The sequence below is a fragment of the Agreia pratensis genome (assembly GCF_900177685.1).
GTDB classification, from domain to species: Bacteria; Actinomycetota; Actinomycetes; order Actinomycetales; family Microbacteriaceae; genus Agreia; species Agreia pratensis.
Window position 1 is genome coordinate 456,216 of record NZ_FXAY01000003.1, and the last position, 56,262, is coordinate 512,477.

Genomic DNA, 56,262 nt, shown 5'->3' on the forward strand with positions numbered 1-56,262 from the left:
CCGGCGGTTACTCGCGCGCCCTCGTCGACGGCGAGGTCGTGCAGCTGAACGACCCGCCCAAGCTCAAGAAGCAGATCAAACACGACATCTCGGTCGTCGTCGACCGTCTGGTAGCCGGCCCCGACATCCTGAGTCGTCTCACCGACTCCCTCGAGACGGCTCTGCGCCTCACCGATGGGCTGGTGCAGATCAACTACGTCGACTCCGAGGGCCCGGATGCCTGGCAGACGTTCTCCGAGAAGCTCTCGTGCCCCAACAACCACCCCATCGCCCTCACCGAGATCGAACCGCGCACTTTCTCGTTCAACGCTCCGTTCGGTGCGTGCCCCGAGTGCTCCGGGCTCGGCACGCGCATGTCGGTCGACTCCGACCTCCTCCTCGGCGACCCGGATCTCAGCATCGCCGAGGGCGTCATCGTGCCCTGGACCACACAGGGCAAGGGTCTCTTCAGCTACTACGAGAAGCTGCTGCACGGCCTGTCGCGCGACCTCGACTTCTCACTCAAGACCCCATGGGGAGAACTGAGCGACGAGGTGCAGAACGCCGTCCTCCGCGGCAACAACTTCGAGGTCAAGGTCCGGTGGAAGAACCGGTACGGCCGCGAGGTGAGCTACTCCTCGGGTTTCGAGGGCGTCGTCCCGTACATCGAGCGGCAGTTCCTCCAGGCCGAGACCGATACCCAGCGCGCACGCTGGTCTGAATTCCTCCGCGAGATCCCTTGCCCCGTCTGCAACGGAAAGCGGCTGAAGCCCGAAGTCCTGGCCGTCACGGTGAACGGCCGCAGCATCGCCGACGTCACCGACATCTCTCTGACCGACGCCCAGGAATTCATGCACGACGTGGTTCTCACCGACCGCGAGGCAGCGATCGCAGCCCAGGTACTGCGCGAGATCAGGCTTCGCCTCGACTTCCTGATCCAAGTCGGGCTCAACTATCTCAACCTGGCCAGGGCCGCCGCGTCGCTCTCCGGTGGAGAGGCCCAGCGCATCCGGCTCGCCACCCAGATCGGATCCGGGCTCACGGGCGTGCTCTACGTTCTCGACGAGCCGTCGATCGGCCTACATCAGCGAGACAACCGCCGACTCATCGAGACGCTGGTCAAGCTTCGCGACCTCGGAAACACGCTCATCGTCGTCGAACACGACGAAGACACCATCCGCACCGCCGACTGGATCGTCGACATCGGCCCGGGCGCCGGAGTCAACGGCGGCAAGGTCGTGCACTCCGGGTCATACGATGCACTCCTCGCGAACACGCAGTCACTCACGGGCGACTACCTCTCCGGGCGCAAAGAGATCGAGGTGCCCGCGACCCGGCGGCCCGTCGACCCCGATCGCCTCATCACCGTCGTCGATGCCGAGGCGAACAACCTGCGCAAGGTGACGGTCGACTTCCCGCTCGGAACCTTCGTCGCCGTCACGGGCGTCTCCGGCTCGGGCAAATCGTCGTTGGTGAATGACATCCTCTATCGCGTGCTCGCCAACAAGCTCAACGGGGCACGCAAGATCCCGGGCAAGCACAAGCGCGTGACCGGGCTCGAGAACCTCGACAAGGTCGTGCACGTCGATCAGAACCCCATCGGCCGCACCCCGCGCTCGAACCCGGCGACCTACACCGGCGTCTTCGATCGCATCCGCAATCTCTTCGCCGACACGGCCGAGGCGAAGGCGCGCGGCTACCTGGCCGGCCGGTTCAGCTTCAACGTCAAGGGCGGCCGCTGCGAGGCCTGCTCGGGCGATGGAACGATCAAGATCGAGATGAACTTCCTTCCCGACGTCTACGTCAAGTGCGAGGTCTGCGGGGGAGCGCGCTACAACCGCGACACCCTCAGCGTGCACTACAAGGGCAAGAGCATCTCCGAGGTTCTCGACATGCCCATCGCCGAGGCGGCGGAGTTCTTCGAGCCGATCGGTGCCATCCACCGGTTCCTCAAGACCCTCGTCGATGTCGGCCTCGGCTACGTGCGGCTCGGGCAGAGCGCGACGACACTGTCAGGAGGCGAGGCGCAACGCGTGAAGCTCGCGACCGAGCTGCAGAAGCGCTCCAACGGGCGTACGGTCTACGTGCTCGACGAGCCCACCACGGGTCTGCACTTCGAAGACGTGCGCAAGCTCCTCCTCGTTCTCGGCAGCCTGGTCGACAAGGGCAACACGGTCATCGTGATCGAGCACAACCTCGATGTCATCAAGAGTGCAGACTGGCTCATCGACATCGGGCCCGAAGGAGGCGCGGGCGGCGGCCGCATTCTGGCCACCGGAACGCCGGAGCAGCTCGCGAAGGTGAAGAAGAGCCACACCGGTTTCTTCCTCAAGGAGATCCTCGAGGCGAAGTAGACATGGCACGAACCTCTCCAGACACGGTTCCCTACCGCCCGAAAGCGGGGGAGATCCCCACCCAGCCGGGGGTCTACCGCTTCCGTGATGCAACCGGTCGGGTGCTCTATGTGGGCAAAGCGCAGAACCTGCGCGCCCGACTGAGCAACTACTTCGCGCCTCTCCGCAGCCTTCACGAGCGCACGCGGCGCATGGTCACCACGGCGGCGTCAGTGGAGTGGACCGTCGTGGGCAGCGATGTCGAGGCTCTGCAGCTCGAGTACACGTGGATCAAGGAGTTCGACCCGCCGTTCAACGTCAAGTTCCGCGACGACAAGACCTACCCGTTTATGGCCATCACCCTCGCCGACGAGGCCCCACGCGTCATCGTCACCCGAAACACGCGCATTCCGGGCGCGCGCTACTTCGGCCCCTACCCGAAGATCTGGGCCGTGCGCGAGACGATCGAGCTCATGGTCAAGGCGTTCCCTATTCGCACCTGCTCCGACTCGAGCTACAAGAAGGCCATGCAGTCCGGCCGTCCGTGCTTTCCCGGGCAGATCGGCCGCTGCGGGGGACCGTGTTCGCACAAGGTGACGGTCGAAGAGCACAGGGCCATCGTCGACGACTTCGTGGCGTTCATGGCCGGGGGAGACAATCGCTTCGTCACAGAGGTCACCCGCAAGATGAAAGAGGCGGCAGCCGAGCAGCGGTATGAGGCGGCTGCAACGTACCGCGACCAGCTGCAGGCACTCGAGGCGGTTCTCGAAAAGAGCGCCGTCGTGCTGAGCGACAACCTCGACACCGATCTGTTCGGTGTCGAACACGACGAGCTGGCGGCCGCAGTTCAGCAGTTCATCGTTCGCGGTGGCCGCATTCGCGGTGTTCGGGCCTGGGTCGTCGACAAAGAACTCGACCTCACGACAGCCGAGCTTGTCGATTCCATCCTGCAGGCAGCCTACGACGGCACGACCGTCCCGCCGCGCGAGATCATCGTGCCCGAGCTGCCCGAAGACAAGGCCGAGCTCGAGACGTGGCTCGGCACCCGGCGAGACAAAGGCAAAGTCAGCCTCCGCACCGCGCAGCGAGGCGAGAAAGCGGCATTGATGCAGACGGCGAGGGTCAACGCCATGAATGCCCTCCAGCTCTACAAGACCAGACGCAGCGCCGACTTCGTCGCACGCAGTCAGGCCATGACCGACATCCAAGACGCGCTCGGCATGCCAGACGCGCCGCTGCGCATGGAGTGCTTCGACGTATCCCACCTCGGCGGCACGAACATCGTCGCATCGATGGTCGTCTTCGAAGACGGGCTTCCCCGAAAAGACCAGTACCGCCGGTTCACCATCGCCGAGTCCACCGACGATACCGACTCGATTCACCAGGTCGTCACGAGACGGCTCGCCTATCTGCGCGAGGGAACCGAACGAAGCGAGTCCGACTCCGCCTCGAAGAAGTTCTCGTACCCGCCCAATCTCCTCGTGGTCGACGGTGGACAGCCGCAAGTACAGGCCGCCGCCCGGGCTCTTCGCGAGTCCGGCGTCGAGGGCATCTTCCTGTGCGGGCTGGCCAAACGACTCGAAGAGATCTGGCTTCCCGACAGCGACTTCCCTGTGATCCTGCCGCGAGGCAGCGAGGCGCTCTTCATGTTGCAACGCCTGCGCGACGAGGCTCACCGCTTCGCGATCATCCATCAGCGCACGAGGCGCAAGCGCGACATCGCCTCGGTCCTCGGCGAGATTCCGGGCCTCGGGCCGAGTCGGGTCAAGCGGCTGCTCACCCATTTCGGCTCGGTGTCGCAATTGCGTCAGGCGAAACCGGATGCGATCGCCGCGGTTCGCGGAGTGGGCCCGGGGCTGGCGCAGACGGTTTTCGCGCACCTCCACCCAGACTCCGCGGCTCCGGTCGCTGAGCCTCGCCGGTAGGCTAGACGTTCACCCGACTGCACTGAAGAAGAAGGCGACCCCATGACTGACGATCCACTTCCCCAAGAAGTGCTGATAGTCACAGGGATGTCGGGGGCCGGGCGATCAACGGTCGCCAATGCCCTCGAAGACCTGGGCTGGTACGTCGTCGACAATCTGCCCCCGCAGATGCTGAGGCCCCTGGTCGATCTCGCAGAGAAGGCCGGATCGACACTTCCTCGGATCGCCGCCGTCGTCGATGTGCGCGGCCGCGATTTCTTCGGCGATCTGCAGGAGATCATCCACTCGCTCCGTGACGGCAGCCAGCTCCGGGTTCTCTTCCTCGAGGCGACCGACTCGGCTCTCGTCAGGCGATTCGAACAGGTACGACGTCCGCATCCGCTGCAGGGCGACGGCACTCTGCTCGACGGCATCGAGCGCGAACGCGTACGACTCCACCCGATCCGCGAGTCCAGCGACATGGTGATCGATACCTCCGATCTCAACATCCACCAGCTCGCAACACGCATCGCCGAGGGGTTCTCGACCACCGACACTCCTGGCGTTCAGGTCACGCTGATGAGCTTCGGCTTCAAGTACGGCACGCCGACAGATGTCGATTCGATCGCCGATGCCCGCTTCCTGCCGAACCCGTTCTGGATTCCGGAACTGCGTGCTCACACAGGACTCGACCCCGAGGTCAGCGACTACGTGCTTGCTCAAGAGGGCGCGTCCGAGTTCCTCGAGTCCTATGCGGCCTCTCTCAAGCCCGTTCTCGCCGGTTACCAGCGCGAGAACAAACGACACGCCACGATGGCCATCGGGTGCACGGGCGGCAAACACCGTTCTGTGGCCCTCACTCGAGCTCTCGCCACTCGGCTCGCGTCCTACCCGGGCGTCGTCGTCAACGTCAAACATCGCGACCTCGGCCGCGAATAACACCGGCCGCCGCGCTGGGACGCCACAAGCATCCCTCGCGACATCGGCCGCACGAACGAATGGATAGAGATTGGCTCTCACTGCCGATGTCAAAGAAGAACTGACCCGCGTCGTCGCCAAGAAGACGACGCTCAGGGCCGCCGAACTGGCGACCATCCTGCGCTTCTCCGGTGGACTTCACCTGATTTCGAACCGCATAGCGATCGAGTCCGAACTCGACACCCCCGATCTGGTGAAGCGCGTGCGCCGCGATCTCGCCGAACTCTACGGAATCAGGGGAGAGGTGTCGCACGTCTCCGCCTCCGGAGCCAAACGCACGGGCACGTATCTCGTGCGCGTCATCGAGGGCGGCGAGACGCTCGCCAGACAGACCGGGTTATTGGATGCGCGTCGTCGGCCGATCCGCGGCCTTCCGAACCGGCTCACCACGGGCTCCCAAGAGGAGCTCTCCGCCGTGTGGCGGGGCGCATTCCTCGCCAACGGAACGCTCACCGACCCCGGAAGGTCGGCGGCTCTCGAGATCACCTGTCCCGGAAACGAATCCGCGATGGCCTTGGTCGGAGCTGCGGCGCGACTCCACGTGCAAGCGAAGGCGCGCGAGGTCAGGGGCGTGCATCGCGTCGTCATTCGCGACGGTGAGGCCATAGCCCGCATGCTCTCGCTGATGGGCGCCGCCGACGCTGTCTCCCGATGGGAAGACCTGCGCCAGCGCCGCGAGGTTCGTGCGACGGCGAACCGACTCGTCAACTTCGACGACGCCAACCTCCGCCGCTCGGCGCAGGCTGCCGTCGCTGCGTGCTCCCGAGTGGAGCGCGCGCTCGAGATCCTCGGACCGGATGTTCCGCCCCATCTGAAGTACGCGGGCGATCTGCGTCTGAACTTCAGAGACTCGAGTCTCGACGAACTGGGACATCACGCCGACCCGCCCATGACCAAAGATGCGATCGCCGGGCGCATCCGCCGCCTTCTCGCGATGGCCGACAAGCAGGCGACCGATCTGGGCATCCCGGGTACCGATGCGAACCTGCCCCCGGATCTCGACGACTGAGATATTCGTCGGAGCGATACCGAGACGACAGGAAGTTTTCAGGGCCCTGTCCGTTGACCTCAGTAGACTGATCAGGTCACTCACAGCCGTCCGGGTTCTCCGAACGGCGCCTTATTCGAGGAGATATCAATGGCTGAATACACCCTTCCAGAGCTCGCGTACGACTACTCGGCGCTCGAGCCCAGCATCAGTGCCACCATCATGGAGCTGCACCACTCCAAGCACCACCAGGCTTATGTGACCGGCGCGAACACAGCGCTCGCCCAACTCGCCGAAGCCCGCGACTCCGAGAACCTCGGCGCAGTCAACAAGCTCGAGAAAGACCTCGCCTTCAACCTCGGCGGCCACGTCAACCACTCGATCTTCTGGACGAACATGTCTCCCAACGGAGGAGACAAGCCCGTCGGCGAGCTCGCCGCGGCTATCGACGACTTCTTCGGATCGTTCGACAAGTTCCAGGCGCACTTCGCTGCCACAGCCTTGGGCGTCCAGGGCTCGGGCTGGTCGGTGCTCGCCTGGGACAGCATCGGACAGCGTCTGATCATTCAGCAGTTCTTCGACCAGCAGTCCAACTTCGCAGCCGGCACAGTGCCCCTTCTGATGCTCGATGTGTGGGAGCACGCGTACTACATCGACTACAAGAATGTGCGCGCCGACTATGTGAAGGCATTCTGGAACATCGTCGACTGGCAGAACGTCGCCACGCGCTTCGAGACGGCCCGCGAAAAGACCTCGGGCCTCCTGCTACTGTCGTAGCGACGACGGCGTGCCGGGCCCCACGGCCCGGCACGCCCTCAGTTTCACCCACCCAGCCCCGCGGGGCCACACGATTCATGGAGAACTTCACGTGTCTGTAAAGATCGGTATCAACGGCTTCGGTCGTATCGGGCGTAACTACTTCCGCGCAGCCCTGGCCAAGGGCAGCGAGCTCGAGATCGTCGCGGTCAATGACCTCACCGACAACAAGGCCCTCGCGCACCTCCTCAAGTACGACACGATCACGGGTCGTCTCGACGCAACGGTTGAGCTCGACGGCGACAACATCATCGTCAACGGCAAGCCGATCCTGGTACTCGCCGAGCGCGACCCCTCCGACCTGCCCTGGGGCGAGCTGGGAGTCGACATCGTCATCGAGTCGACCGGTCGCTTCACGAAGTCCGAAGACGCTCGCAAGCACATCGCTGCTGGCGCGAAGAAGGTCATCGTCTCGGCTCCGGCTACGGGCTCCGACGTCGCGACGCTGGTTCTCGGTGTCAACGAGGGCACGTACGACCCCGCCATCCACGACATCATCTCGAATGCCTCGTGCACCACGAACTGCCTGGCCCCGCTGGCGAAGGTCTTCATGGACAACTTCGGCATCGAGCGCGGTCTGATGACCACGGTCCACGCCTACACCGCCGACCAGAACCTGCAGGACGGCCCGCACAGTGACCTGCGTCGCGCCCGCGCCGCCGCCGCCAACATCATTCCCACCTCGACCGGTGCTGCCAAGGCCCTCGGCCTCGTCATCCCCGAGCTGGTCGGCAAGCTCGACGGCTACGCCCTCCGCGTTCCGGTCATCACCGGTTCGATCACCGACCTCACGGTCGAGACCAGCTCCACGGTGACCGTGGAACAGGTCAACGAGGCGTACAAGAACGCTGCCAACGGTGAGCTCAAGGGAATTCTGTCGTACACCGAAGACCCGATCGTCTCGAGCGACATCCAGGGCGACCCGCACTCGTCGATCTTCGATGCCGGCCTGACCAAGGTCATCGGCAACCAGGTGAAGATCGCTTCGTGGTACGACAACGAGTGGGGTTACTCCAACCGCCTCGTCGACATCACCGAGTACGTCGCCGACCGCCTGTAATACGAGGAATCCACTGTGACTCTGCGCACTCTGGATTCGCTCGGTTCCCTCACGGGAAAACGCGTCCTCGTTCGGTGTGACCTCAATGTTCCGTTGAAAGACGGGGTCATCACCGACGACGGGCGCGTTCGAGCGTCTCTGGCAACAATCAACGCCCTGGTCACCCAGGGCGCCCGGGTAATCCTCCTCAGCCACCTCGGTCGGCCAGACGGTGCACCCGATCCCCAGTACAGCCTCGAGCCGGTCGCTCTGCGACTCTCGGAGCTTCTCGGCAAGCCCGTCGCCTTCGCCGGCGACACGGTCGGCGTGAGTGCTCGCGAAACTGTCGATTCACTCGCCGACGGCGACGTCGCCCTGCTCGAAAACCTGCGGTTCAACGCAGCGGAGACCAGCAAGAACGAAGACGAGAGAGCGTCGTTCGCGGCCCAGCTCGCCGAGTTCGGAGACGCTTTCGTCTCCGACGGTTTCGGTGTGGTCCATCGCAAGCAGGCAAGCGTCTACGAGCTGGCGTCCGCTCTTCCCAGCGCGGCCGGCCTCCTCATCGCTGCAGAACTCGACGTACTCGAGAAGCTGACAGAGAACCCGGCTCGGCCGTACACGGTCGTGCTCGGCGGTTCGAAGGTCTCAGACAAGCTCGGCGTCATCGGCCACCTGCTTCCCAAGGTCGACACCCTGCTCATCGGTGGAGGAATGCTGTTCACATTCCTCGCCGCTCAGGGCTTCCGAGTGGGCGGCAGCCTGCTCGAGAGCGACCAGATCGACACGGTCAAGGGCTACTTGGCAGAGGCGAAGGAACGCGGTATTCGCATCGTCTTGCCGACCGACGTCGTCGTGGCATCCAAATTCGGCGCCGATGCAGAGCACACCATCACCAGTGCCGAATCGATCGAGGAGACGCCGTTCGGTCAGACCGGTCTCGGACTGGATATCGGTCCGGAGACGGGAGCGGAGTTCGCACGAATCATCGCTGAGTCCAAGACGGTCTTCTGGAACGGACCCATGGGCGTCTTCGAGCTCGCACCGTTCGCGGAAGGCACCCGTGCCGTCGCCGAAGCACTGACCCGTGTCGATGGCCTCGGTGTCGTCGGTGGCGGAGATTCTGCAGCCGCTGTCAGGGCGCTCGGCTTCAGCGACGATCAGTTCGGCCATATTTCAACTGGTGGCGGTGCAAGTCTCGAGTTCCTCGAAGGCAAGCGCCTGCCCGGACTGGAGGTCCTCGGATGGTAAGTGTCGGTCAGAAACAGAACAGAACGCCGCTCATCGCGGGCAACTGGAAGATGAACCTCGATCATCTCCAAGCGATCGCATTCGTGCAGAAGCTCGCGTGGAGTCTGAAAGACGCGGGACACAACTTCGCCGATGTCGAGGCTGCGATTTTTCCGCCCTTCACCGATCTGCGTAGCGTGCAGACGCTCGTCTCCGCAGACAAGCTCGAGCTCGCCTACGGCGCGCAAGACGTGTCGCAGCACGCAAGCGGCGCTTATACCGGCGAGATCTCCGGTTCGTTCCTGAAGCAGCTCGACTGCCGCTACGTCATCATCGGGCACTCCGAGCGCCGCACTCTGCACGCAGAGACCGACGAGATCGTTGCGGCCAAGACCGCTGCGGCGATCGCCAACGGCATCGTTCCGATCATCTGCGTCGGTGAGACTGCAGATGATCTCGAGAATCACGGCCCGTCGGCCGTGCCGGTCGCGCAGCTGACGGCGGCGCTGTCCTCGGTGCAGTCGGCATCGGACATCGTGGTGGCCTACGAGCCCGTCTGGGCGATCGGGTCGGGACAGGCGGCTACGCCGGAGCAGGCGGAGGCAGTCTGCGCCGCCCTGCGCGGTGTGCTCGAGTCCGCACTCGGCTCAGACGTCGCGGCGAAGACGCGGATCCTCTACGGAGGGTCGGTCAAGTCGACGAACATCGGTGGTTTCATGAAGCAGCCGAACGTCGACGGTGCTCTCGTCGGCGGCGCGAGCCTCGACCTGGCCGAGTTCGCCAGCATCATCCGGTACCAGAAGCACGCCTTCTAGGCATCTCGAAAGGCCGGCCCATCAGGGCCGGCCTTTTGTGCGCCGATGCAAGTCATGGTGCGTCACAGCGGCAACGTACAGGTATAATTGACGTTGGTCTGACTTCACACCGGTCGGCCATCATTCTTGAGAGGCAATTCGTGCAGATCCTTCAGGTCGTTCTACAGGTGCTGCTCGGTATCACGAGCCTCCTTCTGACCCTCCTCATCCTTCTTCACCGCGGTCGCGGCGGGGGTCTCTCCGACATGTTCGGCGGAGGTGTCACCTCGAACCTCGGTGCCTCCGGCGTCGCGGAGCGCAACCTTAACCGCATCACCGTGATTCTCGGCCTCATCTGGGTCACGTGCATCGTGGTCCTCGGCCTCATCACCAAATTCGATACCGGAATCTAGGAGAACCCCGTGGCTTCAGGCGGCAGTGCAATTCGTGGGTCCCGGGTGGGCGCAGGCCCGATGGGCGAACAGGATCGGGGCTTCCACGCCGATCGCATCAAGGTCTCCTACTGGGACGCCCTAGGCAACGAGACAGTAAAGTACTTCGCGGCGACGCTGCCCGAAGAAGAGATTCCCGAGACCATCGACTGCCCGTCGTCCGGTCTTCCGGCCGGCCGCGACAAAGAGAACCCGCCCTCGGTGGTCAAGCTCGAGCCCTACAAGACGCACCTGGCCTATGTCAAAGAGCGTCGCACCGAAGAAGAGGCTGCGCAGCTTCTCGAAGACGCGCTGACGCAGCTTCGCGCGAGACGCGGCACGACGACGGCCTCATAGCTCCTCGCATAGGCATAGACAACGAGAAAGCCCCCTGGCAGTGCCAGGGGGCTTTCTCGTTGTCTATGCCCAGATCAGTAGTAGGTGGGCGTGATCAGGTACTCCGGCACCTCGGATGCCGCATCCTTGTCGACGAAGAAGACGGTACGACGGCGTCCTTCTGCACCCGCAACAGGAACCTCGTCGGTGCTGGCGCCAGCGAGGGCGAGGCCGAGCGCCGACGCCTTGTCCGATCCCGCAAGAACGAGCCAGATCCGATCCGAGGACCTGATCACCGGCAGCGTGAGACTCAGGCGCTGCGGCGGAGGCTTGGGGGATTCCCTCACCGCAACCACCGTGGCGCCGGTCACACGAACCGCTTCCTGGCCGGGGAACAGCGACGCGATGTGCCCGTCCGGACCGACTCCGAGAAAGGTGATGTCGAACTTCGGATAGTCCTTGCCATCGCCTGCCTCGAGGAGCTCGAGCGCGTACGCCGCAGCAGCCTCGTCGATGTCTGCGATGTCGTCAGTCGACGGGAACGGGTGCACCTGAGAAGCGGGCACATCGATGTGGTCGAGCAACGCCTCGCGCGCTTGCAGTTCGTTGCGCTCGGGGTCGTTCCGAGAGACGAATCGTTCGTCGCCCCACCAGAAACTCACCCGATTCCAGTCGACGCTGTCTCTGGCAGGCGAGGCGTTGATGGCGGCCAGCACAGCGGTACCGACGGAGCCGCCCGTCAGAACGACGTTGACTGCATCGCGGTCCTCGAGCAGGTCGATGGTCTTGGTGATGAATCGCGCCGCCACAGATCCCGACAGAGAAGCCTTGTCGGGATGGATCAGCACGCGGCGTTCGTTCGTCATCGCCTACCGCGCCTCTGCTGTCGTCGCGGCATCCGCCGGCGTCTCGGAGTTCAGCTCTCCGAGCTCGAGAACGCCTCGGGTGAGAACTTCGCCGTACAGATCGTCGGGGTCGAGCCTGCGCAGTTCCTCGGCGAGGCAGTCCCGGAGCGACCGACGGGGAAGCGCCAGATCGTGCAGCGGCTGGTTGGGCTGAACCAGTGTCGCCACGTTGGGAACCGAGCGCTCGAGTTCGATGACGCCGGACGAACGCGAGAGCTTGACCCCGTGAATGCCGCTGGAGCCGTTGGCGCGAGACGAGATGCCATAGTCGACCGGAACCTGCAGCTGATGACGCAGCCACGCGGCGAGCAGCAGGGTCGAAGGGGAATCCGACGCGCCAGAGACCTCGATGGCCGTGACAGGTTCGAAGGGCGGCTGGTCGAGAACGGCGGCGAGCTGAGCACGCCAGAGCGTGAGCCGCGTCCAGGCGAAGTCCGTGTCTCCGGGGGAGTAGTTGCTCGACAGCGTGCGCAGAGTCTCGTTCGGGTTGGTGCTGTTCGACGAGTCGGTGATGCGGCGCTGTGCGATGCGGCCCAGGTCGGATGTCGACGGCGATTCGGGCGCGTCGCCCGGCCACCACACGACGACGGGAGCATCGGGCAGGAGCAGGCCCGTGACCAGACCCTCCTCGTCGCTCGACGCTGCGCCGTAGGCCTTCAGCAGAATGACCTCGCTCGCGCCGGCGTCGCCGCCCACGCGAATCTGCGCATCCAGTCGTGCACCGCGGCCCGACTTGACGCCGTCATCGGCGTCGGTCGATACCACGATGACGCGCATGGGGTGCTCGCGCGACGCGTCGTTGGCCGCCTCGATGGCGTCTTCCTCTTGGCCGAGCGCGGTGCGGATGACCAGAGTCAGAACACGGCCGAGGGCGACAGCGCCACCCTCTTCGCGAATCTTGACGAGGGCCTTCGAGACCTTGCTTGTATTGGTGTCGGGCAGATCGACGATCATGGTCGCCTCCAGGTTCTTCCGTCGCGGGCGAGCATCTCGTCTGCGGAGTCGGGGCCCCAGGTTCCGGGGCGATACTGATCGGGCTGCCCCTGGGTGGTCCAGAACTCCTCGATGGGGTCGAGGATCTTCCAGGAGAGTTCGACCTCTTCCTGGCGGGGGAACAGCGGCGGGTCTCCGAGGAGGACGTCGAGGATGAGACGCTCGTAGGCCTCGGGGCTCGCCTCGGTGAAGGCGTGGCCGTAGCCGAAGTCCATGGTCACGTCGCGCACCTGCATGCCGGCGCCGGGCACCTTCGATCCGAATCGGATCGTCACGCCCTCGTCGGGCTGGACCCTGATGACAAGCGCGTTCTGGCCCAGGGCCGAGGTCTGGCTGTCAGCGAACAGATACTGCGGTGCTCTCTTGAAGACGACGGCGATCTCGGTCACCCGTCGGCCGAGCCGCTTGCCCGCACGCAGGTAGAAGGGAACACCCGACCAGCGGCGCGTGCCGATGTCGAGCCTCATGGCCGCATAGGTCTCGGTGAGGGATTCGGGGTTCATTCCGTCTTCCTCGAGGAACCCGGTGACTTTTTCTCCGCCCTGCCATCCGCCCGCGTACTGACCGCGTGCGGTGTGCTTGGCCAGATCCTTCGGCAAACGGATGGCGGCGAGCACCTTCTCTTTCTCGGCGCGAAGGTCAGCGGCGTTGAACGAGATCGGCTCTTCCATCGCCGTGAGAGCGAGGAGCTGCAGCAGGTGGTTCTGGATGACGTCGCGGGCTGCGCCGATGCCGTCGTAGTAGCCGGCTCGCCCACCCACTCCGATGTCTTCGGCCATCGTGATCTGCACGTGGTCGACGTAGTTCGAGTTCCAGATGGGCTCGTACAACTGGTTGGCGAAGCGGAGCGCCAGGATGTTCTGGACGGTCTCCTTGCCGAGGTAGTGATCGATACGGAAGACCGAGTCGGGTGCGAAGACCGACTCCACGACATCGTTGAGTTCGCGAGCCGTCTTCAGGTCGCTGCCGAAGGGCTTCTCGATGACGACACGGCGCCACTGGCCCTCTTCCGGGTGCGCGAGCCCCGAACGACGCAGCTGCTCGGTGACCAGCGGGAACGCCTTCGGCGGCACCGACAGGTAGAACGCATAGTTGCCCATGGTTCCTCGTTCGGCATCCAGCGCGTCGATGGTCTCTTTCAGGTGATCGAACGCCTCGTCGTCGCTGAACTCGCCCGAGACGAATCGGATTCCCTCGGACAGCTGACGCCACACATCCTCATCGAACGGGGTGCGCGCATACTCCTTGACGGCATCGTGAACGACCCGCTCGAAGTCCTGGTCCTCCCAGTCGCGGCGGGCGAATCCGATGAGCGAGAAGCCGGGGGGAAGAAGACCGCGATTCGCGAGGTCGTAGACAGCCGGCATCAGCTTCTTGCGTGACAGGTCGCCTGTCACGCCGAAGATGACGAGGCCGCTCGGGCCCGCAATTCGGTTGAGCCGCCGATCCGAGGGGATTCTGAGCGGGTTGTATTCCGGAGTGATTTCTACCGGTGGCATGAAACTCCTTGAGACCTTCTGGGTCGACGGGTTACTTCGGCGCTAGAACAGCGCGGAGAACTGAATGGGTACGGTGCGGACCGTCGGGCGAGCCGCTCATGAGAATCTCGCAGGTGGTCTGGGGGGGGGGGAGACGAGGGCCGGATCGACCTTCCGGGCGGCGGGTACAACCGCGCCGGGAAGGTCGATCCGGACACTCACTTGGAGGACTCGAGCGCCGTTGTGACCGTCTCAAGAAGTTCGTTCCACGAGACGATGAACTTGTCGACGCCCTCGGTCTCGAGCAACTCGGTGACCTCGGCATACGAGATGCCCTGAGCCGCGATCGCGTCGAGGACCTTGTTGGCCGCAGCGTACGAACCGGTGATGGTGTCGCCGGTGATCACGCCGTGGTCGAACGTCGCGTCGAGGGTCTTCTCCGGCATCGTGTTGACGACCTCGGGAGCGACGAGCTCGGTGACATAGGTCGTGTCGGGCACGGCCGGGTCCTTGACGCCGGTGGATGCCCACAAGGGGCGCTGCTTGTTGGCTCCGGCCGCGAGAAGTCCCGCTGCGCGCTCTGTCGAGAACGCCTGCTCGTAGACCTCGTAAGCGAGCTGGGCGTTCGCGACGCCCGCTTTGCTCTTGAGGGCCAGGGCCTCGTCGGTGCCGATCGCCACGAGACGCTTGTCGATCTCGGTGTCGACGCGCGACACGAAGAACGACGCGACGCTGTGGATCTTCGACAGGTCGATGCCGGCGGCCTTGGCACGCTCGAGGCCCGAGAGGTAGGCGTTGATGACGTCGCGGTACCGAGCGAGGCTGAAGATCAGCGTCACGTTGACACTGATTCCCGCCGCGATCGTCTCTGTGATGGCTTCGAGTCCCGCGATCGTCGCGGGAATCTTGATCAGGACGTTCTCTTTCGCGACCTTCTCGAAGAGTTCCTTCGCCTGCTTCGTCGTTCCTGCGGCGTCGTTCGCCAGTCCTGGCTCGACCTCGATCGAGACCCGGCCGTCGAAGCCGTTCGTGGCGTCGTAGATCGGGCGGAAGATGTCGCAGCCATTCGCGACGTCCTGAGTGGTGATCTCGAAGACGGCCTCGGTGACGTTCTTGCCCGCCTTAGCGAGCTCGGCGACCTGCGCCGCGTACGACTCACCATTGGTGAGCGCGGCGGCGAAGATCGAGGGGTTGGTGGTGACACCGACGACGTTCTTCTCGGCGATCAGCTTCTCGAGTCCGCCGGATGTGATGCGCTCGCGCGACAGGTCGTCGAGCCAGATGCTGACGCCGGCTGCAGAGAGCTGGGCGGTGGGTGTTGTATCGGTCATGTACGTACTCCTTGAAGTTTCGTGTGGTCTAGAGCGACGAGATCGAGAGCTTGGCCGCTTCGACGGCGTGCTCGGTCGTGATGCCGAACTCGCGGAACAGCGTCTGATAGTCGGCGGAGGCGCCGAAGTGCTCGATCGAGACGCTCTTTCCGTGGTCGCCGACGTAGGAGCGCCAGGTCAGGTCGAGGCCGGCCTCGATCGAGACACGGGCCTTGACGCCTGCGGGAAGAACCGACTCGCGGTATTCCGCGCTCTGCTCTTCGAACCACTCGAGGCTCGGTGCCGACACGACGCGGGCGTTGATGCCCTCGTTCTTGAGCAGCTCGCGTGCCTCGACGGCGATCTGTACTTCGGAGCCGGTCGCGATGAAGATCACGTCTGGCGTGCCGTTCGGCGCCTCGGCCAACACGTACGCACCCTTCGCGACGTTCTTCGCCGAAGCGAAGGTCTCACCGCTCGCCTCGCCGTCGCCACGCTCGAACACGGGGATGTTCTGGCGTGTCAGTGCGATTCCCGCGGGTCCGTTGCGACGCTCGAGGATCGTCTTCCAGGCGTAGGCGACCTCGTTGGCGTCACCGGGACGCACGATGTCGAGGCCCGGGATGGCGCGGAGTGTTGCGAGCTGCTCGATCGGCTGGTGGGTCGGTCCGTCTTCTCCGAGCGCGACAGAGTCGTGCGTCCACACGTAGATGGCGGGCGACTTCATCAGGGCGGCGAGCCTGACGGCCGGACGCATGTAGTCGCTGAAGATGAGGAACGTTCCACCGAACGGGCGCGTGTTGCCGTGCAGCACGATTCCGTTGAGGATCGCGCCCATGGCGTGCTCACGGATGCCGAAGTGCAGGACCCGACCGTACGGGTTTCCTGTCCACTCGTGCGTCGAGTGCTCGGCAGGAATGAAGGATGCTCCGGACTCGATGGTCGTGTTGTTCGACTCTGCGAGGTCGGCGGATCCGCCCCAGAACTCGGGCATGATCGGCGCGATCGCGTTGATGACCTTGCCGGATGCGGCGCGGGTAGAGACGGCTTTGCCCGCTTCGAACACCGGCAGAGCCTCTTCGAGACCCTCGGGCACGGCGCCCGAGAGCACGCGGTCGAGGAGGACCTTCTTATCGGGGTTGGCCGCGGCCCAGGCGTCGAACGCCTCGTTCCATTCGGCATGCTCGGCCTGACCGCGCGTGACGGCGCCACGGGTGTGAGCGATGACCTCGTCGGAGACCTCGAAGCTCTGCTCGGGGTCGAAGCCGAGAACCTCCTTGAGGCCCTTCAGCTCCTCGGCGCCCAGGGCCGATCCGTGGATCTTTCCGGTGTTCTGCTTCTTCGGCGACGGCCATCCGATGATGGTCTTCAGAATGATGAGCGACGGCTTGCTCGTCTCGGCCTTAGCGGCCTCGATCGCGGTAAACAGCGCCTCGACGTCTTCGACGTACTCGCCCGTCTTCTTCCAGTCGACCACCTGCACGTGCCAGTGGTATGCCTCATAGCGCGCACGCACGTCTTCGGTGAAGGCGATGTTCGTGTCGTCTTCGATCGAGATCTGGTTGCTGTCGTAGATCGCGATGAGATTGCCGAGCTGCTGATGTCCGGCGAGCGACGATGCCTCGCTCGTGACGCCTTCCTGCAGGTCGCCATCTCCGGCGATGGTGTAGATGAAGTGATCGAAGGGGCTCGTGCCCGCTTCAGCCTCAGGGTCGAAGAGGCCACGCTCGAAGCGCGACGCGTAGGCGAAGCCCACGGCCGAGGAGAGTCCCTGTCCGAGCGGGCCGGTCGTGATCTCGACGCCGTCAGTGTGGCCGTACTCGGGGTGCCCGGGCGTGAGTGAGCCCCAGGTGCGGAGTGCCTTGAGATCGTCGAGCTCGAGGCCGTAGCCACCGAGATACAACTGGATGTACTGCGTCAGCGAGCTGTGGCCGACCGACAGGATGAAGCGGTCGCGACCGATCCACGCGTTGTCGCTCGGGTCGCGTCGCATGACCTTCTGGAAAAGCAGGTACGCGGCGGGGGCAAGGCTGATGGCCGTTCCCGGATGCCCGTTTCCTACCTTCTCGACGGCGTCAGCCGCAAGAACTTTCGCCGTGGATACGGCCTGGTCGTCAATGGGAGTCCATTGGAATGATGCCACGAGGAATAAGCCCCTTCTTAGTTGCAGACCGGGCAGATTTGCCCGTCAGGCGCCGTGTTGCTATCGGCAGCAGGGAGAACCGCGTGAGAGACCGGCGAATGACAACCAGTGCACGGTACGTCTTGGGCACTGTGGACATGGCTTCTCCGCTAGAAAGACACGCAGGAAACACCGACTGCTGTGTCGCCGCTACAAGTATAGGGAATCACGCGCTCAGCGTGACTCCTCCTCGACAAACTCGCGTAACCCTGCCACTACCAGGTTGTGATCGTCGATCTGGGGAAGGCCCGAGACGGTCACCACGGCGACCATCCCGACACCTTTGACCGACACAGGGAATCCGCCTCCGTGTGCCGCATACGACATCTGGTCGAACCATCCTTCGTTCTCGATGCGCTTACCTGCGATCTTCGGACGAGTGCCGAGCAGAAGCGACGGAATCCCGTAGCGCTCCACCGAGCGCGCTTTTCGGGCTATCCAGACGTCATTGTCGGCCTGCGCACCCTCCAAAGCCGCGTGGAACAGAATCTGCTCTCCTCGGCGAATGTCGATGGCGATCGGAAACGATCCTTCGGTCCCTCGTCGCACCAGAATAAGACCCAGCCGCAGGGCATCCGGTGGCCCGAAAGCATCGAGTTGCAGCTCAGCCACCTCGTCTTCGATGCGCGCGGCAAGGGCCGCGAATTCTTCTGGAGTGGCGGGTTCGCGTGCGGACATGAGTGTCACGGTATCTGCTCCGGGCGATCGACGAGTACCGATCGCCTAGACTGGTTCGGGATCGCGCGCGCCCCGCGCGGGGCCCGGCAACAGTCTGAGGAGCAATGAACGTCGCTGTAGAGGGCCGCATCGAAAAGCGGCATATCAGCCTGTCGGCGAAAGCCAAGGCCTACGTCGCATTGACGAAGCCCCGGGTGATCGAGCTCCTTCTCGTGACGACGGCTCCGGTGATGATCCTGGCGCAGAACGGGATTCCGGATCTCTGGCTCGTCGTCGCCACCCTGGTCGGCGGCGCCCTGAGCGCCGGAAGCGCTGGCGCGTTCAACTGCTACATCGACCGCGATATCGACCGCGTCATGAAGCGCACACAGGGGCGTCCACTCGTCACCGGCGAACTCACAGACCGCGAAGCCCTCGTCTTCGCGTGGGTCATCGGCGTGGCATCCATCGTCTGGCTGGCCATCTTCGCCAACTTCCTCGCTGCGGCACTGTCTCTCGTCGCGATCCTGCTCTACGTGTTCCTCTACACGGTCTGGCTGAAGCGCCGCACGTCGCAGAACATCGTCTGGGGCGGCATCGCCGGGTGCATGCCGGTGCTCATCGGATGGGCGGCCGTCACGCACTCGCTCAGCTGGACCCCCTTCATCCTCTTCGGCGTCGTGTTCCTGTGGACGCCGCCGCACTACTGGCCTCTGTCGATGAAATACCGCGACGAGTACAAGGCGGCCAACGTGCCTATGCTCGCCGTGGTGCGCGGTCGCGCCGTCGTCGGACTCCAGACGATCCTGTACGCGTGGGCCACGGTGGCCTGTTCGCTGCTCCTGATCCCGGTGGCCCCGATGGGAATCGTCTACAGCGTCGTCGCACTCGCTTCGGGCGCCTGGTTCATCTATGAGACGCACCGTCTCTACAACCGCGCCATCCACGGGCACGAGGTCAAGCCGATGCGTGTCTTCCACGCGTCGATCAGCTACCTCACGCTCGTCTTCCTCGCGGTCGCCATCGATCCGCTGCTCCCGTTCTAAACGTCTCGCTCTCTGAGAGAGACGAAGCCAGCCGCGGGCGGCGTACTCGACCAGCGAAGAGGGATCGGGCGACCTACAGGCGCTGACCCGCAGAGCTGAGTTCCCACGGGTCATCCACGGCCTCGGGGGCATTCGCCGACGAACGCAGTGAGAGCACAACAGCCGTCATCGCTGCGACGAGCAGTCCTGCGAGCACCATGTGGATTCCGACCAGGAGCGGGGGCAGACCAAGCCGCGCCTGGGTCAAGCCGACGACGACCTGCACGGCTTCGATCAAGAGCAGAGCGAGCGCCCAGCGCCGAACGTCGAGCTTCAGCGCCCATGCGGCCGCAACGAGCACCAGGGTGAGGCCCAGCAGTACGTAGGCCGGCCAGCTGTGGAAGTGCTGAAGCAATTCGGCGTCGAGGCCGTTGCGGGGCGTCTTCTCGTCGCCCGCGTGCGGGCCGGACCCGGTTGTCAGGATGCCGATGACAACCGTGATGGCCACGAACAGCGATGCGGTGTGAGCGACGATCAGATACCAGAGGGGCGCGATGCGTCGAGCTCCACGCGGCCCTCGGTACACGCGGTAGACGAGGATCGTCGCATTGATCACGAGCAGGATCGAGATCACGAAGTGCACCCCGACGATGTAGGGATTGAGTCCGGTCAGAACGGTGATGCCGCCGATGACGGCTTGCAGCGGAATCGACAGACCCTGCAGCAGCGTCAGCACGAAGAGGTCTCTGCGCTCCGTCCAGTAGCGCACGACGGCGGCGAATACCGCGACCACGATCAGAGCGAGTACGAACGTGAGCATGCGGTTCGCGAACTCGATGACCCCGTGGATACCCATCTCGGGCGTCGAGACAAACGACGTGTCGGTGCACCGCGGCCATGTGGGGCATCCAAGCCCCGACCCGGTCAGTCGAACCGCTCCACCTGTGCCGATGAGTATCACCTGGAATACGAGCGAGAGCCAGGCCAGAATCCGCACCGGACGGCTGACGGAGGTGGGCAGGAGTGCGATGAGTCGCTTCACGAGCGGGAGAGTTCCTTGTCAAGACTTGTCGGCGAAAAGGTCAGCTATCTACTTTCTGGCAGGCATTGCCTGTAGAATCTGAAAGTTGTAGAAATCCGCGTTCGAACGCGTTTTGCGCATATCGCCCAGCGTCGGGCGGGGCTCACGCCCCCAGACCTCAGTACATTCTAAGTACGGGTGTTCTCCCCACGAGAACGTGATCAGGCAATCATTTCGGTGATCGGTGCCGAATCACATAAATGCCCCGGTCTGGAATGCCTGCCGCTGACCGCGGGTTGAGATCAACGAGGAAGGGAGAAAGTCATGTCTGACGTACTAATCGACCGTCCGGAACTCGAAAACCTGGGGGTTTACGAATTCGGTTGGTCCGACTCCGATGCGGCGGGTGCCGTCGCGAAACGCGGGGTCGATGCCGACGTCGTCAAGGGCATCTCCGCCCTCAAGAGCGAACCCGAATGGATGCTGAAGAACCGTCTCAAGGGGCTCCAGCTCTTCGAGCGCAAGCCGATGCCCACCTGGGGAGCGGACCTCTCCGGGATCGACTTCGACAACATCAAGTACTTCGTGCGGTCGACCGAGAAGCAGGCGACCACCTGGGACGACCTGCCCGACGACATCAAGAACACCTACGAGCGCCTCGGCATCCCCGAGGCCGAGCGTCAGCGACTCGTCTCGGGCGTCGCCGCTCAGTACGAGTCCGAGGTCGTCTACCACACCATCCGCGAAGACCTCGAGGCCCAGGGCGTCATCTTCATGGACACCGACACGGCACTGCGCGAGCACCCCGAGTTCTTCACCGAGTACTTCGGCACGGTGATCCCTGCTGGCGACAACAAGTTCGCCGCGCTGAACACGGCCGTCTGGTCGGGCGGATCGTTCGTCTACGTGCCCAAGAACGTGCATGTCGAGATCCCGCTGCAGGCCTACTTCCGCATCAACACCGAGAACATGGGCCAGTTCGAGCGCACGTTGATCATCGCCGACGAGGGCAGCTACGTCCACTACATCGAGGGCTGCACCGCCCCGATCTACAAGTCCGACTCGCTGCACTCCGCCGTCGTGGAGATCATCGTGAAGAAGAACGCCCGCGTTCGCTACACGACGATCCAGAACTGGTCGAACAACGTCTACAACCTCGTGACCAAGCGTGCCATCGCCCACGAGGGAGCCACCATGGAGTGGATCGACGGCAACATCGGTTCGAAGGTCACCATGAAGTACCCGTCGATCTACCTGGTCGGCGAGCACGCCAAGGGCGAGACGCTCTCCGTCGCCTTTGCCGGCCCCGGCCAGCACCAGGACGCGGGCGCCAAGATGATCCACATGGCGCCGTACACGCAGTCGTCGATCGTGTCGAAGTCCATCGCTCGAGGCGGAGGCCGCGCGGGCTACCGCGGCGAGGTCCGCATGGCTGAGAACGCGCATCACTCCGCGAACACGGTGCGCTGCGATGCTCTCCTGGTCGATACCCAGTCGCGCTCCGACACCTACCCGGCCATCGACATCCGCGTCGACGATGTGCAGCTCGGCCACGAGGCCACCGTCTCGCGTGTCAGCGAGGAGCAGCTCTTCTACCTGATGAGCCGCGGGCTGCCCGAAGACGAGGCGATGGCCATGATCGTGCGCGGCTTCATCGAGCCGATCGCCCGCGAACTCCCGATGGAGTACGCACTCGAACTCAACAAGCTCATCGAGATGGGCATGGAAGGCAGTGTCGGCTAGATGTCCGCAGCACCAACAGCGAACACCGGACTCATCGAGACCGATCAACACGGCATGAAGGCGCACTCCGACGGCGGCGACGCCTACGTTCCCGTGCAGTCACGGGCCGAGCGCTTCACGTCTACATCCGTCGACGACTTCGAGAAGGTCACCGGATTCGAGCTCGAGTGGAAGCTCACGCCGATCGCCCGTGTCACCGCTCTCACCGAGGGTGAACTCGACGGTTCGGCACCCGCCACCGTTCTTCCCGAGGGCGTCCCCGGCGTCACCGCCAGCTGGGTCGACCGATCGGATGCGCGAATCGGCACGGCCGGCGCGCCCGAAGAGCGTGCCAGCGCGAACGCATGGTCGTCTTTCGAGAAGGCTCTCGCCATCGATGTCTCGGGCGAAGAACTGCACGAATATCGCGTGATCCGCTCTGAGCTCGGGCAGACGCCCAGGGCAGCGCACACCGTGATCACGGCGGCGCCCTTCAGCCAGGGCCTCGTCATCCTCAGCAATTCCGGCGACGCGCAGCTCTCCGAGAACGTGGAGATCGTCGTCGGCGAGCAGGCACAGCTCACGGTCGTCACCGTTCAGGAGTGGACCGACGAGAGCAATCACCTCGCCAGCCACTTCGCCCGCGTCGGGCGTGACGCGCGGCTGCGGCACATCGTCATCAGCCTCGGCGGGGGAGTCGTGCGGGTCAACCCGTCGATCCACCTCGTCGAGACCGGAGCAGACGGCAGCGCGTTCGGCGCCTACTTCGCCGACGCCGGCCAGCACCTCGAACAGCGCGTCTACATCGACCACGTCGCGGCTCAGACCAAGAGCCGCGTCAAGTACAAGGGCGCCCTCCAGGGCGCCACCGCCCGCTCAGTGTGGGTGGGCGATGTGCTGATCGGACCGCACGCGACCGGCACAGACAGCTACGAGGAGAACCGCAACCTGGTGCTCTCCGAGGGACCCCGTGCGGATTCCATTCCGAACCTCGAGATCGAGACCGGCGACATCCAGGGTGCCGGACACGCATCGTCGACGGGCCGCTTCGACGACGAGCAGCTGTTCTACCTTCAGTCCCGAGGCATCCCCGAAGACGAGGCTCGCCGCCTCGTCGTGCGCGGCTTCCTCGCCGAGATCGTCGCCCAGATCGGCTCCGAGCAGGTGGAGTCCGAACTGTCGGCTGCCATCGAAGCCGAGCTGACACGCGCGCAGGGAATCTGAGCCGTGGCCGCCGAACTCATCTGCAACGTATCCGACCTGACCCCGAACGAAGCGGTCCGCGTCGTCATCGACAACGTGGCCATCGCCCTCGTCATGGACTCGGCCGGAGAGTGCCACGCCATCGGCGACACGTGCACCCACGGCGATATCTCGCTTGCCGAAGGCTTCGTCGATGGCGAGACGCTTGAATGCTGGGCCCACGGCTCCAAGTTCTCGCTCGCCTCAGGAAAGCCCCTCACCCTCCCGGCCTACGAGCCGGTTCCGGTGTATGAACTCACCATCGTGGATGGCGACGTCTACATCGACCCGACCAAAACGAAAGAGATTGTGTAGCCATGTCGAATCTTGAGATCCGCGATCTCCACGTGAGCGTGGAGACCGAACAGGGAACCAAGCAGATCCTGAAGGGTGTCGATCTGTCGATCGGCGAAGGCGAGACCCACGCGATCATGGGCCCGAACGGCTCCGGCAAGTCCACCCTCGCCTACGCCATCGCCGGACACCCCAAGTACACGGTCGAGAGCGGCTCCGTGAAGCTCGATGGAGAAGAAGTTCTCACCATGACCGTCGACGAGCGTGCTCGCGCGGGACTCTTCCTCGCGATGCAGTATCCCGTCGAGATCCCCGGCGTGAGCGTGTCGAACTTCCTTCGCACGGCGAAGACCGCCATCGACGGCGCTGCTCCGCCCATTCGCGGATGGATCAAAGACCTCGACTCCTCGATGTCGCAGCTGCGCATGGACAAGTCGTTCCGTGAGCGCAACGTCAACGAGGGATTCTCGGGCGGCGAGAAGAAGCGCAACGAGATCCTCCAACTCGAACTGCTGAAGCCGAAGTTCGCCGTCCTCGATGAAACCGACTCCGGTCTCGACGTCGACGCGCTGAAGATCGTGTCCGAGGGCGTCAACCGCGCCAAAGCGAACACCGGCCTCGGCATCCTGCTCATCACGCACTACAACCGCATCCTCAAGTACATCCAGCCCGACTTCGTGCACGTCTTCGTCGCGGGCAAGGTCGTCGAGCAGGGCGGACCGGAGCTCGCCGTGCGCCTCGAGAACGAGGGCTACGACCGCTTCCTCTCGAACGTGAACGTCGGCTCGTAGTCATGGCCTCGACACTCAGCCCGCAGCGCTTCGACGAGATCGAAGACAAGCTGAAAGACGTGATGGACCCGGAGCTCGGCGTCAACATCGTCGACCTCGGATTGATCTACGATCTCGCCTGGGACGACGAGAACGACGCGTTGCTCATCAGCATGACCCTCACCAGCGCCGGATGCCCCCTCACCGATGTGATCGAGGAGGAGACCGCCCAGGCGCTCGACGGCACCGTCGAGCAGTTCCGCATCAACTGGGTCTGGATGCCGCCGTGGGGGCCGGACAAGATCACCGACGACGGCCGCGAGATGATGCGCGCCCTCGGCTTCTCGATGTAGTCGCTCTCCTCCTCCTGCAGCCTCCGATGATGTGAGCGACCCAGGCCCCGACCGTATCGATATCGGATCGGGGCCTTCGTCTGTGCTTCGTGATTCGGGGCGTCCCGAGTTTTATACTGAAGTTCTTCCCCCCAAGCACTCAGCGCGAGAGCGTATGAGAAGAAATGGATTGTGCCTGTGCTGAATGTTCAAGACCTCGAGCTACGGGTCGGCGCACGGGTACTCATGCAAGACGTCTCGTTCCGGGTCGCCGATGGCGACAAGATCGGCCTCGTCGGCCGCAACGGAGCAGGAAAGACGACGCTCACGAAGGTCTTGGCGGGGGAGCAGCTGTCGAATGGCGGCAAGGTCGAGCGCAATGGCGAGATCGGCTACCTTCCTCAGGACCCGAGGTCGGGCAACCCCGAAGATCTGGCCCGCACGCGCATACTCGACGCCCGTGGGCTCGGGCAGCTCGTACTCGGCATGCAGCAGGCGACCGCCGACATGGGAAGCTCAGACCCCAAGATCAGCGCCCAGGGCATGACGAAGTACGGCAATCTCACCGATCGCTTCCTCGCGCTCGGTGGCTACGCCGCCGAGGCGGAGGCCGCGTCGATCGCGTCGAACCTCAACCTGCCCGACCGTATCCTCGACCAGCCGCTCTCGACTCTCTCGGGTGGTCAGCGTCGGCGCATCGAACTCGCCCGCATCCTGTTCTCCGACGCGCGCACGCTGATCCTCGATGAGCCCACGAACCACCTCGATGCCGACAGCGTCGTCTGGCTGCGCGAGTTCCTCAAGGGGTACTCCGGCGGCTTCATCGTGATCAGTCATGACATCGAGCTGGTCGGCGAGACCGTGAACCGCGTCTTCTACCTCGACGCCAACCGCCAGGTCATCGACGTCTACAACATGAACTGGAAGAACTACCTGCGCCAGCGCGCGGCCGATGAGGAGCGCCGCAAAAAGGAGCGCGTCAACGTCGAGAAGAAGGCGTCGGTGCTGCAGCTCCAGGCAGCGAAGTTCGGCGCCAAGGCCTCGAAGGCTGCAGCCGCCCATCAGATGGTGGCCCGCGCAGAGAAGATGCTGTCCGGCCTCGAAGAGGTACGCGCCGTCGACCGCGTTGCAAAGCTGCGCTTCCCGACCCCCGCGCCGTGCGGGAGAACCCCGCTCATGGCATCCAATCTCTCGAAGAGTTACGGATCACTCGAGATCTTCGCGGCGGTCGACCTCGCGATCGACCGTGGGTCGAAGGTCGTCATCCTCGGCCTCAACGGCGCCGGCAAGACGACCCTCCTCCGCATTCTGGGCGGGGCAGACAAGCCCGACACCGGACAGATCGAACCGGGTCACGGGCTCCGCATCGGCTACTACGCGCAGGAGCACGAGACAATCGATGTGAAGCGCAGCGTGCTCGAGAACATGGTGTCGTCGTCGCCGAACATCACCGAGATGGAGGCGCGCCGCGTGCTCGGCTCGTTCCTCTTCACCGGCGATGACTCGCACAAGCCCGCGGGCGTTCTCTCGGGCGGAGAGAAGACGCGACTCGCTCTGGCGATGATCGTGGTATCGGGTGCCAACGTGCTGCTGCTCGACGAGCCCACGAACAACCTCGACCCGGCGAGCCGAGAAGAGATTCTCGATGCCCTTGCTCACTACGAGGGCGCCGTTGTGCTGGTCAGTCACGACGAGGGTGCCGTCGAGGCGCTCAACCCGGAGCGCGTGCTCATCCTGCCCGACGGGGTCGAAGATCACTGGAACAAGGACTACGCCGACCTCATCTCGTTGGCGTGATCACCGCGTGGTCTACCGCTGACGGATTGCTTCGCTCTGCACGGTGAGTCCTGCGATGAGCAGAGACACTCCGAATTCGAACGAGTCGCGTTCGTGACGCGATCGGGACTCGGCATCTGACGGCTTCGCCTCGTGCCGGGCGGTGACGACACCCAGACTGTCGGCTTGAAGTCTCTGCTGCTCGTGAGAGACATGGCCGAGCAGGAAATGCAGAAAAGCCCCAGCCGCGGCTCGTTCGACGCGTTCGTCGAAGTCGCCCAGGTGGATCGCCGCGGTGAGTCTGGTGAGGGCCTCGCCTGCCCCGAGACCGAGCGCTTGCGAGCTCAGCACGACCTCGGCTCCGTCTCTGAACGACAACAGAGCGTCTCGCAGGACTTCGGCTTCGAAGCGCACGGCAGAGGCCCAGTCGGATTCGCCGTGGTCTCTGGCGCGCGCGCCATGCACGATTCGGTCTGATACCGCCGCGAGCAAGGTCTGCTTGTTCTCGAAGTGCCAATACAGAGCGCTCGGCTGCACCGCCAAGGTCGATGCCAGCCGTCGCATCGTCAGATCAGGCAGACCGTGCTCGTCGAGAATCGCGAGGGCGGCCTCGACGACGTCGCCCCGCGAGTGTCGCTGTGATCTTGCTGGAGGGCTGGCATCTGTGGTCATCGTTCCTTCATCGTAACAGCTAACATGAACGGTGTTCAGGTGAACAGTGTTCAGGACGGCAGTGAAGGCGGGATATGTTCAAGCAATCGGCGTGGGATGTACGTGACACGACGCGAGTGGCGGCTTTCGCCGCCCTCATCGCGGTTCTGGGTCTTCCTGGGGCGCTCCCTGTCTTCGGGGGAGCCGTTCCCATCACGCTGCAGACGCTCGGAGTAATGCTGGCCGGAACCATCCTCGGACCCTGGCGCGGCGCAGCCGCAGTGCTCACGTTCGAGGCGTTGGTTCTGGTTGGGCTTCCTCTTCTGTCGGGCGGTCGGGGCGGCGCGGGCGTGTTCGTGGGCCCATCGGCGGGCTATTTGATCGGCTGGATTTTCGGGGTCTTCGTCATCGGCATCATCGCCTTCGCCGGCTCGGGGAGGCCCCACTGGTGGCGCACGGCAGCCGCCTGCATCACGGGCGGCATCCTTGTGGTCTACGCCTTCGGAATTCCGCTACAGGCTCTGGTGACGCGGCTTCCTCTCGCCGAGACAGCGCTGACGAGCACCGTCTTTCTTCCGGGCGACGTCGTCAAGGCCGTGCTCGCAACCGCCATCACTCTTACGCTGTGGCGTGCGTATCCGCGGGCATTCAGCCGCAGACTCACCCAGCGGCAACCTGTTCGTACGGATGTGGCTGCGTGACGGACCCCGGGTCGATCGTCCATGATGGGGGCGTGATCGGCCCTTCCGAGCTGAACGAGCGATTGAGCAGATTCACGGCCGAGAACCACCCGCCAGTAGGCGGCATCTACCCGATACTCGATGGCAACGCGACGGATGCGCTCGTGGCCCTCGTCGCCGTGCGTGAAGCGGGCGGGGTGCCCCTCGTGGGCGACAGCCGCTGGAGCGCCGAGTACTGGGCAGCGGTCAGCTCGCACGCGAAGGCGAAGGACGTCGGGAGTACGACGGCGTGGGCGACTTTCAGCTCGGGAAGCAGCGGCGCGCCCCGAGTGATTCTGCGGTCGGCGGCGTCGTGGAGCGAATCCTTCGCGGCCGTCACGGCACTCCTTGAGCTCACCCCCGACGACGTGGTCTACGTCCCCGCACCGCTGGCCTCTTCGCTGACACTCTTCTCGGTCGCCCACGCACGATCCGTGGGCGCAAGCATCCTTCTTCCCTCTCGGCAGGCGCCGTCGACCGACCATCTCACGCGCGCCACGGTCGTGCATGCGACTCCGCAGTCGTTGCGCGCGATCGCGGACATGATCGAGGGCGGCGCGACGCACACTATTCGAGTTGCGCTTGTCGGCGGTGACCATCTCGATCACGCAGTGAGAAGACGATGCGCGACCCTCGGCATCCGGGTGATCGGGTATTACGGCGCGGCCGAGTTGTCGTTCGTGGCGATCGATGACGACGGGCACGGCCTGCGCCCGTTCCCCGGAGTGCAGACTCGCATTGCGGGTGGAGAACTGTGGGTGAGATCCGCCTTTCTGGCATCCGGCTATCTGGGCGACGAACAAGGACCCTTGCGTGTCGATGGAGAGGGCTGGGGCACCGTCGGAGATCGTGCCGACACGGATTCCTCTGGACGACTGAGGCTTCGAGGCCGCGTCGATGACGCCATTCTCACCAGTTCCGCAACGGTCATTCCGCACGAGGTCGAGGAGGCGTTGCGCGGCATCGCTGGAGTCGACGAGGCCGTGGTGTTCGGACTTCCCAATCAGATAACCGGAGCCCTTGTCGCTGCGCTCGTTCAGATCTCGCCGAGCGGATCGCGCCCGTCGGCAGCACAGCTCCGCGAGCAGGCTGCTGCTCGCCTTCCACTCACTCATATTCCGCGACAGTGGTTCTGCACGGAACACATCCCTCGCACGAGTACGGGCAAGGCTGCCCGATCGCTGATCCGACGTGATGCTCTCGACAAGAAGACTCAGCGCCTTGACTGATCTCGAACTCCCCGTCGTCGTCGCTGCTCGGCGCACCCCGATCACGGTGCGAGGAGGTGGCCTCTCCCGGCTCGGCGCGGAGCAGCTGGCCGGCCCGGTCGTGCACCAGTGTGTCGTCGATGCCGAGGCTGCACTGGGGCGGCGCACGGATATCGGCGACGTCGTCTTGGGCAACTGCATGGGCCCAGGCGGCAACCTCGGCAGGGTCGCCGCTCTGGCAGCCGGCCTCGACCCGAGCGTCCCCGGAATGTCTATCGATCGTCAGTGCGGCAGCGGTCTCTCCGCCATCATCACGGCGGGCGAGGCCATCAGGGCTGGAGATGATCGAATGCGCGTTGCGGGCGGAGTCGAGAGCGCCTCGACGGCGCCGATTCGGCTGCGTGCGGGCACGCCGTACACCCGAGCCCCGTTTGCTCCGAGCGGGTTCCCCGATCCCGAAATGGGACCCGCGGCCGAGGCTCTGGCGCAGACATTCGGCATCGGCAGGGCGCAACAGGACGACTTTGCCTCACGAAGCCATCGACGCGCGCTCGCTGCGCAGGATCGAAAGATGTTCGACGACGAGATCGTCTCCGTGGGCGGGATTGCACACGACGACGGACCTCGCGAAAACATGGAACGGCTTCTCCCGAGATTCGTTCCCCTCTTCTCCGAGCAATCCGCTGGCACCCCCGGTACCGTGACCGCCGGCAACTCCTGCCGAATCTGCGATGGGGCGGCCGCGGTCGCGATGGTACCCTCCTCGGCTCGGCAGGGCGCGCCCGGGCTGGCTCTGGTCGCGGCATCGACGGTCGGATGCGATCCGGCTCTTCCCGGCATCGGCCCCGTGGCCGCGGTGCGCGATGCGCTTCGCATTGCGAATATCGAACTGGCCCGGATCGCGGCCATCGAGATCGTCGAAGCCTTCTCGGCCCAGACGCTCGCGGTACTCGAATCCTTGGGGCTCGCCGACCATCATCGGATCGATCCGCGCGTGTGTGCCGACGGGGGAGCCTTGGCACTCGGGCACCCCTGGGGCGCCTCCGGAGCCGTCAGCGTCGTTCGGCTCTTCTCTCGACTCGTTCGGAGCGATGCACCCGCCGGAACAGTGGGCCTCGCGACCGCGGCCATCGGCGGCGGAATGGGCGTTGCGGCGATCTTCGAGGTCGTCAGATGAACGCCGATCGCCTCATCTCGTTCCGCGCCGTCTCCGTCGACTTCGACAACCGAACCGCCCTCGACGACGTTTCGGTCCTCCTCGATCAGAAACGTATCGCCGTCATAGGATCCAACGGATCAGGCAAGTCGACCTTCGCGCGCCTGCTCAACGGCTTGGCCTCCGCGAGCCGCGGCGAGGTGCGTGTGCACGGAATCGACCCCGTCCGTCAGGGGCGACTGCTGAGGCGTCGGGTGGGATTCATCTTCAGCAATCCCGACAGCCAGATCGTCATGCCCACGGTCGCCGAAGACATCGCGTTCACGCTTCGGGGACGAGGGTTGTCGCGAACGGAGGTCGACGAACGGGTGTCACGCATGATCGACACCTACGGTCTCTCCGGCCATGAGGACTCTCCCGCGCACAGCCTGTCTGGTGGCCAGAAGCAACTCCTGGCCATGAGCTCGGTTCTCGTGGGCGAGCCTGAGCTCATCGTCGCCGACGAGCCCACCGCCCTACTGGATGCCGCGAACACTCGGCGGATCAGCAATCACCTCCTCGACCACATGCCTCAACAACTGGTCCTGGTCACGCACGACCTTCGCCTCGCACGGCGCTGCGATGTCGTGCTCTGGTTCGATCAGGGCCGTCTCTTCAGACAGGGAGATCCCCACACCGTCATCGCCGACTATGAGAGGAACCACGCGTGATAAGCGTCTACAGGTCGGGCACGAGCATCCTTCACCGGCTGCCACCGGGACTCAAGCTGATCGGCTTCATCGGACTGTCTCTCCTTATCGCGGCAACGACCACGCATCTCTTGGAGGTCGTCTCGGCGTCGACGTTCGTCATGACGGGCTACGCGTTGGCGGGGCTGGGAGTGCGGGCTCTTGCGAGTCAGGTTCTCTCGGTCAGATGGGTCGTCATCTTTATGCTCGTACCCCAGTTGCTCTTTCTTCCCGCCCTCGACGCCGTCACCAACACGGCGCGCGTGGTGCTGATCCTCGCTCTTGCGGCCCTGTTCACGATGACGACGCGCATCCCCGATCTTCTCGATGCGGCGGAACGCGCGGCCTCGCCGCTGCGCCGAGTCGGAATACGCCCCGAGAGCGTTGCGCTGCTGCTCGCGCTCAGCATCACCTCTATTCCCGTGATCGCCGGCTTCGCCGCAACAGTGCGTGATGCCCAACGAGCCCGCGGCATTCCTGCCCACCGGGTGAGTTTCGCTGTTCCGCTTCTCATCATGTCGCTGAAGCACGCCGACGACCTCGCCGATGCGGTCAGTTCGAGGGGAATCGAACAATGAAGGTCTGGGGCCAGACTGTCGACGACGAAACACGGTGCGTGCATTACCGAACGCCAAAGGACGTGATCGCCATCAAGTTCGTCTGCTGCGGCCGATACTATCCGTGCCATCTCTGCCATGAAGAAGCAGAGAACCACCCTGCCGAGCAATGGCCGATTCGAGAACGAGACACCAACGCCGTTCTCTGCGGGGTGTGCTCGACCGAACTCACCATCAGCGACTACCTCGCGACAACTCGGTGCCCGCGCTGTGGAGCGCCGTTCAACGAGCGCTGCGGTCTGCACGCACACCTCTATTTCGAGATGTAGCTCGACCAGGTTCAGCGTGTGGCCGACCGGTCGATCAGCTCGTCTTCGATGTCGTTGTCGCTCTTCGCCTTGGCTTTGCGGCGGCGTTCGCGCTCGGCGGCACGCTCCTTCTCCTCCGGGTCGTCGGCGTTCAAGGAGCGGTACTCCTGACGTGCCGCGTACCCGAGGCCGAGGAATCCGAGCAGCGCGAAGACGAACCACTGGAAGGCGTACGACAGGTGGGGGCCTTCGTCCTCCGGGGGACGCGTCTCGAGTTGGCCGGTCTCGGCAGAGGGCGTCTCGCTGGCCAGGTCGCCGTATGCTCCCGTATAGGTCGGCAGGTCGAGTTGCTCCGCGATCGTCGGAAGATCGACGGATGGGATCTCGCCAGCAGCAGCCGATCTTCCCTCGAGCTTCGGCTCGCTCGCCTTCAGCCGCGCGACCACGGTGACCTCTCCCTGAGGGGCGGAAGGGATGTCGTCCGGCTTGTCCTGCTCCTGGCCCGTAGGGAGCCAGCCTCTGTCGACGACGAAGACCGATCCGTCGTCGAGTCGAAACGGCACGAGAAGCTCGAATCCGGGTTGGCCGCCTGACGGGCGGTTACGCACCAGCAATTGCTCCGACTCGAGATAGGAGCCCGTGAGGGAGACGGTCACCCACTTCTGCGACTCGTCGAAGGAATCGAGTCCGTCGAGCACATCGGCCACGGGCCGGGGAACAGCATCGTAGTTGGCGGCCACGCGGTTGTTCTCAGCGAGCGCGTCTGCCCTCCTCGCCAGTTGCCAGCATCCGAGCAGTACGCAGACAAGGGCGAACACCACCGTCAGCGCGAGGTATCCACCCCAGCGCGAACTCAGCAGGAACCGCCAGCCGGTGCTCACGCCGTACCCCGCGCATCCGCCTCGGCTATGACCTCGAGCGGAAACTCGCGAGCGGCGAGGAATTCACGCAGGAACGAGACATGCTCGTCGCATGCCAGCCAGATCTTGCGCCTCGTCTCATCGTGGATCTTCGGGTTGCGCCATTCGATCCGCCAGTCGGATGCCGCACGGCAGCCCGCGCGCGAACACTCCGAGCCCGCAGGCTCGAGTCCGAGACCGATCATTCCGGGCGACCGCCGAAATCACGGGGAGGCCGGGCTCCCGGAATGGCGACGACACCGCCCGGACGGTTCACGACGGACTTCGTGGGGGAGCCGACATTGGCCAGGACAACGGCGAAGTAGGGGAGAACGATGGCACCGATCGCCGGAAGGATCAGCCACCAGCCGTGCAGGAACAGCATCAGAACGATGCAGACGATTCGAATGGTCATGGCGATGCCGTACTTGATCATGCGCGTTCGGCGCTCATCGCCCGGCGAAGGCGGGAGATCGGTGATCGACTGCTGTTTCATGCGCTCGTCTGCTCGGGTTCGTTGGCCGGAAGGCTGCACTAAGCCTACGCCGCGTGCGCACCTCTTATGCTGGTACGGGCCAGTGATCCGCGCCCCGTATCTAAGGACTCGCTAATGACGACAGCTCGCACCGTACTCATCACCGGCGGAAACCGAGGAATCGGCTACTCCCTCGCCGAGGAATTCATCACCCAGGGGCACCGAGTCGCCGTGACGGCTCGCTCGGGCGAGGGTCCGGAGGGAAGCCTCACGGTCATCGCAGATGTGACGGACTCCGCATCGATAGACCGCGCCTTCACCGAGGTCGAGGCCGCGCTCGGACCGATCGAAGTACTCGTCGCGAACGCTGGCGTCACGAAGGACACTCTTCTGCTTCGGATGACCGAAGACGACTTCACCTCGGTCATCGACACCAATCTCTCTGGCTCATTCCGCGTCATCAAGCGCGCGTCGAAGGGCATGCTCAAGGCGCGTTTCGGTCGAATCATCCTGATCTCGAGCGTCGTCGGCCTCTACGGCTCGCCAGGCCAGGTCAACTACGCCGCCTCGAAGGCCGGCCTGGTCGGAATCGCTCGATCGATCACTCGAGAGCTCGGATCCCGAGGAATCACGGCCAACGTGGTCGCCCCGGGTTTCATCGAGACCGATATGACGGCGGCGCTTCCCGAGGCCACCCAAGCGGAGTACCTCAAGTCGATCCCGGCTGGCCGCTTTGCAACGCCCACCGAGGTGGCCCGGGTCGTCGCGTGGCTCGCCTCGGATGACGCGGGCTACATCTCGGGTGCGGTGATCCCGGTGGACGGCGGCCTCGGAATGGGCCACTGATCGCCGGCTGACTCGAGGTCAGCCTCGCAGGCCCAGGGCCGGCAGAATCTGGCTGAGATCGCGGTCGCTGATAGCGACGTTCGCCGAACGGCGAACAACCGGCCGCGCGTCGAAGGCGATGGAGAGCCCCGCGGCCTTCATCATCTGAAGGTCATTGGCGCCGTCGCCGACCGCCACCGTGCGTGATCGTGGAACCCCGTAGCCGGACGCCCACTCGTTCAGCGCGGAGGCTTTGGCTGCGGCGTCGATGACAGGGCCGTCGACGGCACCGGTCAGCTTTCCGTCACGAACGGCGAGCCTGTTCGCCCTCCAGAAATCGAGACCGATCTCCGCTGCCAGGCCGTCGAGCAATTCATGGAATCCGCCGGACACGACCCCCACCACGCTGTCGTTGGCGTGCAGAACATCGATCATCTCCTGCGCACCTCGGGTGAGCCTGATCTGCTCGGCGATCTCGGAAAGTAGCGCTACGTCGAGACCCTGGAGCGTGGCCACGCGGGAACGCAGACTCTGCTCGAAGTCGAGTTCGCCACTCATGGCGCGCTCCGTGATCTCCGCCACCTCGGCGAAGCTGCCCGCAGCCTGCGCGAGCAGTTCGATCACCTCGTTCTCGATGAGCGTGGAATCGACGTCGAGGACGACGAGGAATCGAGAAGCATCCTGCGAAGAGATCCGTGAATCTATCGGTTGGCGGCCCGGGCTGTACTGAACTGCCTCCGAAGTCAGACTCATGGCTCTACGCGGATTCCCTTTCCGACGACCGTGATGCCCGAGTCGGTCACGGTGAATCCGCGCTCTCGATCTCGCGCCGCGTCCGTTCCCACCTGGGCACCGGCTGCAACGACCACGTTCTTGTCCAGAATAGCCCGCTTGACGATGGCGCCCGGCTCGATGTGCACGCGATCGAACAGCACAGAATCCTGAACCAAAGCCTCGGATTCAATCGTCGACCACGGGCCGACGACGCTGCCCTCGACCCGTGCGCCAGAGATGAGGCAGCCGAGCGAGACGAGCGATCCGAGAGTGGTTCCGGTGTTGCCCTTCGCATCCCGAACGAATTTGGCGGGTGGCGAGTTGAGCTGCTGTGTGAAGATCGGCCACTCACGGTTGTAGAGGTTGAAGATCGGCAGCGCCGAGATCAGGTCCTGGTGAGCGTCGTAGAACGAGTCGATCGTTCCCACATCGCGCCAGTAGTAGCGGTCACGGTCCGTGGCGCCGGGTACCTCGTTGCGCTGAAGGTCGTACACGCCGGCCAGACCGCGCTCGACGAAGTCGGGGATGATGTCGCCGCCCATGTCGTGGCTCGAGTCGGGCTTCTCACCATCGCGGATGACGGCCTCGATGAGCATGTCCGCATCGAAGACGTAGTTGCCCATCGACGCGAGCACCTCGCCGGGGGAGTCGAGGAGACCCTTGGCGTTGGTGGGCTTCTCGAGGAACTCCGAGATCTTCGTCGGATCGTCGTCTGAGGTCTGGATGACGCCGAACTGGTCTGAGAGCTCGATGGGCTGGCGGATCGCGGCGACCGTGGCGCCCAGGCCCGACTCGATGTGCGCGGCGACCATCTGCTCGAAGTCCATGCGGTAGACGTGGTCGGCGCCGACCACCACCACGATGTCGGGTCGCTCGTCGCCGATCAGGTTGAGGCTCTGCAGGATGGCGTCAGCCGAGCCTGCGAACCAGCGCTTTCCCAGGCGCTGCTGGGCCGGAACAGAGGCGACATAAGAGTCGAGCATCATGGGCAGTCGCCACGTCTGCGACACGTGCCGGTCGAGGCTGTGCGACTTGTACTGCGTGAGCACCACGATCTGTCGCAGTCCGGAGTTCACCAGGTTCGACAGAGCGAAGTCGATGAGCCGATAGCTGCCGCCAAAGGGAACGCCGGGCTTTGCCCGGTCCGCGGTAAGCGGCATAAGACGCTTACCCTCTCCGCCGGCGAGGACGATGCCAAAAATCTTCTTCGATGCTGCCATGCACTAACAGTAGAGCCTCGGCGGAGGACTGTACTACGTTCATAGCTGTGCGAGTAGACGTAATATCCCGAGAGTATCCACCCGAGGTCTATGGCGGAGCGGGGGTGCATGTCGCCGAACTGGTCAAGGCGCTGCGCGGCAGCATCGACGTGGTTGTCAGGGCATTCGGCGCGCCGCGCGACGAACCCGGCGTCTTCTCGTATTCGACGCCGGCCGAACTCTCCGATGCGAATCCCGCCCTCAAGACACTCGGCACCGATCTCGAGATCGCCAACGATGTCGCCGGCGCCGACGTCGTGCATTCGCACACCTGGTACGCGAACGCGGCGGGCCAGATCGCAGCGCGACTGCACGGCATCCCGCACGTTGTGACGGCCCATTCCCTCGAGCCGCTCCGGCCGTGGAAAGCCGAGCAACTCGGCGGGGGATACCGTCTATCGAGCTGGATCGAGAAGACATCGTTCGAGAGTGCCGACGCCGTCATCGCCGTCAGCCATGGAATGCGCCGCGACATTCTGCGCAGCTACCCCTCGCTCGATCCCGAGCGCGTGAGCGTCGTCTACAACGGCATCGACCTCGACAAATGGCACCCCGAGAGAGACGACGATGTACTCGCCGAGTTGGGCATCGACGCCGATCGCCCCACGGTCGTGTTCGTCGGTCGCATCACCCGTCAGAAGGGGCTGCCCTACCTCCTCCGCGCGATCGAGAAGCTGTCTCCCGACGTGCAGGTGGTGCTGTGCGCCGGTGCGCCAGACACCCCCGAGATCCTCGAGGAGGTCGCCGGCGGTGTGCGTGAGCTGCAGAAGACGCGATCAGGCATCGTCTGGATCGACAGACTCCTCGACACGCGCACACTATCGGTGGTGCTGTCGAGTGCGACGGTCTTCGTATGCCCCTCCGTGTACGAGCCACTGGGCATCGTGAATCTCGAGGCCATGGCGTGCGGTCTGCCAGTCGTCGGAACAGCCACCGGAGGAATTCCCGAGGTGGTCGACGACGGAGTCACCGGAGTTCTCGTGCACATCGATCAATTGCAAGACGGCACCGGCACCCCTGTCGACCCCGATCGATTCGTGGCGGATCTCGCCGCAGCTCTCACCCGAGTGCTCGATGACCCCGAATGGGCGCGGTCGATGGGCCGCGCAGGCAGGATGCGCGCCGAGAGCACGTTCAGCTGGGCCCAAATCGCCGTCGAGACGGAACGGATCTACCGCTCGCTCCTCTGATGACCGGTTAAGCTAGGTGCATGCCCGTGGTACTCCAGCTGTCCGATGTGTCCGTCGTGCGAGACACGAATCCCATTCTTTCGAACCTGGACTGGACGGTGGATGGCGATGAACGCTGGGTCATCCTCGGTCCGAATGGCGCGGGCAAGACGACACTCCTTCAGATCGCAGCAGCGATGAGCCATCCCTCGAGCGGCGTCGCCACCGTGCTCGACGGAAAGCTCGGCCAGGTCGATGTATTCGAATTGCGCCCCCGCGTCGGGTTCGCGTCGAGCGCCATGGCGCGTCGCTTTCCTGCCGACGAGACCGTCCTCAACGTCGTTCTGACCGCCGCCTACTCCGTGACTGGCCGGTGGAACGAGGACTACGAGGACGTCGATCTCCGACGCGCACACCGAGTTCTCGCGGAGTGGAAGCTCGACCACCTCGAGAACCGACTCTTCGGCTCGCTGAGCGATGGAGAGCAGAAGCGCGTACAGATCGCGCGCTCCGTCATGACCGATCCCGAGCTCCTCCTCCTCGATGAGCCGGCAGCGAGCCTCGACCTGGGGGCGCGCGAAGAACTACTGCAATTGCTCGGCGGATACGCGAGTTCTTCGGAGTCGCCCGCCATCGTCATGGTCACGCACCATGTCGAAGAGATTCCCCGCGGCTTCACCAGCGCGCTGCTCGTCTCGGGCGGGCGCATCGTCGCGGCGGGCCCTCTGGCGGAGGTTCTCACCGAAAGCAACCTGGAGGCCACCTTCGGCTTGCCGATCACCCTCACAGAGATCGACGGCCGTTACTCGGCACGGGCCGCCTGACCTCCCTGCCGACGTCGCACTTTTCTGATAGAGTTGACCGCTGGTCGGGTCGCCGCTGCATTGTGCCGCGCGCGTGCCAGGTCAAACAGACTTTTTCGCATCACTCGTACCCATAAGGACACCCCATGAAGACAGACATCCACCCGAACTACGCTCCGGTTGTCTTCCGCGATCTCGCCTCCGGCGCGACCTTCCTGACCCGTTCCACGGTCGGCAGCTCGAAGACCATCGAGTGGGAAGACGGAAACACCTACCCGGTCATCGACGTCGAGATCTCGTCCGAGTCGCACCCGTTCTACACGGGCAAGCAGCGCATCATGGACTCGGCCGGACGCGTCGAGAAGTTCAACACCCGCTACAAGGGTTTCGGCGCGTAACTCACCGCCAAACACAGCGAAAAAGGGCCGGAAGCGAATCGCTTCCGGCCCTTTTCGTTCGTCAGGCCTGCCGAGACACTGACCCCCACGACAACGACGTCGAGATCAGCCGACCGGCCAGGCCGTTCTCGCCGTGAACTCGGGGTCGCGCGTGCGACGCATATATTCCTGAAAACTCTCCGCCTGCTCTCGGAACCAATCCACCTGCTTGTCGTGCAGCTCATGCACCGCGAGTGTCGACACGGCATCGTGCTTCTGCGCAAGAGCCTGCGCGACCCGACCGGCTGCGATGGCGTCGGCTCCGGCGTCGTGTGCGTCTAGCAACTCGACGCCGTAGACGACCGCCGCCGCTTCGAGGGTGCGCTTGCCTTTGCGATAGCGATCGACAGCCTTGTCGATGACCAGAGGATCGACGATGGGCCCGGGAAGCTCGAGCGGGTCGATGCCATAGCGCACGGCCTCGTGGTGCAGCAGCGTGAGGTCATAGGGCGCGTTGTAGATGACCAGCGGCACGCCGTCGGCGAGGAGAGCCCGGAGCGCGTCTACGATCTCGTACACGACGAGCTCGGCGGGGCGACCGTCTGCTGTTGCCCTCTCGGTGGTCACGCCGTGCACGGCTGTGGCCTGCTCCGGGATCTCGACTCCGGGGTTGGCGAGCCAGTCGAGACGCGAGACCGGATGCCCGTCGGCGCCGATGACGCTCACGTTCGCTGTGACGATGCGACTCGTCTGCACGTCGATACCGGTGGTCTCGAGGTCGAAGACGGCGAGACGGTGCCACCACGGTGCCGGCGCCTGCTGCTCGGTCTCGGACGGATCCGCGATGAGTACGGCGTCATCTGAGAGGCTGAACAACTCGGGCTGCGTTGAATCTGTCACATCCCGAACTCTACCGGCCACCTCGGACGCTACCCGGGCGCCACCTGGGGATCAGAACCGCTGGTCGACCGACTGCCCGATCTGCAGCCAATAGAAGCTCTGCGTGCCCAGTGTCAGCGTGAGGCTTCCGTCGTCTGCGATGGTCGGGAATTCGCCGCCACCGAAGAGGTCGACGAGTCGCCCGCCCGCCTGGTCAGGCAGCTGGATGTGCACGGCGACGGGGTTGTGAGCGAAGCTGAACACGCACAGCACCTGCTCTGGTGCATCGCCGAGGTGTGTACCCGAGCCCTCGTAGGTGCGCACGAAGGCGAGAACCGACTCGTGGTCGGTCTGCAGAACCTGCATACTGCCGAGCCCGAACGCCGGATGTGCTTTGCGCACGTGGATGACATTGCGCACCCAGTGCAGCAGAGACCGCGACTGCGCGAGCTGCGACTCGACGTTGACCAGGGCGTAGTTGTAGACGAGCGACTGCACGACCGGCAGGTAGAGCTTTCCCGGATCCGCGGTGGAGAAGCCCGCGTTACGGTCCGGCGTCCACTGCATCGGTGTGCGCGAGGCATCCCGGTCGTTGAGCCAGATGTTGTCGCCCATGCCGATCTCGTCGCCGTAGTACAGGAACGGGCTTCCCTTCAGGGCGAAGAGCAGCGCGTGCGCGAGCTCGAGCTCGGCGCGGGAGTTGTCGAGCAGGGGAGCGAGGCGGCGCCGGATGCCGATGTTCGACCGCATGCGCGGGTCGTAGGCATACCACCCATACATCGCCTGGCGGTATTCCTCGGAGACCATCTCGAGCGTCAGCTCGTCGTGGTTGCGAAGGAATACGCCCCACGCGGCCGAGTCGGGCACATCCGTCGTCTCAGACAGGATGCGCACCAGCTCGTCTGCATTCTGCGAGCGCAGCGAGTAGAAGATGCGGGGCATCACCGGGAAGTCGAAGGCCATGTGGCATTCGGGTTCTTCCTCTGTGCCGAAGAACGCGGCGACCTCGCGCGGCCACTGGTTCGCCTCGGCGATGAGCACGCGACCCGGGTAGTCCTGGTCGACCATGGCTCGCAGCTTCACGATGAAGTCGTGGGTCTTGGGTTCGCCCTCTCCATTGCCCTCCTCGGACTCATAGAGATAGGGGATCGCGTCGAGGCGCAGTCCATCGACTCCGAGTTCGAGCCAGAAACGCACGATGTCGAAGATCGCGTCGTGCACGGCGGGATTCTCGAAGTTGAGGTCGGGCTGGTGCGAGAAGAACCGGTGCCAGAAGAACTGGCGCCGCACCGGGTCGAACGTCCAGTTCGACTCTTCGGTGTCGACGAAGATGATGCGGATGCTCTCGTACTTCTCGTCGGTGTCGCTCCAGACGTAGAAGTCTCCGTATGGCCCCTCTGGGTCGGAACGCGACTGCTGGAACCACTCGTGCGCGTCGGACGTGTGGTTGAGCGGGAAGTCCATGACCAGGCGCATGTTGCGCTCGTGAGCCTTGGTGACCAGGTCGCGGAACTCGTCGAGGGTTCCGAACTCCGGAAGGATCGAGGTGAAGTCGGAGACGTCGTAGCCTCCGTCGCGCAGCGGTGAATTGTAGAACGGCGGAAGCCAGAGGGCGTCGATGCCGAGCCACTGCAGATAGTCGAGCTTCGACACGAGGCCTGCGATGTCGCCCGCTCCGTCGCCGTTGCTGTCGACGAACGACCTCACCATCACCTCATAGAAGACGCTCCGGCGATACCACTGGGGGTCGAGCGTGAGTCCCGGCAACTGGATGGGGGCGGTGAAGTTCACGTACTAGTCCTTCCGAGGGCGCGTATCGGGCTTATCGCCGCGCTGCATCAGCCCAGTCTAGGTGCGGCACCTACACTGGATCACGATGATTGTTCCCTCGCCCTACGCAGCCCGACTCGATGCCATCCCGCTTGAGCGGCGCACCGAAGAACTCGCCGGAAGCACGACGGAACTCTGGGTCTACGGCCCCCACGACGCCGACACCACGATCGTGCTGGTCCACGGCTTCCGCGGTGACCATCACGGCCTTGAGCCGGTCGTGGCTCACCTGCCCCGGTACCGCACGATTGTGGCCGATCTTCCGGGCTTCGGGGTGTCGACGCCGCTCGACGCGGGCCACGACATCGACGGCTATTCGGCCTGGCTCCTCGAACTCGTCGACCGCGTGCGCGGTCCCGGGCGAACCGTCGTTCTGGGTCATTCCTTCGGATCGATCATCGTGTCCGCCGCCCTGGCGCGAGGCCTCGACGTCGATGACATCGTTCTTGTCAATCCCATCGCCGCACCGGCGCTGTCTGGCCCTCGCGGCATCCTGACCCGCCTCGCGGTGTTCTACTACTGGGCGCCGGCGAAGATGCCGGAGCGCATGGGATTCGCCGTACTCAAGGCGCCGATCGTCACCCGCATCATGAGCGTGACGATGGCGAAGACGCGGTCGCGCTCTCTCCGCCGATGGATCCACAATCAGCACGACCTCTACTTCGGCGCTTTCTCGAATCGACGGGTCGTGCTCGACGCCTTCAAAGCCTCCATCTCGCACGATGTCTCCGAGTACGCGTCAGCGAATACGACACGCACACTGCTCATCGCGGCCGACCGCGACGACATCACCCCGGTCGAAGCCCAGCATCGGCTGACCGAGAAGATCGCTGACTCACGACTCGTGGTTCTGTCCGGTGTCGGCCATCTGGTGCACTACGAGATGCCCATGCAGGCAGCCGATGCGATCGACCAGTTTCTGCGCGACGAACCGGGCGAACGATGAGGGTCGTCGTCGACTGCCGCTACACACGCATCGGCAGGCACGACGGCATCAGCCGGTACACCGCCGGACTCGTCAGCGCACTGGCCGACGAGCACGAGCTCGTGATGCTGATCAGCGACATCCGCCAACTCGAGATGCTGCCCGATCTGCCGTGGCACCTCGCCAGCTCGCCCACCAGCGTGCGCGAGCCTTTCGTGGCGTTGCAGGTCAACGCGCTGAAGCCCGATGTCGTGTTCACTCCGATGCAGACGATGGGATCATTCGGTCGCCGCTATGCACTCGCCCTGACGGTGCATGACCTGATCTACTACTCGAATCCCACCCCGCCCCGCGATCTCGCCTGGCCCATCCGGCTCCTGTGGCGCGCATATCACCTCTCCTGGTGGCCGCAGCGCTACCTTCTGTCGCGTGCCGATGCCGTGGTCACCGTGTCGCAGACCACGCGCGACCTCATCGCACGCAACAGGTTGACCCGCAGGCCGGTCACCGTGGTCAGAAACGCGGCTGATGGCGCCGCCTCGCCGCCCGAGCCCGCCGAGAGCCGCGACCGTCACCTCGTCTACATGGGGTCGTTCATGCCCTACAAGAACGTCGAGACGCTCGTCAGGGCGGCGGCATTGCTGGCTGACTACGAGCTGCACCTCATGAGCCGGGTGTCGGATGCCGACAAACGGCGACTCGAGGAGATCGCACCGAATGCGCGACTGGTCTTCCACAACGGCGCAAGCGATGAGGAGTACACCTCGGTGCTGCGACACGCCACGGCGCTCGTCACCGCCTCGCTCGAAGAGGGCTTCGGAATTCCTCTGGTCGAGTCGATGGCACAGGGAACACCGATCGTCGTCAGCGACATCCCGGTCTTCTCAGAGATCGGCGGCGAGGCAGGCCTCTACTTCGATGCCCACGACCCGGCAGCTCTGGCGGCACAGGTTCGCTCGCTCGAAGAACCGGGGGAGTTCGTGCGCCGGTCCGAAGCGGGCCTCGCACAGGCGGCTGAGTTCAGCTGGACCTCGTCAGCGACGACACTATGGGAGCTTCTCGCCGGATTGGCGGATCGACAGAGAAGCCGTTGAACGTCTCGAGAACGAGCGTTCCGTCGACGTAGCGGAAGCGGTGGTCAGAGCCGTTCGGAATGCGTACCTCCGCAGGGGGAAGGGCTTTCTCGGTCACGTAGCGCACGAGCGAACCGATGACTCCGCCGTGGGTCACGACGAGGACACGCCGCCCAGGATGCTCGAGGGCGATGCTCTCGAGCGCGGGCAGAACGCGCCGAGTCACGTCGCTGCGCCGCTCTATGCCCCGAACTCCGACCATGGAGGGGAACCGAGTCGCGAGCGTTGCGGCTTCCAGGCCCTCGGCCTCGCCGTACGCGCGCTCGACGAGTCGATCGTCGATCCGAGGCTCACCGAGCCCCAGTCGTTCTGCGATGATACGCGCCGTCTCGAGCGCGCGGTCGAGCGGACTTGTGACGATCGCATGCCACTTTTCGACTGAGAGCTTCTCGGCTGCGGCCTCCGCCTGAGCACGACCCGTGTCGTTCATCGAGATGTCGGTTCTGCCCTGGATGCGCCGCTCGAGGTTCCAGTCGGTCTCTCCGTGGCGCACGAGAACGAGTTCGGTCACGCGTTGTTCCTCTCGGGAAGGAGATACCGGCTGAGCTCGGTGAGGGTCTCGGTTGCCCCGGCATCCAGCTTGACGCTCGCGCGGGAGTCGCCCTTCGTCGGTCCCCGGTTGATGATGACGATCGGCAGGCGTCTGCGGCGCGCTTGCTCGAGAAGTCTGATGCCCGAGTTGACCACGAGCGACGACCCTGCGATCAGCATCGCCTCTGCACCAGCGACGAGTGCGGACGCTTCCTGGAACCTCTCTGTCGGTATGAACTCGCCGAAGAACACGACATCGGGTTTCAGCATGCCCTGGCAGACGGAGCACGCCGGCACCACGAACGACGAATAGTCGGTGACATCGGCGTCGCCATCGGGCGCCAACGTGATGGCATCGGGCTCGTCGACCCAGGGATTGTCGGCCGAGATGCGCTCTGCAATGCTCGCCCGAGCGAACGCCTGGCCGCAGTTGAGACACAGCACTCGATCCATCGATCCGTGCAGGTCGACAAGGTGGGTGGTGCCAGCTCGCGCGTGCAGACCGTCGACGTTCTGGGTGATGACGCCGGATACCACGCCGGCGTCTTCGAGTTCGGCAAGGACTCGATGTCCCGCGTTGGGGCGTGCCGCATGGAACATCTTCCAGCCCAGATGGCTGCCGGCCCAGTATCTGCGGCGGTAGTCGTGGCTCTCACGAAACTGATCGAACGTCATCGGGTTGCGCTTCGGCGCACCCTCGCCGCGATAGTCGGGGATCCCCGAGTCGGTGCTCATGCCGGCGCCGGTCAGGACGACGATTCGTCGTCCCGAGAGGGCCGCGACGGCTTCGTCGATCTCGACGGGCGAGGCTGCTCTCGGGCTCGATTCGACGAGCGGAACCATCTGCACCTCCTGCCGCCCGAGTCTGTGCACTCCGGCGCTTCGCGTTACTCTTCGAAGTCTAAACAGTCTCGAGTGCGGTTGTATTTCCGACGGGGTCGCTCGCGATCGCGCCACGACCCGCACTCGGCAGAAGAAGGAGTGCCCGAGGGTGAAGACAGTGCGGATCGACAGCCTCGATCTCCCAGGACTCGACGACTATGCACGGCTGACCGATGTGGTTCTGAGACGTCTGAGCGAACCCGCAGGCGGTCTTTACATCGCCGAATCGTCGAAGGTCATCGCGCGCGCCCTCGCCGCGGGGCATCGACCGCGCTCCGTACTCGTACAGGAGCAGTGGCTCGACGACATCGCGCCCCTGCTCGGGGAATGGGACGACGTGACGGTCTTCGTCGGGGACGCCGCCACACTCGAGTCGCTCACCGGGTACAACCTGCACCGAGGCGCACTGGCCGCGATGCACCGGCCAGAGTTGAGACCGGTCGCCGACGTGATCGAGGGTGCGCGTCGGGTCGTCGTGCTCGAGGACATCACCGACCACACCAATGTCGGCGCAATCTTTCGAGCGGTCGCGGGTATCGGCGCCGACGCCGTCTTGATCTCGCCCCGCTGCGCCGATCCGCTTTACCGCCGCAGCGTGCGGGTCAGTATGGGCACGGTGCTCCAGGTTCCGTGGACCCGACTGCCGGAGTGGTCGGAGGCGGCGCCTTTGCTGCACGACGCCGGCTTCCACATCGCGGCGCTCGCGCTGGCCGACGACGCGGTCACGCTCGACGACTTCGCGGCGAGTGTGCCGCCGAAACTCGCGCTGGTGCTCGGCTCCGAGGGAGACGGGCTCTCGAGGCAAGCGTTGACGGCGGCCGACACCGTCGTGACGATTCCCATGAGCCATGGAGTCGACTCGCTCAATGTCGCCTCAGCGAGCGCTGTGGCGCTCTACACGCTTCGGTGACGACGGACAAGACGGTCTCCAGCTCACACATCTCCTAGGATTAGCGGATGCCTCCCACGTCTGCCCCCGTTCGTCGCCGACGTCGGATCGCCGCTTTTGTGGCCGGCGGCATCCTCGTGGCGATGGCCGCCGCGATCGGCGTATATGTACCGGCAGCCCTCGCCGCCCCGCTACCGACGGCACAGCTCGAGCTCGCTGTGCCTACACCGGCCCCTGCTCAGCCGGCCAAGCTCGCACTTCCGGGCGTGGGAACCGGTGCCATCGCCCTGGAAGGCTCCGACGAGTTGCTCGGCGAGAGCGGGCAGACAGGACCTGTGCCGATCGCCAGCGTCACGAAGGTCGTCACGGCCCTTGTGGTTCTCGAGGCGCACCCCCTCGCCGAGGGCGACGACGGACCGGGCATCACGATGACCGCGGCCGACGTGCAGATTCTCGAACAGACGCGCGCGGTCGACGGCTCGTACGAACTCGTCAATGAGGGTCAGACGCTCAGCGAGCGCCAGGTGCTCGAGATCATGCTGCTGAAGTCGGCGAACAACTACGCCGAGACCGTCACCAACTGGGCGTTCGGATCGCTCGCCGCCTACCTCGACGCTGCCCGATCGTTTACAGCCAAGCACGGTCTCACCGACACGACGATCGTGGATGCGCCGGGGCTCGATCCTGGAAGCCGCAGCTCGACGAAGGATCTGATGAAGATCGCGTCGCTCGCCCTCGCCGACCCCGTGCTCGCGAAGATCGTCTCGACCTCGATCGATCAGGTACCGGTCATCGGAGAGATCGACAACAGCAACAAACTCCTCGGCATCGACGGCATCGACGGCATCAAGACGGGAACGACCGACGAAGCGGGATCGTGCCTGCTGTTCTCCGCCGAGTTCACCGTCGGCGACCAGACGAAGTCCGTGGTCGGAGTGATCCTGGGAGCGGAGAGCTCGCAGGCTGCGCGCGACGCCGTCCAGGCCCTTCTCGCGAGCACGAAGAGGGCATTCACGACTCTTCCCCTCATTCGCGCAGACACCGAGGTCGGCAGCTACACGACGGCATGGGGCGAGACCGCGCCGATCGTGGCGACATCCGACAGCGATGCCATCGTCTGGTCCGACGACGTCGTCGATGTCGACGCCAGTGCGGCCGATCTCGTCACAGCGCAATCGGGTCTCAACGTGGGAACCATTCGCTACTCGGTCGACGACACGACGGAGCAGGTCGCCCTCAAAGTCGACGGAACGCTAGAGGACCCGGGATTCTGGTGGCGCATCAGCCATCCCGAACTCGTCTTCGGTTAGTCCGCCGCGTCGGTACCCTTCGGCATCGGCGCCGGTAGATTCATCGGAACCGCATCGGGCCTCTTCGGCGAGATGCCGTCACCACTCGAGCGATGGGTCACACGCCTGATGACCCACGGCACGAAGTGCGTTCGCGCCCACACCAGGTCTTCCGTGCGCGCCTGTCGCCACGTCGCCACGGGGAGCGGCTCGGGTGCGCCCGGCTGCAGCTCGTTCTCGACGTTGAGCGCCTGAAGAACCAGCCGAGCAACCTCGTGGTGGCCGAGCGCGTTGAGATGGAGCCGATCGGGGCTCCACATACGCGAGTCCTGGATACTCGACAGACCCCACTGATCGGCCACGATGCAGTCGTGACGCGCGGCGATGGTGCGGAGGTTCTCGTTGTAGATCGCGACCTTGCCGCGAATGCCCCTGAACACGGGGGAGAAGGCCACATCCGTGCCCGTGAAGATCACCACGGTGGCGTTGTCACGTCTCAGACGCTCGATGCCGGCATCCATCCGGCGAGCGATGTCATCGGGGTCGGTTCCGGGGCGAATGATGTCATTCCCTCCCGCCGAGATCGTGATGAGGTCGGGTTGCAGCGCGAGAGCGGGCTCGACCTGCTCATCGAGGATGCCCTGCATCAGTCGGCCGCGGATAGCGAGATTCGCGTAGGCGAAGTCATCGCCGGCCTCGGCACTCAGAACCTCGGCCACGCGATCCGCCCACCCGCGGTACCCGCCGGGGCTCGCAGGCTCCGGGTCTCCGATGCCCTCGGTGAACGAGTCGCCGATCGCCACGTATCGACGCCATGGATGCCGCTCGGCCATATGCACTCCTTCGAAGAAATCCACTCGTCAATGTACTCCTCTCGACGCGATCGTAGAGGCGTCTGGGTGTCGTTCGTGGTGTCGGCAGCTGCGGGTAGTGTGGATGCACGTGAACAGCCTGCCCGATCCTCTTCCCCTGCCCGAGCTCCGGGACGATCCTTCAGGCACCGAGGGCACGCCGGTAGTCGGCGGCGGTGCGGCCGAGCATCTGTCTCCGTCATTCCCCGAGCGGGCCGCCTGGGGTACCGCGTCCAAGCTCCGCGCCTGGCAATCCGAGGCGCTCGAGGCATACTTCACGCATCAGCCCCGCGACTTTCTCGCGGCTGCAACCCCGGGCGCAGGCAAGACCACGTTCGCGCTTCGCCTGGCGAGCGAACTCCTGCACAGGGGCATCATCGACCGGGTGACCGTCGTCGCCCCGACGGAGCATCTCAAGAAGCAATGGGCTGACGCAGCCGACCGAGTGCACATCCGTCTCACTCCGGGCTTCAAGAACAGCGACAGACGTTATGGCAGTCATTTTCACGGGGTGGCAGTCACCTACGCACAGGTCGCAGCTCGTCCCTCACTGCACCGCGAGCTCACCGAGTCGGCGCGCAGTCTGATCATCCTCGACGAGGTGCATCACGGCGGTGACGCCCTCAGCTGGGGCGAAGCCATCCGCGAAGCATTCGCGCCTGCAACCAGACGGTTGTCCCTGACGGGTACGCCGTTCCGCTCCGACACATCACCCATCCCTTTCGTCAGCTATCTGCAAGACGAGCACGGCATCCGACTCTCGCAGACCGACTACAACTACGGCTATGGCCGGGCCCTCCAAGACGGCGTGGTTCGACCCGTCCTCTTCATGGTCTACGCCGGTCACATGCGTTGGCGCAGCAAAGTCGGCGACGAGATGGAAGCTCGACTCGGCGAGGGCAACACCAAAGACATCACGTCGCAGGCCTGGCGCACCGCGCTCGACCCGGCCGGCGACTGGATCCCATCGGTTCTCGCCGCTGCGAACCGGCGGCTCGCCGAGGTTCGCCAAGGCATACCGGATGCCGGGGGCCTGGTGATCGCGACCGATCAGTTCACGGCACGCGCGTACGCGGCGATCTTGGAGAATATCTCGGGGGAGCCCGTCACCGTCGTCCTCTCCGACGAGAAGGAGGCCTCAGGCCGCATCGAGGAGTACTCGAAGTCATCGAGGCGGTGGATGGTCGCCGTTCGCATGGTGTCGGAGGGCGTCGACATTCCCCGGCTCGCCGTCGGCGTCTATGCCACAAGCGCGTCGACGCCGCTCTTCTTCGCTCAGGCCATCGGCCGCTTCGTTAGAGCGAGGCGCCGAGGAGAGACTGCCTCCATCTTCCTTCCGAACGTTCCCGGCCTGATGGCACTCGCGGGAACCATGGAACTCGAACGAGACCACGCTCTCGACCGGCGCGACTCCGGCGATCCCGAGGGCGACATGTGGAATCCCGAGGATGCGATGGTCGCCGAGGCCAACGTCCAAGACAAGGCATCCGATGCTCTGCAGAACGATTTCGCGTTCCAGGCTCTCGGCTCGCACGCAACCTTCGACAGGGTTCTGTTCGAGGGCAGCGAATTCGGTACCGAAGCTCCGGTCGACAGCGATGAAGAGCTCGATTTCATCGGCATTCCGGGGCTACTCGAGCCCGATCAGGTCCGCGAACTCCTGCAGCACAGGCAGGCCAGGCAGCAGCGCCATGCCGCCGATCGCCGCAAGAACTCGCCGCCCGGCCCCGCCGAAGACGAGCCCGCGGCTCCTCTCTACCGCACGCTCGCAGAGCAGCGGAAGCTGTTGAACAGTCTGGTCGGGATCTGGTCCAAGACGTCAGACCAGCCGCATGGCCTGGTGCATGCGGAGCTGCGGCGAGTCTGCGGCGGTCCGGCCGTTCCCCAGGCGAGTGTCACGCAGTTGCAGTCGCGTATCGCCACGGTGCGCAAGTGGATGGGCGCCCACCACTCCTGACCCATCTCCGGTCAGCGCCCTCGCGAGCCTCTACAGGAATCGTACGAAGTAGTAGCTGCCCCAGAGCGAGTGAGCGTGGGTGACGTAACGACCCCAGTCGGGGGAGTGGATGACTCCGCCCTGACCGTCGTATATGCCGATGTGGCCGCTCCACACGACCGCGTCACCGGCGCGCGCATCGGAAGACGAGACCCGCACCCCCTGGGCCGCCTGGGTAGGAACGTATCGTGGAAGATCGATACCGAACTGCTTGTACACGTATTGGGTCAACCCATCGCATCCGAAGCTGTCGCTCGGGTCTGCACCCCAGCCGTAGGGAACGACCCCCACGAACTGCTCGGCGTAGGCGACCACGGCATCGCCGTCGTAGCTCTGAGGCGGGTTTACCACCGGGGCCGATGGAGCCGGCGCACTAGGCTCGCTGCCGCCCGACGATCCGTCAGAGGAGCCCCCCGGCGATCCGCCTGAGGAGCCGCCGCTGCCGCCGTCGGAGGGGGCGGCGCCTGGCGCGGCTGCGGCGTCTGCAGCGGCCTTTGCCGCTGCCTCGTCGGCCGCCTGCTTTGCCTGTGCAGCAGCCTGCACGCCTGCGTTGTACTGATCCTCGGTCAACTCGAGATTGGTTGTGAGTGCCTGAAGTTGCACGGAGAGTTCGGCCTCGTGGTTCTGCTGCTCGATCAGAGCAGCTCCCACAGACTGCTGCGCAGCGACAGCATCGTCGAGCGCACTCTGCGCGGTAGCCGCCAGTGCGCCCAATGCGTTGCGCGCCACGTCAGCCTGGTCACTCAACGAATCCGCCGTATTCTGATCGACCTCGGCCTGCTGGTAGATGCCGGTGGTCGACTCGCTCAGCTTGGACATAGCCCCGAGCTGGTAGAGAAGGTCGTTGGCCTTGTCTCCCTCCACAAAGAGACGCGACGAGAGGTCGTTGCCACCCGACCGAGCGAACTGCGCCGCGAGGATCGCCGCCTGAGTTCGCGACTCCGCTGCTTTGGTCTTGGCCGCAGCGGCCTTCGATGCCAGTTGATCGGCCTCGAATGATGCCGTGTTGTAGGCGTTCTGTGCCGTCTGATTCTCCTGCCATCGTGCGTCCGCAGCGGCCTGGGCCTGACCGACCTGCGTCTGTAGTCCGTTGATGAGGCCCGTGATCCGCGCGATCTCGGCCTCTTTGGTCGCCTCTGATGAGCGAGCAGCAACCACATCGTTCCACGATGGGTAGTTGTCTGCAGAAACCGGCGATGAGGAGATCGCGCCGACAGCCAACATTCCTATCACCGCCGTCGCAGCGAGAGCTCCGCGCCAGAGAGACCGACGAGCAAAAGACCGGCTGGACGGCGCGGTGGTGGTGACGAGCATGGTTTCCCCGAATTCGCAGAATGGCCGCGACGACGCATGAGTCACATTCGTCACAACAACAACATCGCTCACACTAGCAACGATTCGGGTGCTGCTCTATACACGATCACCAATCAATCGACCGGATGAAAGTCGGCGTGTCGCAATATTTGCCCCACACGCGACGAAGGCCCTCCACCCGGATGGGTGTAGGGCCTTCGTTGTCAAGCTTCGCGTCACGCGGTCTCAGTCGTCGCTTTCACTCGACATCGACCGGGCAAGGAAAGACTTAGAGGGGGCGGATGTTCTCAGCCTGAGGACCCTTGGGGCCCTGCGCGACGTCGAATTCGACCTTCTGGTTCTCGTCAAGCGAGCGGTATCCGCTGGAGGCGATAGCCGAGTAGTGCGCGAACACGTCGGGGCTGCCGTCTTCGGGGGCGATGAAGCCGAATCCCTTTTCAGCGTTGAACCATTTCACTGTGCCTGTAGCCATTGCAAACTCCTCCTGGAGTGATAATTCGGTCCCGATTGTCGGGGCCACTCGTCGGGGTGTTCGTCGTCTCCCAGGATTGGGCCCGAACAGTGTCGGGCAGGGCACCGGAGGCACCCCGGACGTGCGAGGCACATCAACTTCTGTGAACAGCCTACTATGCTCTTGCCCTCACCGTGCGACCAAAATCATCACGCCTTGGTCACGCTGCCGAAAAAATCGCCTCGTAGAACGAGAAAAACCCCCGAGATCTCGATCAAATCGATATGTCGGGGGTGATTCTTGTTTCTGTGTCCGAAGGGGGACTTGAACCCCCACGCCCTATACGGGCACTAGCACCTCAAGCTAGCGCGTCTGCCATTTCCGCCATCCGGACTGGATGAGCTGCTTTCCGTTCCCGGTGCAACCAAGGTAAGACGATAGCACGGTTTGAAACCCCCTCGACGCCACGAGCCCGGCAGAGCCCTGCGGTACCGTGAAACCATGACTTCGACGCCCGCGAACACCCTTCCTGAGGCAGGTCTCGACGCCACTGCGGCGATCGCCCGCGACCTGATCCGCTTCGACACATCGAACTTCGGTGAGGGCCGATCGAACGGTGAGACTGACGCGGCAGAATACGTCGCTGCGCATCTCGAGAGGCTGGGCCTGGTCGCCGAACTCATCGACTCGGAGCCCGGCCGCACGAGCGTCGTGGCCCGCGTCGAGGGAGAGGATTCGAGCCGGGGCGCGCTCGTCGTACACGGCCACACCGATGTGGTGCCGGCGATCGCCGACGACTGGTCGGTCGACCCATTCGGCGGAGTCATCGCCGATGGCATGCTGTGGGGTCGCGGCGCCGTGGATATGAAGAACATGGACGCGATGATCCTGACCTCGCTCGACGACATCCTGTCCTCCGGTCGGAGGCCCGCCCGGGACCTTGTCGTGGCCTTCTTCGCCGATGAGGAAGCCGGGGGAGTCCTCGGATCTCACTACCTCGTGAAGAATCGCCCCGATCTCTTCGAGGGCGCGACCGAGGCGATCAGCGAGGTCGGCGGCTACTCGATCGACCTCGACGGCACGAGGGCCTATCTGGTTCAGACAGGGGAGAAGGCCCTCATCTGGGCGAAGCTCGTGGCCCGCGGAACCGCCGGCCACGGATCCCAGATCAACTCAGACAACGCGATCACCAGACTCGCCGGCGCTGTCGCGAGAATCGGCAGCCAGGAATGGCCCGTGCACCTCACCAAGACGACGACGGAGCTGCTGGGACGAGTGGCCGCGATCCTCGGCAAGGACCCACAGAGAACCACGCCCGACGAACTCGCCATCGCGACCGGAACGGCATCGCGGTTCATCTCAGCATCGCTGCGCAATACCGCCAACCCGACCGGACTGACGGCCGGGTACAAGCACAACGTGATCCCGGATCGAGCCGAGGCGCTTCTCGACATCCGCGTGCTGCCCGGCCAAGAAGATGACGTCATCGCACGGCTCCGCGAACTCGCCGGCCCTGGCGTCGATGTCGAGATCTCGCACCAGGACATCGGGCTCGAGACCGACTTCTCGGGCCCGCTCGTCGATCAGATGATCTCGAGCCTCCATCGATTCGACCCGGAGGCCGAAGTGCTTCCCTATCTTCTGTCTGCAGGAACCGACAACAAAGCCCTGAGCACCATCGGCATCAAGGGCTACGGATTCGCGCCGCTTCAGTTGCCGCCGGCACTCGACTTCCCTGCCCTCTTCCACGGGGTCGACGAGAGGGTTCCGCTCGACGCATTAGTGTTTGGCAGGAAGGTTCTGACCGACCTCCTGCTGCGCTACTGAGCAGGCACCACTAGGTCTTCCGACCGATTCCGCCGCCACATTCCGAAGGGGAGTCCGTGGACTTTCTCAACGCCGTCATCCTCGGCCTCGTCCAGGGACTCACCGAGTTCCTGCCGATCTCGTCGAGTGCTCATCTGCTGATCGTCGGCCGCCTTCTGGGCACCGGCGACGACCCGGGAGCCGCCTTCACCGCGATCACCCAGCTCGGCACCGAGACGGCCGTCGTCATCTACTTCTGGCGCGACATCTCCCGCATCGCAACCCGCTGGTTCCTTTCGCTCAGAGGCCGGGTTCCCCGAGCCGACCCGGATGCGAAGCTCGGCTGGTTCATCATCCTCGGCAGCGTGCCCATCGTGGTGCTCGGCCTCATCTTTCAGGATGCGATCGAGAGCACGCTGCGCTCACTCTGGATCGTCGCGGGCACACTCATCGTCTTCGGAATCCTTCTCGGCGTGGCCGACTATGTCGGAGCGAAGAAGAGACGCCTCGATGAGCTCACCGTTCCTCACGCCACCGTCTTCGGCTTCGCGCAGGCACTCGCTCTCATCCCCGGTGTCTCCCGCTCGGGTGGCACGATAACGGCCGGGCTATTCATGGGATACGAACGCGCCGCGGCGGCCCGGTATTCGTTCCTCCTCGCCATCCCCGCCGTCTTCGGAAGCGGCCTCTACCAGGTCTTCAAATCCGTCAAAGAGACCTGCACGGTGGCCACGGCCACGTGCACTCCCGAGGTCTTCGGCCCCCTCGAGACACTCGTCGCCACGGTCATCGCCTTCGTGGTGGGACTCGTGGTGATCGCGTTCTTCATGAGCTACATCTCTAAGCGGAGCTTCCTGCCCTTCGTCGTGTACAGGATCACTCTCGGACTCGTGCTCCTCGTTCTCCTCGGCACAGGAGCCATGCAGGCGTGAGCCCTCGGGCGACGGTAGTCTTTTGCAGTGCATTCCTGGAGCCGGCCCATCGTCCCCTCACTTCCCGGACGAGGTCCCGTTCCCCGGGTCTTCGACGACTCGACGGGTGCTCTGGTCGAGACCGTGGATGTCGACGGCCGGATCGGCCTGTATGTGTGCGGCATCACCCCGTACGACGCAACCCACCTGGGTCATGCCTCGACCTACCTGGCCTTCGACGGCATCCAGCGCCTGTGGCTCGACGCGGGCCTCGAGGTCGACTATGTGCAGAACATCACGGATGTCGATGACCCGCTGCTCGAAAGAGCGAATGCGACCGGAGTCGACTGGCGCGACCTCGCGGCGAGCCAGGTCGAGCTATTCAGAACAGACATGGCTGCGCTGCGCGTGCTCCCTCCCCGCGACTACGTCGCGGTCACCGAGGTCGTCGATCCGATAGCGGATGCCGTGCGCCGGCTTGTCGACGCCGGCTTCGGCTACCCGGTCGACACGCCCGACGCGCGCGTCGCCGGCGGCCAGGACATCTACTTCGACATCGACGCGGCCACCGAGCGCACCGACTGGCACCTCGGTCTCGAAAGCCGCCTCGACGCGGCGACGATGGCCGCGTTCTTCGCCGAGCGCGGGGGAGACCCCGACCGCGAAGGAAAGCGCAACCGGCTCGATCCGCTGCTGTGGCGCGCGGCGCGCGAGGGCGAGCCGTCGTGGCCCAGTCCGGTCGGCGAGGGACGCCCCGGATGGCACATCGAATGCTCGGTCATCGCGATCGACGCGCTCGGTGCGCACTTCTGCATGCAGGGCGGTGGAAGCGATCTCGTGTTCCCCCATCACGAGTTCTCTGCGGCGCACGCCACCGCCCTCACCGGTAAGCGCTTCGCCGACGTGTACGTGCACGCGGGCATGGTCGCCTACCAGGGCGAGAAGATGAGCAAGTCGCTGGGAAATCTCGTTCTGGTCTCGGGGCTGCGCGCATCCGGTGTCGACCCGTCGGCCGTTCGACTCGCCGTTCTCGCTCATCACTACCGCTCCGATTGGGAGTGGACAGACGCCGGCCTCGCGGAAGCCGTCACCCGGCTCGAGCGCTGGCGCGAAGCGGTCAGCCAGCCGCAGGCATCCGAGGCCTTCGACGACGAAATCGCGTTGCTCGCCGAGCTCCGCGCCGCGCTGTCGGCAGATCTCGACACCCCGGCAGCCCTCGCCGTGATCGACGAGTGGGTGGCAGGCTCACACCCGACGAGCGGCCTCGTGGCGCGAACGGTGGACGCACTGCTGGGAGTGCAGCTCTAGAGCGAGCCTCAGGCGCCGGGGCGCCAGGGCTCGTCAGGTCTGCCGTCTCCGCGCTTGCGCAGGTATTTCTCGAACTCCTGAGCGATCGCCTCACCGCTCGCCTCGGGGGAGTCGACGGTGTCACGCGCCTGCTCGAGCTGCTGGATGTACGAGGCCATCTCGTCGTCCTCGCCCGCGAGTGCATCGATTCCTGACTCCCAGGCCGAGGCCTCATCGACCAGGTCGCCGCGAGGGATCACGACGTCGACCAGTTCTTCGAGCTTGTCGATCAGTGCGAGTGTCGCCTTGGGCGACGGAGCGTTGTGCACGTAGTGGGGAACGGACGCCCAGATCGAGACCGTCGCGATTCCCAGAGCCTCGGCCGCGTCGGCGATGACGCTCAGGATACCCACGGGGCCCTCGTAGGTGGATCTCTCGATGCCGAGTTGGCTGCGCACCGACGCATTCTCGCTCGTTGCGGTGACCGAGATCGGACGGGTGTGCGGCACGTCGGCGAGCATGGCCCCGAGTAACACGATTCCCGAGACGCCGGCGGTCATGGCCGCGTCGAGCACCTCGACCGTGAACTTCTTCCAGTTGCGAGACGGCTCGGCGCCCACGAGCAGGAAGACATTGCCCGTATTGTCCGATCCCACGCGGAGCTCGGCGTCGGCCGCGAGGGGGATGTTGTCGACCTCGGTGCTCGCCGGCCCATAGATGGTCGCGCTCGGCCAGATCAGGGCTCGGTTGCCGTCGTCGTCTTGAGACACCATCGGCCTGTTGAACTGAAAGTCGAAGTACTCCTCAGCGTCGACACCGGCGATCGTGACCACGTCGAGTTGCTCGCG

General features: G+C 64.5%; 56 protein-coding genes and 1 tRNA gene (2 of these 57 running past the window's edge). 35 read left to right on the forward strand and 22 right to left on the reverse strand.

What is annotated here, in order from left to right; genetic code table 11:
• The 10 genes from uvrA to B9Y86_RS11795 form a co-directional block, all read left to right on the forward strand.
• On the forward strand, positions 1 to 2,333 hold the 3' portion of the coding sequence (gene uvrA, locus B9Y86_RS11750; protein WP_085486149.1) for an excinuclease ABC subunit UvrA. It extends 535 nt beyond the left edge of the window; 2,333 of the gene's 2,868 nt are visible here — the last part of the coding sequence; its start codon lies off the left edge, out of view; it ends in the stop codon at positions 2,331 to 2,333.
• Between the two features lie 2 nt (positions 2,334 to 2,335).
• A complete protein-coding gene (gene uvrC, locus B9Y86_RS11755; protein ID WP_085486151.1) occupies positions 2,336 to 4,237 on the forward strand; it encodes an excinuclease ABC subunit UvrC in 1,902 nt (633 codons plus the stop codon).
• A 42-nt stretch (positions 4,238 to 4,279) separates the two neighbouring features.
• Positions 4,280 to 5,155: an RNase adapter RapZ gene (gene rapZ / locus B9Y86_RS11760; RefSeq protein ID WP_085486153.1), complete on the forward strand. Its 876-nt coding sequence runs from the start codon at positions 4,280 to 4,282 to the stop codon at positions 5,153 to 5,155.
• Between the two features lie 70 nt (positions 5,156 to 5,225).
• Positions 5,226 to 6,203: a DNA-binding protein WhiA gene (gene whiA, locus B9Y86_RS11765; protein ID WP_085486154.1), complete on the forward strand. Its 978-nt coding sequence runs from the start codon at positions 5,226 to 5,228 to the stop codon at positions 6,201 to 6,203.
• A gap of 129 nt (positions 6,204 to 6,332) precedes the next feature.
• Complete coding sequence (locus tag B9Y86_RS11770; RefSeq protein ID WP_085486156.1) at positions 6,333 to 6,959, forward strand: superoxide dismutase; 627 nt, start codon at positions 6,333 to 6,335, stop codon at positions 6,957 to 6,959.
• Between the two features lie 91 nt (positions 6,960 to 7,050).
• Positions 7,051 to 8,058: a type I glyceraldehyde-3-phosphate dehydrogenase gene (gap, locus tag B9Y86_RS11775; protein ID WP_085486158.1), complete on the forward strand. Its 1,008-nt coding sequence runs from the start codon at positions 7,051 to 7,053 to the stop codon at positions 8,056 to 8,058.
• A gap of 15 nt (positions 8,059 to 8,073) precedes the next feature.
• A complete protein-coding gene (locus B9Y86_RS11780; protein WP_085486160.1) occupies positions 8,074 to 9,285 on the forward strand; it encodes a phosphoglycerate kinase in 1,212 nt (403 codons plus the stop codon).
• A complete protein-coding gene (tpiA, locus tag B9Y86_RS11785) occupies positions 9,279 to 10,079 on the forward strand; it encodes a triose-phosphate isomerase (RefSeq protein ID WP_085486162.1) in 801 nt (266 codons plus the stop codon). The genes B9Y86_RS11780 and tpiA overlap by 7 nt, the downstream gene beginning before the upstream one ends.
• Positions 10,080 to 10,219: 140 nt before the next feature.
• A complete protein-coding gene (secG, locus tag B9Y86_RS11790) occupies positions 10,220 to 10,471 on the forward strand; it encodes a preprotein translocase subunit SecG (protein WP_085486164.1) in 252 nt (83 codons plus the stop codon).
• A gap of 9 nt (positions 10,472 to 10,480) precedes the next feature.
• Positions 10,481 to 10,846 (forward strand): RNA polymerase-binding protein RbpA, encoded by a 366-nt coding sequence (locus B9Y86_RS11795; protein ID WP_085486166.1) that lies wholly within the window; start codon positions 10,481 to 10,483, stop codon positions 10,844 to 10,846.
• A gap of 74 nt (positions 10,847 to 10,920) precedes the next feature.
• Here the strand turns inward: B9Y86_RS11795 and pgl are convergent, their stop codons facing one another.
• From pgl to B9Y86_RS11825, 6 genes are all read right to left on the reverse strand, one after another.
• Complete coding sequence (gene pgl / locus B9Y86_RS11800) at positions 10,921 to 11,691, reverse strand: 6-phosphogluconolactonase (RefSeq protein ID WP_085486168.1); 771 nt, start codon at positions 11,689 to 11,691, stop codon at positions 10,921 to 10,923.
• A gap of 3 nt (positions 11,692 to 11,694) precedes the next feature.
• Positions 11,695 to 12,684 (reverse strand): glucose-6-phosphate dehydrogenase assembly protein OpcA, encoded by a 990-nt coding sequence (locus B9Y86_RS11805; RefSeq protein ID WP_085486170.1) that lies wholly within the window; start codon positions 12,682 to 12,684, stop codon positions 11,695 to 11,697.
• A complete protein-coding gene (zwf, locus tag B9Y86_RS11810; RefSeq protein WP_085486172.1) occupies positions 12,681 to 14,222 on the reverse strand; it encodes a glucose-6-phosphate dehydrogenase in 1,542 nt (513 codons plus the stop codon). The genes B9Y86_RS11805 and zwf overlap by 4 nt, the downstream gene beginning before the upstream one ends.
• 197 nt (positions 14,223 to 14,419) lie before the next feature.
• Entirely contained in the window at positions 14,420 to 15,532 is a 1,113-nt protein-coding gene (tal, locus tag B9Y86_RS11815) for a transaldolase (protein ID WP_085486174.1), read from the reverse strand.
• Positions 15,533 to 15,560: 28 nt separating this feature from the next.
• The gene (tkt, locus tag B9Y86_RS11820) at positions 15,561 to 17,654 is read right to left on the reverse strand and encodes a transketolase (protein ID WP_085486176.1); all 2,094 of its coding nucleotides are present in this window, start codon (positions 17,652 to 17,654) and stop codon (positions 15,561 to 15,563) included.
• A gap of 213 nt (positions 17,655 to 17,867) precedes the next feature.
• Positions 17,868 to 18,371, reverse strand: a complete 504-nt coding sequence (locus tag B9Y86_RS11825; RefSeq protein WP_085486178.1) for a heme-degrading domain-containing protein — start codon at positions 18,369 to 18,371, stop codon at positions 17,868 to 17,870.
• A gap of 104 nt (positions 18,372 to 18,475) precedes the next feature.
• Between B9Y86_RS11825 and B9Y86_RS11830 the strand changes: the two genes are divergently transcribed.
• Positions 18,476 to 19,396 (forward strand): heme o synthase, encoded by a 921-nt coding sequence (locus B9Y86_RS11830; RefSeq protein ID WP_085486180.1) that lies wholly within the window; start codon positions 18,476 to 18,478, stop codon positions 19,394 to 19,396.
• 73 nt (positions 19,397 to 19,469) lie between these two features.
• On the opposite strand, the gene B9Y86_RS11835 is transcribed toward B9Y86_RS11830, so the two are convergent.
• Entirely contained in the window at positions 19,470 to 20,417 is a 948-nt protein-coding gene (locus B9Y86_RS11835; protein ID WP_085486182.1) for a COX15/CtaA family protein, read from the reverse strand.
• Positions 20,418 to 20,720: 303 nt separating this feature from the next.
• Between B9Y86_RS11835 and sufB the strand changes: the two genes are divergently transcribed.
• The 6 genes from sufB to B9Y86_RS11865 all read left to right on the forward strand — a co-directional run bounded on the left by sufB (position 20,721) and on the right by B9Y86_RS11865 (position 26,553).
• On the forward strand, positions 20,721 to 22,139 hold the full coding sequence (gene sufB, locus B9Y86_RS11840) for a Fe-S cluster assembly protein SufB (protein WP_044443358.1): 1,419 nt from the start codon (positions 20,721 to 20,723) through the stop codon (positions 22,137 to 22,139).
• The gene (sufD, locus tag B9Y86_RS11845) at positions 22,140 to 23,342 is read left to right on the forward strand and encodes a Fe-S cluster assembly protein SufD (protein ID WP_244894736.1); all 1,203 of its coding nucleotides are present in this window, start codon (positions 22,140 to 22,142) and stop codon (positions 23,340 to 23,342) included.
• Between the two features lie 3 nt (positions 23,343 to 23,345).
• On the forward strand, positions 23,346 to 23,675 hold the full coding sequence (locus B9Y86_RS11850; RefSeq protein ID WP_055781444.1) for a non-heme iron oxygenase ferredoxin subunit: 330 nt from the start codon (positions 23,346 to 23,348) through the stop codon (positions 23,673 to 23,675).
• Positions 23,676 to 23,677: 2 nt separating this feature from the next.
• Positions 23,678 to 24,445: a Fe-S cluster assembly ATPase SufC gene (gene sufC, locus B9Y86_RS11855; RefSeq protein WP_085486184.1), complete on the forward strand. Its 768-nt coding sequence runs from the start codon at positions 23,678 to 23,680 to the stop codon at positions 24,443 to 24,445.
• A 2-nt stretch (positions 24,446 to 24,447) separates the two neighbouring features.
• Positions 24,448 to 24,777 carry a metal-sulfur cluster assembly factor gene (locus B9Y86_RS11860; RefSeq protein ID WP_085486186.1) on the forward strand — a complete coding sequence of 110 codons (330 nt, stop codon included), beginning with the start codon at positions 24,448 to 24,450 and terminating at the stop codon, positions 24,775 to 24,777.
• A gap of 177 nt (positions 24,778 to 24,954) precedes the next feature.
• Positions 24,955 to 26,553, forward strand: coding sequence for an ABC-F family ATP-binding cassette domain-containing protein (locus tag B9Y86_RS11865; protein WP_085486188.1), 1,599 nt, complete (start codon positions 24,955 to 24,957; stop codon positions 26,551 to 26,553).
• 12 nt (positions 26,554 to 26,565) lie between these two features.
• Here the strand turns inward: B9Y86_RS11865 and B9Y86_RS11870 are convergent, their stop codons facing one another.
• The gene (locus tag B9Y86_RS11870; RefSeq protein ID WP_085486190.1) at positions 26,566 to 27,204 is read right to left on the reverse strand and encodes a TetR family transcriptional regulator; all 639 of its coding nucleotides are present in this window, start codon (positions 27,202 to 27,204) and stop codon (positions 26,566 to 26,568) included.
• Between the two features lie 74 nt (positions 27,205 to 27,278).
• Between B9Y86_RS11870 and B9Y86_RS11875 the strand changes: the two genes are divergently transcribed.
• From B9Y86_RS11875 to B9Y86_RS11900, 6 genes are read left to right on the forward strand one after another with little or no spacing between them, the layout of a single operon-like run.
• Positions 27,279 to 27,884: a biotin transporter BioY gene (locus B9Y86_RS11875; RefSeq protein ID WP_085486192.1), complete on the forward strand. Its 606-nt coding sequence runs from the start codon at positions 27,279 to 27,281 to the stop codon at positions 27,882 to 27,884.
• Positions 27,885 to 27,916: 32 nt separating this feature from the next.
• Positions 27,917 to 29,131, forward strand: a complete 1,215-nt coding sequence (locus tag B9Y86_RS11880; protein ID WP_244894737.1) for a class I adenylate-forming enzyme family protein — start codon at positions 27,917 to 27,919, stop codon at positions 29,129 to 29,131.
• Complete coding sequence (locus B9Y86_RS11885; protein WP_228515457.1) at positions 29,124 to 30,287, forward strand: thiolase family protein; 1,164 nt, start codon at positions 29,124 to 29,126, stop codon at positions 30,285 to 30,287. The genes B9Y86_RS11880 and B9Y86_RS11885 overlap by 8 nt, the downstream gene beginning before the upstream one ends.
• On the forward strand, positions 30,284 to 30,976 hold the full coding sequence (locus tag B9Y86_RS11890; RefSeq protein WP_085486194.1) for an energy-coupling factor ABC transporter ATP-binding protein: 693 nt from the start codon (positions 30,284 to 30,286) through the stop codon (positions 30,974 to 30,976). The genes B9Y86_RS11885 and B9Y86_RS11890 overlap by 4 nt, the downstream gene beginning before the upstream one ends.
• Positions 30,973 to 31,572, forward strand: a complete 600-nt coding sequence (locus B9Y86_RS11895) for an energy-coupling factor transporter transmembrane component T family protein (protein WP_085486196.1) — start codon at positions 30,973 to 30,975, stop codon at positions 31,570 to 31,572. The genes B9Y86_RS11890 and B9Y86_RS11895 overlap by 4 nt, the downstream gene beginning before the upstream one ends.
• The gene (locus tag B9Y86_RS11900) at positions 31,569 to 31,880 is read left to right on the forward strand and encodes a CHY zinc finger protein (protein ID WP_085486198.1); all 312 of its coding nucleotides are present in this window, start codon (positions 31,569 to 31,571) and stop codon (positions 31,878 to 31,880) included. The genes B9Y86_RS11895 and B9Y86_RS11900 overlap by 4 nt, the downstream gene beginning before the upstream one ends.
• An 11-nt stretch (positions 31,881 to 31,891) precedes the next feature.
• On the opposite strand, the gene B9Y86_RS11905 is transcribed toward B9Y86_RS11900, so the two are convergent.
• Genes B9Y86_RS11905 through B9Y86_RS11915 form a run of 3 tightly spaced genes read right to left on the reverse strand, consistent with a single transcriptional unit; the run spans position 31,892 to position 33,254 of the window.
• Positions 31,892 to 32,740 carry an SURF1 family cytochrome oxidase biogenesis protein gene (locus B9Y86_RS11905; RefSeq protein ID WP_085486200.1) on the reverse strand — a complete coding sequence of 283 codons (849 nt, stop codon included), beginning with the start codon at positions 32,738 to 32,740 and terminating at the stop codon, positions 31,892 to 31,894.
• Positions 32,737 to 32,964, reverse strand: a complete 228-nt coding sequence (locus B9Y86_RS11910) for a hypothetical protein (protein WP_085486201.1) — start codon at positions 32,962 to 32,964, stop codon at positions 32,737 to 32,739. The genes B9Y86_RS11905 and B9Y86_RS11910 overlap by 4 nt, the downstream gene beginning before the upstream one ends.
• Positions 32,961 to 33,254, reverse strand: coding sequence for a DUF3099 domain-containing protein (locus B9Y86_RS11915; RefSeq protein ID WP_085486203.1), 294 nt, complete (start codon positions 33,252 to 33,254; stop codon positions 32,961 to 32,963). The genes B9Y86_RS11910 and B9Y86_RS11915 overlap by 4 nt, the downstream gene beginning before the upstream one ends.
• A 114-nt stretch (positions 33,255 to 33,368) precedes the next feature.
• Between B9Y86_RS11915 and B9Y86_RS11920 the strand changes: the two genes are divergently transcribed.
• Positions 33,369 to 34,079, forward strand: a complete 711-nt coding sequence (locus B9Y86_RS11920) for a beta-ketoacyl-ACP reductase (RefSeq protein WP_085486205.1) — start codon at positions 33,369 to 33,371, stop codon at positions 34,077 to 34,079.
• Positions 34,080 to 34,097: 18 nt separating this feature from the next.
• On the opposite strand, the gene serB is transcribed toward B9Y86_RS11920, so the two are convergent.
• On the reverse strand, positions 34,098 to 34,811 hold the full coding sequence (serB, locus tag B9Y86_RS11925; protein ID WP_085486207.1) for a phosphoserine phosphatase SerB: 714 nt from the start codon (positions 34,809 to 34,811) through the stop codon (positions 34,098 to 34,100).
• Positions 34,808 to 36,052, reverse strand: coding sequence for a glucose-1-phosphate adenylyltransferase (locus B9Y86_RS11930; RefSeq protein WP_085486209.1), 1,245 nt, complete (start codon positions 36,050 to 36,052; stop codon positions 34,808 to 34,810). Before B9Y86_RS11930 ends, serB begins: the two co-directional genes overlap by 4 nt.
• 47 nt (positions 36,053 to 36,099) lie before the next feature.
• On the opposite strand from B9Y86_RS11930, the gene glgA reads away from it, so the two are divergent.
• From glgA to B9Y86_RS11945, 3 genes are all read left to right on the forward strand, one after another.
• Entirely contained in the window at positions 36,100 to 37,281 is a 1,182-nt protein-coding gene (glgA, locus tag B9Y86_RS11935) for a glycogen synthase (protein ID WP_085486211.1), read from the forward strand.
• A gap of 20 nt (positions 37,282 to 37,301) precedes the next feature.
• A complete protein-coding gene (locus B9Y86_RS11940) occupies positions 37,302 to 38,084 on the forward strand; it encodes an ABC transporter ATP-binding protein (RefSeq protein WP_085486213.1) in 783 nt (260 codons plus the stop codon).
• Between the two features lie 125 nt (positions 38,085 to 38,209).
• The gene (locus B9Y86_RS11945) at positions 38,210 to 38,461 is read left to right on the forward strand and encodes a type B 50S ribosomal protein L31 (protein WP_085486215.1); all 252 of its coding nucleotides are present in this window, start codon (positions 38,210 to 38,212) and stop codon (positions 38,459 to 38,461) included.
• 105 nt (positions 38,462 to 38,566) lie between these two features.
• Here B9Y86_RS11945 and B9Y86_RS11950 read toward each other — a convergent pair whose 3' ends face one another.
• Both B9Y86_RS11950 and treS read right to left on the reverse strand, forming a co-directional pair.
• Positions 38,567 to 39,340: an exonuclease domain-containing protein gene (locus B9Y86_RS11950; protein ID WP_410371648.1), complete on the reverse strand. Its 774-nt coding sequence runs from the start codon at positions 39,338 to 39,340 to the stop codon at positions 38,567 to 38,569.
• Between the two features lie 51 nt (positions 39,341 to 39,391).
• On the reverse strand, positions 39,392 to 41,110 hold the full coding sequence (gene treS, locus B9Y86_RS11955) for a maltose alpha-D-glucosyltransferase (protein ID WP_085486217.1): 1,719 nt from the start codon (positions 41,108 to 41,110) through the stop codon (positions 39,392 to 39,394).
• An 85-nt stretch (positions 41,111 to 41,195) separates the two neighbouring features.
• Between treS and B9Y86_RS11960 the strand changes: the two genes are divergently transcribed.
• On the forward strand, positions 41,196 to 42,095 hold the full coding sequence (locus B9Y86_RS11960) for an alpha/beta fold hydrolase (RefSeq protein WP_085486219.1): 900 nt from the start codon (positions 41,196 to 41,198) through the stop codon (positions 42,093 to 42,095).
• Positions 42,092 to 43,168, forward strand: coding sequence for a glycosyltransferase family 4 protein (locus tag B9Y86_RS11965; protein ID WP_085486220.1), 1,077 nt, complete (start codon positions 42,092 to 42,094; stop codon positions 43,166 to 43,168). The genes B9Y86_RS11960 and B9Y86_RS11965 overlap by 4 nt, the downstream gene beginning before the upstream one ends.
• Here the strand turns inward: B9Y86_RS11965 and B9Y86_RS11970 are convergent.
• Positions 43,095 to 43,718, reverse strand: coding sequence for a histidine phosphatase family protein (locus B9Y86_RS11970; protein WP_085486222.1), 624 nt, complete (start codon positions 43,716 to 43,718; stop codon positions 43,095 to 43,097). The genes B9Y86_RS11965 and B9Y86_RS11970 overlap by 74 nt on opposite strands.
• Complete coding sequence (locus B9Y86_RS11975; protein WP_085486393.1) at positions 43,715 to 44,581, reverse strand: Sir2 family NAD-dependent protein deacetylase; 867 nt, start codon at positions 44,579 to 44,581, stop codon at positions 43,715 to 43,717. Before B9Y86_RS11975 ends, B9Y86_RS11970 begins: the two co-directional genes overlap by 4 nt.
• A 148-nt stretch (positions 44,582 to 44,729) precedes the next feature.
• Here B9Y86_RS11975 and B9Y86_RS11980 point away from each other — a divergent pair, with 148 nt between their 5' ends.
• Together B9Y86_RS11980 and B9Y86_RS11985 are read left to right on the forward strand one after the other, a co-directional pair.
• A complete protein-coding gene (locus B9Y86_RS11980) occupies positions 44,730 to 45,530 on the forward strand; it encodes a TrmH family RNA methyltransferase (protein WP_085486224.1) in 801 nt (266 codons plus the stop codon).
• A 47-nt stretch (positions 45,531 to 45,577) separates the two neighbouring features.
• Positions 45,578 to 46,819, forward strand: coding sequence for a D-alanyl-D-alanine carboxypeptidase family protein (locus B9Y86_RS11985; protein WP_085486226.1), 1,242 nt, complete (start codon positions 45,578 to 45,580; stop codon positions 46,817 to 46,819).
• On the opposite strand, the gene B9Y86_RS11990 is transcribed toward B9Y86_RS11985, so the two are convergent.
• Positions 46,816 to 47,631 (reverse strand): SGNH/GDSL hydrolase family protein, encoded by an 816-nt coding sequence (locus B9Y86_RS11990; protein ID WP_085486395.1) that lies wholly within the window; start codon positions 47,629 to 47,631, stop codon positions 46,816 to 46,818. The two genes, B9Y86_RS11985 and B9Y86_RS11990, sit on opposite strands and share 4 nt — an antisense overlap.
• 103 nt (positions 47,632 to 47,734) lie before the next feature.
• Between B9Y86_RS11990 and B9Y86_RS11995 the strand changes: the two genes are divergently transcribed.
• The gene (locus B9Y86_RS11995) at positions 47,735 to 49,606 is read left to right on the forward strand and encodes a DEAD/DEAH box helicase (RefSeq protein WP_085486228.1); all 1,872 of its coding nucleotides are present in this window, start codon (positions 47,735 to 47,737) and stop codon (positions 49,604 to 49,606) included.
• Positions 49,607 to 49,636: 30 nt separating this feature from the next.
• Here B9Y86_RS11995 and B9Y86_RS12000 read toward each other — a convergent pair whose 3' ends face one another.
• The 3 genes from B9Y86_RS12000 to B9Y86_RS12010 form a co-directional block, all read right to left on the reverse strand.
• The gene (locus tag B9Y86_RS12000; RefSeq protein ID WP_176223344.1) at positions 49,637 to 50,869 is read right to left on the reverse strand and encodes a C40 family peptidase; all 1,233 of its coding nucleotides are present in this window, start codon (positions 50,867 to 50,869) and stop codon (positions 49,637 to 49,639) included.
• Positions 50,870 to 51,227: 358 nt separating this feature from the next.
• The gene (locus B9Y86_RS12005; RefSeq protein ID WP_044443312.1) at positions 51,228 to 51,431 is read right to left on the reverse strand and encodes a cold-shock protein; all 204 of its coding nucleotides are present in this window, start codon (positions 51,429 to 51,431) and stop codon (positions 51,228 to 51,230) included.
• A gap of 288 nt (positions 51,432 to 51,719) precedes the next feature.
• Positions 51,720 to 51,804: transfer RNA gene (locus tag B9Y86_RS12010), tRNA-Leu, on the reverse strand.
• 107 nt (positions 51,805 to 51,911) lie between these two features.
• Here B9Y86_RS12010 and B9Y86_RS12015 point away from each other — a divergent pair.
• From B9Y86_RS12015 to mshC, 3 genes are read left to right on the forward strand one after another with little or no spacing between them, the layout of a single operon-like run.
• On the forward strand, positions 51,912 to 53,237 hold the full coding sequence (locus B9Y86_RS12015) for a M20/M25/M40 family metallo-hydrolase (protein ID WP_085486233.1): 1,326 nt from the start codon (positions 51,912 to 51,914) through the stop codon (positions 53,235 to 53,237).
• Positions 53,238 to 53,293: 56 nt separating this feature from the next.
• A complete protein-coding gene (locus B9Y86_RS12020; RefSeq protein WP_085486235.1) occupies positions 53,294 to 54,148 on the forward strand; it encodes an undecaprenyl-diphosphate phosphatase in 855 nt (284 codons plus the stop codon).
• Between the two features lie 27 nt (positions 54,149 to 54,175).
• Positions 54,176 to 55,435: a cysteine--1-D-myo-inosityl 2-amino-2-deoxy-alpha-D-glucopyranoside ligase gene (mshC, locus tag B9Y86_RS12025; RefSeq protein WP_085486237.1), complete on the forward strand. Its 1,260-nt coding sequence runs from the start codon at positions 54,176 to 54,178 to the stop codon at positions 55,433 to 55,435.
• An 8-nt stretch (positions 55,436 to 55,443) separates the two neighbouring features.
• Here mshC and B9Y86_RS12030 read toward each other — a convergent pair whose 3' ends face one another.
• Positions 55,444 to 56,262, reverse strand: the 3' portion of a protein-coding gene (locus B9Y86_RS12030; protein ID WP_085486239.1) for a proteasome assembly chaperone family protein. Its footprint extends 102 nt past the window's final position; only the last 819 of its 921 coding nucleotides appear in the window; its start codon lies off the right edge, out of view — the gene reads right to left on this strand; its stop codon occupies positions 55,444 to 55,446.

What these genes read in the sequence shown, in the direction of transcription:
- B9Y86_RS11960 (WP_085486219.1), top strand. Translation starts at nt 41,196, where the DNA reads ATGATTGTTCCCTCGCCCTACGCAGCCCGACTCGATGCCATCCCGCTT.
- sufB (WP_044443358.1), top strand. Translation starts at nt 20,721, where the DNA reads ATGTCTGACGTACTAATCGACCGTCCGGAACTCGAAAACCTGGGGGTT.
- B9Y86_RS11985 (WP_085486226.1), top strand. Translation starts at nt 45,578, where the DNA reads ATGCCTCCCACGTCTGCCCCCGTTCGTCGCCGACGTCGGATCGCCGCT.
- B9Y86_RS11940 (WP_085486213.1), top strand. Translation starts at nt 37,302, where the DNA reads ATGCCCGTGGTACTCCAGCTGTCCGATGTGTCCGTCGTGCGAGACACG.
- B9Y86_RS11830 (WP_085486180.1), top strand. Translation starts at nt 18,476, where the DNA reads ATGAACGTCGCTGTAGAGGGCCGCATCGAAAAGCGGCATATCAGCCTG.
- B9Y86_RS11965 (WP_085486220.1), top strand. Translation starts at nt 42,092, where the DNA reads ATGAGGGTCGTCGTCGACTGCCGCTACACACGCATCGGCAGGCACGAC.
- B9Y86_RS11915 (WP_085486203.1), bottom strand. Translation starts at nt 33,254, where the DNA reads ATGAAACAGCAGTCGATCACCGATCTCCCGCCTTCGCCGGGCGATGAG.
- B9Y86_RS11805 (WP_085486170.1), bottom strand. Translation starts at nt 12,684, where the DNA reads ATGATCGTCGATCTGCCCGACACCAATACAAGCAAGGTCTCGAAGGCC.
- sufC (WP_085486184.1), top strand. Translation starts at nt 23,678, where the DNA reads ATGTCGAATCTTGAGATCCGCGATCTCCACGTGAGCGTGGAGACCGAA.
- uvrC (WP_085486151.1), top strand. Translation starts at nt 2,336, where the DNA reads ATGGCACGAACCTCTCCAGACACGGTTCCCTACCGCCCGAAAGCGGGG.
- zwf (WP_085486172.1), bottom strand. Translation starts at nt 14,222, where the DNA reads ATGCCACCGGTAGAAATCACTCCGGAATACAACCCGCTCAGAATCCCC.
- B9Y86_RS11890 (WP_085486194.1), top strand. Translation starts at nt 30,284, where the DNA reads ATGAACGCCGATCGCCTCATCTCGTTCCGCGCCGTCTCCGTCGACTTC.
- B9Y86_RS11995 (WP_085486228.1), top strand. Translation starts at nt 47,735, where the DNA reads ATGCACGTGAACAGCCTGCCCGATCCTCTTCCCCTGCCCGAGCTCCGG.
- B9Y86_RS12005 (WP_044443312.1), bottom strand. Translation starts at nt 51,431, where the DNA reads ATGGCTACAGGCACAGTGAAATGGTTCAACGCTGAAAAGGGATTCGGC.
- B9Y86_RS11825 (WP_085486178.1), bottom strand. Translation starts at nt 18,371, where the DNA reads ATGTCCGCACGCGAACCCGCCACTCCAGAAGAATTCGCGGCCCTTGCC.
- B9Y86_RS11930 (WP_085486209.1), bottom strand. Translation starts at nt 36,052, where the DNA reads ATGGCAGCATCGAAGAAGATTTTTGGCATCGTCCTCGCCGGCGGAGAG.
- tpiA (WP_085486162.1), top strand. Translation starts at nt 9,279, where the DNA reads ATGGTAAGTGTCGGTCAGAAACAGAACAGAACGCCGCTCATCGCGGGC.
- B9Y86_RS11770 (WP_085486156.1), top strand. Translation starts at nt 6,333, where the DNA reads ATGGCTGAATACACCCTTCCAGAGCTCGCGTACGACTACTCGGCGCTC.
- B9Y86_RS11870 (WP_085486190.1), bottom strand. Translation starts at nt 27,204, where the DNA reads ATGACCACAGATGCCAGCCCTCCAGCAAGATCACAGCGACACTCGCGG.
- rapZ (WP_085486153.1), top strand. Translation starts at nt 4,280, where the DNA reads ATGACTGACGATCCACTTCCCCAAGAAGTGCTGATAGTCACAGGGATG.
- B9Y86_RS11910 (WP_085486201.1), bottom strand. Translation starts at nt 32,964, where the DNA reads ATGATCGGTCTCGGACTCGAGCCTGCGGGCTCGGAGTGTTCGCGCGCG.
- B9Y86_RS12000 (WP_176223344.1), bottom strand. Translation starts at nt 50,869, where the DNA reads ATGTTGGCTGTCGGCGCGATCTCCTCATCGCCGGTTTCTGCAGACAAC.
- B9Y86_RS11920 (WP_085486205.1), top strand. Translation starts at nt 33,369, where the DNA reads ATGACGACAGCTCGCACCGTACTCATCACCGGCGGAAACCGAGGAATC.
- B9Y86_RS11975 (WP_085486393.1), bottom strand. Translation starts at nt 44,581, where the DNA reads ATGGTTCCGCTCGTCGAATCGAGCCCGAGAGCAGCCTCGCCCGTCGAG.
- pgl (WP_085486168.1), bottom strand. Translation starts at nt 11,691, where the DNA reads ATGACGAACGAACGCCGCGTGCTGATCCATCCCGACAAGGCTTCTCTG.
- B9Y86_RS11875 (WP_085486192.1), top strand. Translation starts at nt 27,279, where the DNA reads ATGTTCAAGCAATCGGCGTGGGATGTACGTGACACGACGCGAGTGGCG.
- B9Y86_RS11945 (WP_085486215.1), top strand. Translation starts at nt 38,210, where the DNA reads ATGAAGACAGACATCCACCCGAACTACGCTCCGGTTGTCTTCCGCGAT.
- serB (WP_085486207.1), bottom strand. Translation starts at nt 34,811, where the DNA reads ATGAGTCTGACTTCGGAGGCAGTTCAGTACAGCCCGGGCCGCCAACCG.
- sufD (WP_244894736.1), top strand. Translation starts at nt 22,140, where the DNA reads ATGTCCGCAGCACCAACAGCGAACACCGGACTCATCGAGACCGATCAA.
- B9Y86_RS11860 (WP_085486186.1), top strand. Translation starts at nt 24,448, where the DNA reads ATGGCCTCGACACTCAGCCCGCAGCGCTTCGACGAGATCGAAGACAAG.
- tal (WP_085486174.1), bottom strand. Translation starts at nt 15,532, where the DNA reads ATGACCGATACAACACCCACCGCCCAGCTCTCTGCAGCCGGCGTCAGC.
- B9Y86_RS11990 (WP_085486395.1), bottom strand. Translation starts at nt 47,631, where the DNA reads ATGGCCGAGCGGCATCCATGGCGTCGATACGTGGCGATCGGCGACTCG.
- B9Y86_RS11900 (WP_085486198.1), top strand. Translation starts at nt 31,569, where the DNA reads ATGAAGGTCTGGGGCCAGACTGTCGACGACGAAACACGGTGCGTGCAT.
- B9Y86_RS12015 (WP_085486233.1), top strand. Translation starts at nt 51,912, where the DNA reads ATGACTTCGACGCCCGCGAACACCCTTCCTGAGGCAGGTCTCGACGCC.